Annotated in this window: 43 protein-coding genes, 2 tRNA genes and 4 pseudogenes; 32 read left to right on the top strand and 17 right to left on the bottom strand. The window is 61.5% G+C overall.

Annotation, left to right across the window (positions count from 1 at the left end):
• Positions 1 to 290 precede the first annotated feature (290 nt).
• Positions 291 to 365, bottom strand: a tRNA-Thr gene (locus QZ964_RS02100).
• Between the two features lie 256 nt (positions 366 to 621).
• On the opposite strand from QZ964_RS02100, the pseudogene QZ964_RS02095 reads away from it, so the two are divergent.
• Positions 622 to 876 (top strand): annotated as a pseudogene (locus tag QZ964_RS02095) (transposase); the annotation flags it as partial.
• A gap of 141 nt (positions 877 to 1,017) precedes the next feature.
• On the opposite strand, the gene QZ964_RS02090 reads toward QZ964_RS02095, so the two are convergent.
• From QZ964_RS02090 to QZ964_RS02080, 3 genes are all read right to left on the bottom strand, one after another.
• Positions 1,018 to 1,848, bottom strand: coding sequence for a transglutaminase family protein (locus tag QZ964_RS02090; RefSeq protein WP_292528367.1), 831 nt, complete (start codon positions 1,846 to 1,848; stop codon positions 1,018 to 1,020).
• A 10-nt stretch (positions 1,849 to 1,858) separates the two neighbouring features.
• Complete coding sequence (locus QZ964_RS02085) at positions 1,859 to 2,806, bottom strand: alpha-E domain-containing protein (RefSeq protein WP_292528365.1); 948 nt, start codon at positions 2,804 to 2,806, stop codon at positions 1,859 to 1,861.
• A gap of 68 nt (positions 2,807 to 2,874) precedes the next feature.
• Positions 2,875 to 4,335 carry a circularly permuted type 2 ATP-grasp protein gene (locus tag QZ964_RS02080; protein ID WP_292528364.1) on the bottom strand — a complete coding sequence of 487 codons (1,461 nt, stop codon included), beginning with the start codon at positions 4,333 to 4,335 and terminating at the stop codon, positions 2,875 to 2,877.
• Positions 4,336 to 4,552: 217 nt separating this feature from the next.
• On the opposite strand from QZ964_RS02080, the gene QZ964_RS02075 reads away from it, so the two are divergent.
• Positions 4,553 to 6,745, top strand: a complete 2,193-nt coding sequence (locus QZ964_RS02075) for a carbohydrate porin (RefSeq protein ID WP_292528362.1) — start codon at positions 4,553 to 4,555, stop codon at positions 6,743 to 6,745.
• Between the two features lie 134 nt (positions 6,746 to 6,879).
• On the opposite strand, the gene QZ964_RS02070 is transcribed toward QZ964_RS02075, so the two are convergent.
• From QZ964_RS02070 to QZ964_RS02060, 3 genes are read right to left on the bottom strand one after another with little or no spacing between them, the layout of a single operon-like run.
• Positions 6,880 to 7,161, bottom strand: coding sequence for a hypothetical protein (locus QZ964_RS02070; RefSeq protein ID WP_292528360.1), 282 nt, complete (start codon positions 7,159 to 7,161; stop codon positions 6,880 to 6,882).
• Positions 7,158 to 7,634: a glutathione peroxidase gene (locus QZ964_RS02065; RefSeq protein WP_292528359.1), complete on the bottom strand. Its 477-nt coding sequence runs from the start codon at positions 7,632 to 7,634 to the stop codon at positions 7,158 to 7,160. Before QZ964_RS02065 ends, QZ964_RS02070 begins: the two co-directional genes overlap by 4 nt.
• 39 nt (positions 7,635 to 7,673) lie before the next feature.
• Positions 7,674 to 9,173 carry a sigma-54 dependent transcriptional regulator gene (locus QZ964_RS02060; RefSeq protein WP_292528357.1) on the bottom strand — a complete coding sequence of 500 codons (1,500 nt, stop codon included), beginning with the start codon at positions 9,171 to 9,173 and terminating at the stop codon, positions 7,674 to 7,676.
• A gap of 278 nt (positions 9,174 to 9,451) precedes the next feature.
• Here QZ964_RS02060 and rdgB point away from each other — a divergent pair, with 278 nt between their 5' ends.
• The 5 genes and pseudogenes from rdgB to QZ964_RS02035 all read left to right on the top strand — a co-directional run bounded on the left by rdgB (position 9,452) and on the right by QZ964_RS02035 (position 13,029).
• Positions 9,452 to 10,081, top strand: a complete 630-nt coding sequence (rdgB, locus tag QZ964_RS02055) for an RdgB/HAM1 family non-canonical purine NTP pyrophosphatase (RefSeq protein ID WP_292528371.1) — start codon at positions 9,452 to 9,454, stop codon at positions 10,079 to 10,081.
• Between the two features lie 93 nt (positions 10,082 to 10,174).
• Positions 10,175 to 11,692: an aldehyde dehydrogenase gene (adh, locus tag QZ964_RS02050; RefSeq protein ID WP_292528355.1), complete on the top strand. Its 1,518-nt coding sequence runs from the start codon at positions 10,175 to 10,177 to the stop codon at positions 11,690 to 11,692.
• Positions 11,693 to 11,831: 139 nt separating this feature from the next.
• Complete coding sequence (locus QZ964_RS02045) at positions 11,832 to 12,236, top strand: DUF779 domain-containing protein (protein WP_292528353.1); 405 nt, start codon at positions 11,832 to 11,834, stop codon at positions 12,234 to 12,236.
• 146 nt (positions 12,237 to 12,382) lie between these two features.
• Positions 12,383 to 12,830, top strand: a pseudogene (gene mscL, locus QZ964_RS02040) (large conductance mechanosensitive channel protein MscL).
• A 114-nt stretch (positions 12,831 to 12,944) separates the two neighbouring features.
• Positions 12,945 to 13,029, top strand: a tRNA-Tyr gene (locus tag QZ964_RS02035).
• Between the two features lie 193 nt (positions 13,030 to 13,222).
• On the opposite strand, the gene QZ964_RS02030 is transcribed toward QZ964_RS02035, so the two are convergent.
• Both QZ964_RS02030 and clcA read right to left on the bottom strand, forming a co-directional pair.
• Positions 13,223 to 14,269: a glycosyltransferase family 2 protein gene (locus QZ964_RS02030; RefSeq protein WP_292528351.1), complete on the bottom strand. Its 1,047-nt coding sequence runs from the start codon at positions 14,267 to 14,269 to the stop codon at positions 13,223 to 13,225.
• A gap of 100 nt (positions 14,270 to 14,369) precedes the next feature.
• Complete coding sequence (clcA, locus tag QZ964_RS02025; protein WP_292528370.1) at positions 14,370 to 15,629, bottom strand: H(+)/Cl(-) exchange transporter ClcA; 1,260 nt, start codon at positions 15,627 to 15,629, stop codon at positions 14,370 to 14,372.
• Positions 15,630 to 15,949: 320 nt separating this feature from the next.
• Here clcA and QZ964_RS02020 point away from each other — a divergent pair, with 320 nt between their 5' ends.
• Together QZ964_RS02020 and QZ964_RS02015 are read left to right on the top strand one after the other, a co-directional pair.
• Positions 15,950 to 17,044: a HupE/UreJ family protein gene (locus QZ964_RS02020; protein WP_292528349.1), complete on the top strand. Its 1,095-nt coding sequence runs from the start codon at positions 15,950 to 15,952 to the stop codon at positions 17,042 to 17,044.
• A 64-nt stretch (positions 17,045 to 17,108) separates the two neighbouring features.
• Entirely contained in the window at positions 17,109 to 17,330 is a 222-nt protein-coding gene (locus QZ964_RS02015; RefSeq protein WP_292528348.1) for a hypothetical protein, read from the top strand.
• A 36-nt stretch (positions 17,331 to 17,366) separates the two neighbouring features.
• Here QZ964_RS02015 and phaC read toward each other — a convergent pair whose 3' ends face one another.
• Together phaC and ald are read right to left on the bottom strand one after the other, a co-directional pair.
• Complete coding sequence (gene phaC / locus QZ964_RS02010) at positions 17,367 to 19,385, bottom strand: class I poly(R)-hydroxyalkanoic acid synthase (RefSeq protein WP_292528346.1); 2,019 nt, start codon at positions 19,383 to 19,385, stop codon at positions 17,367 to 17,369.
• Between the two features lie 237 nt (positions 19,386 to 19,622).
• Positions 19,623 to 20,753: an alanine dehydrogenase gene (gene ald / locus QZ964_RS02005; protein WP_292528369.1), complete on the bottom strand. Its 1,131-nt coding sequence runs from the start codon at positions 20,751 to 20,753 to the stop codon at positions 19,623 to 19,625.
• Between the two features lie 124 nt (positions 20,754 to 20,877).
• Between ald and QZ964_RS02000 the strand changes: the two genes are divergently transcribed.
• The 7 genes from QZ964_RS02000 to QZ964_RS01970 all read left to right on the top strand — a co-directional run bounded on the left by QZ964_RS02000 (position 20,878) and on the right by QZ964_RS01970 (position 30,947).
• On the top strand, positions 20,878 to 21,279 hold the full coding sequence (locus QZ964_RS02000; protein ID WP_292528345.1) for a DUF3775 domain-containing protein: 402 nt from the start codon (positions 20,878 to 20,880) through the stop codon (positions 21,277 to 21,279).
• A 129-nt stretch (positions 21,280 to 21,408) separates the two neighbouring features.
• Positions 21,409 to 21,747 (top strand): small metal-binding protein SmbP, encoded by a 339-nt coding sequence (smbP, locus tag QZ964_RS01995; protein WP_292528344.1) that lies wholly within the window; start codon positions 21,409 to 21,411, stop codon positions 21,745 to 21,747.
• A 155-nt stretch (positions 21,748 to 21,902) separates the two neighbouring features.
• Positions 21,903 to 23,336 carry an amino acid permease gene (locus tag QZ964_RS01990; protein WP_367119198.1) on the top strand — a complete coding sequence of 478 codons (1,434 nt, stop codon included), beginning with the start codon at positions 21,903 to 21,905 and terminating at the stop codon, positions 23,334 to 23,336.
• Between the two features lie 266 nt (positions 23,337 to 23,602).
• Positions 23,603 to 24,868 carry a DUF2252 family protein gene (locus QZ964_RS01985; protein WP_292528340.1) on the top strand — a complete coding sequence of 422 codons (1,266 nt, stop codon included), beginning with the start codon at positions 23,603 to 23,605 and terminating at the stop codon, positions 24,866 to 24,868.
• A 181-nt stretch (positions 24,869 to 25,049) separates the two neighbouring features.
• Positions 25,050 to 27,749, top strand: a complete 2,700-nt coding sequence (gene mgtA, locus QZ964_RS01980; protein ID WP_292528339.1) for a magnesium-translocating P-type ATPase — start codon at positions 25,050 to 25,052, stop codon at positions 27,747 to 27,749.
• Between the two features lie 324 nt (positions 27,750 to 28,073).
• Positions 28,074 to 29,639 carry a hypothetical protein gene (locus tag QZ964_RS01975; RefSeq protein ID WP_292528337.1) on the top strand — a complete coding sequence of 522 codons (1,566 nt, stop codon included), beginning with the start codon at positions 28,074 to 28,076 and terminating at the stop codon, positions 29,637 to 29,639.
• A 117-nt stretch (positions 29,640 to 29,756) separates the two neighbouring features.
• On the top strand, positions 29,757 to 30,947 hold the full coding sequence (locus QZ964_RS01970) for a hypothetical protein (RefSeq protein ID WP_292528335.1): 1,191 nt from the start codon (positions 29,757 to 29,759) through the stop codon (positions 30,945 to 30,947).
• Here the strand turns inward: QZ964_RS01970 and QZ964_RS01965 are convergent.
• The gene (locus tag QZ964_RS01965; RefSeq protein ID WP_292528368.1) at positions 30,891 to 31,160 is read right to left on the bottom strand and encodes a hypothetical protein; all 270 of its coding nucleotides are present in this window, start codon (positions 31,158 to 31,160) and stop codon (positions 30,891 to 30,893) included. The genes QZ964_RS01970 and QZ964_RS01965 overlap by 57 nt on opposite strands.
• A 1,724-nt stretch (positions 31,161 to 32,884) precedes the next feature.
• Between QZ964_RS01965 and QZ964_RS01960 the strand changes: the two are divergent.
• A pseudogene (locus QZ964_RS01960) lies at positions 32,885 to 33,837 on the top strand (IS110 family transposase); the annotation flags it as partial.
• An 828-nt stretch (positions 33,838 to 34,665) separates the two neighbouring features.
• Complete coding sequence (locus QZ964_RS01955) at positions 34,666 to 36,636, top strand: DUF3363 domain-containing protein (RefSeq protein ID WP_367119196.1); 1,971 nt, start codon at positions 34,666 to 34,668, stop codon at positions 36,634 to 36,636.
• 11 nt (positions 36,637 to 36,647) lie between these two features.
• Here the strand turns inward: QZ964_RS01955 and QZ964_RS01950 are convergent, their stop codons facing one another.
• Entirely contained in the window at positions 36,648 to 36,980 is a 333-nt protein-coding gene (locus tag QZ964_RS01950) for an integration host factor subunit alpha (RefSeq protein WP_292528332.1), read from the bottom strand.
• 251 nt (positions 36,981 to 37,231) lie between these two features.
• On the opposite strand from QZ964_RS01950, the gene QZ964_RS01945 reads away from it, so the two are divergent.
• The 7 genes from QZ964_RS01945 to QZ964_RS01915 all read left to right on the top strand — a co-directional run bounded on the left by QZ964_RS01945 (position 37,232) and on the right by QZ964_RS01915 (position 42,856).
• Positions 37,232 to 37,519: a hypothetical protein gene (locus QZ964_RS01945; protein WP_292528330.1), complete on the top strand. Its 288-nt coding sequence runs from the start codon at positions 37,232 to 37,234 to the stop codon at positions 37,517 to 37,519.
• 27 nt (positions 37,520 to 37,546) lie between these two features.
• On the top strand, positions 37,547 to 39,238 hold the full coding sequence (locus tag QZ964_RS01940) for a recombinase family protein (RefSeq protein ID WP_292528328.1): 1,692 nt from the start codon (positions 37,547 to 37,549) through the stop codon (positions 39,236 to 39,238).
• A gap of 99 nt (positions 39,239 to 39,337) precedes the next feature.
• Positions 39,338 to 40,657, top strand: a complete 1,320-nt coding sequence (locus tag QZ964_RS01935) for a site-specific integrase (protein WP_292528326.1) — start codon at positions 39,338 to 39,340, stop codon at positions 40,655 to 40,657.
• Between the two features lie 71 nt (positions 40,658 to 40,728).
• Positions 40,729 to 41,121, top strand: coding sequence for a hypothetical protein (locus QZ964_RS01930; RefSeq protein WP_292528325.1), 393 nt, complete (start codon positions 40,729 to 40,731; stop codon positions 41,119 to 41,121).
• A 360-nt stretch (positions 41,122 to 41,481) separates the two neighbouring features.
• Positions 41,482 to 41,661, top strand: a complete 180-nt coding sequence (locus tag QZ964_RS01925) for a hypothetical protein (protein ID WP_292528323.1) — start codon at positions 41,482 to 41,484, stop codon at positions 41,659 to 41,661.
• Between the two features lie 398 nt (positions 41,662 to 42,059).
• Positions 42,060 to 42,341: a hypothetical protein gene (locus QZ964_RS01920; protein WP_292528321.1), complete on the top strand. Its 282-nt coding sequence runs from the start codon at positions 42,060 to 42,062 to the stop codon at positions 42,339 to 42,341.
• Complete coding sequence (locus QZ964_RS01915; protein WP_292528320.1) at positions 42,341 to 42,856, top strand: cupin domain-containing protein; 516 nt, start codon at positions 42,341 to 42,343, stop codon at positions 42,854 to 42,856. The genes QZ964_RS01920 and QZ964_RS01915 overlap by 1 nt, the downstream gene beginning before the upstream one ends.
• A 1,077-nt stretch (positions 42,857 to 43,933) precedes the next feature.
• On the opposite strand, the gene QZ964_RS01910 is transcribed toward QZ964_RS01915, so the two are convergent.
• Entirely contained in the window at positions 43,934 to 44,116 is a 183-nt protein-coding gene (locus tag QZ964_RS01910; RefSeq protein WP_292528318.1) for a hypothetical protein, read from the bottom strand.
• 500 nt (positions 44,117 to 44,616) lie between these two features.
• Between QZ964_RS01910 and QZ964_RS01905 the strand changes: the two genes are divergently transcribed.
• From QZ964_RS01905 to QZ964_RS01895, 3 genes are all read left to right on the top strand, one after another.
• Positions 44,617 to 44,814, top strand: coding sequence for a hypothetical protein (locus QZ964_RS01905; protein ID WP_292528316.1), 198 nt, complete (start codon positions 44,617 to 44,619; stop codon positions 44,812 to 44,814).
• Positions 44,795 to 45,148 (top strand): hypothetical protein, encoded by a 354-nt coding sequence (locus tag QZ964_RS01900; RefSeq protein ID WP_292528314.1) that lies wholly within the window; start codon positions 44,795 to 44,797, stop codon positions 45,146 to 45,148. Before QZ964_RS01905 ends, QZ964_RS01900 begins: the two co-directional genes overlap by 20 nt.
• A gap of 176 nt (positions 45,149 to 45,324) precedes the next feature.
• Positions 45,325 to 45,594: a hypothetical protein gene (locus QZ964_RS01895; RefSeq protein ID WP_292528312.1), complete on the top strand. Its 270-nt coding sequence runs from the start codon at positions 45,325 to 45,327 to the stop codon at positions 45,592 to 45,594.
• A gap of 66 nt (positions 45,595 to 45,660) precedes the next feature.
• Here QZ964_RS01895 and QZ964_RS01890 read toward each other — a convergent pair whose 3' ends face one another.
• A complete protein-coding gene (locus QZ964_RS01890; RefSeq protein ID WP_292528311.1) occupies positions 45,661 to 45,891 on the bottom strand; it encodes a helix-turn-helix domain-containing protein in 231 nt (76 codons plus the stop codon).
• On the bottom strand, positions 45,891 to 46,100 hold the full coding sequence (locus QZ964_RS01885) for a hypothetical protein (protein ID WP_292528309.1): 210 nt from the start codon (positions 46,098 to 46,100) through the stop codon (positions 45,891 to 45,893). Before QZ964_RS01885 ends, QZ964_RS01890 begins: the two co-directional genes overlap by 1 nt.
• A 911-nt stretch (positions 46,101 to 47,011) precedes the next feature.
• Here QZ964_RS01885 and QZ964_RS01880 point away from each other — a divergent pair.
• The 4 genes from QZ964_RS01880 (at position 47,012) to QZ964_RS01870 (ending at position 49,239) form a co-directional block, all read left to right on the top strand.
• The gene (locus QZ964_RS01880; protein ID WP_292528308.1) at positions 47,012 to 47,770 is read left to right on the top strand and encodes a hypothetical protein; all 759 of its coding nucleotides are present in this window, start codon (positions 47,012 to 47,014) and stop codon (positions 47,768 to 47,770) included.
• A gap of 115 nt (positions 47,771 to 47,885) precedes the next feature.
• Entirely contained in the window at positions 47,886 to 48,098 is a 213-nt protein-coding gene (locus QZ964_RS21455; protein WP_367119194.1) for a helix-turn-helix domain-containing protein, read from the top strand.
• Positions 48,098 to 48,400 carry a hypothetical protein gene (locus QZ964_RS01875; protein ID WP_292528306.1) on the top strand — a complete coding sequence of 101 codons (303 nt, stop codon included), beginning with the start codon at positions 48,098 to 48,100 and terminating at the stop codon, positions 48,398 to 48,400. The genes QZ964_RS21455 and QZ964_RS01875 overlap by 1 nt, the downstream gene beginning before the upstream one ends.
• A 200-nt stretch (positions 48,401 to 48,600) precedes the next feature.
• Positions 48,601 to 49,239, top strand: a complete 639-nt coding sequence (locus tag QZ964_RS01870) for a DUF3987 domain-containing protein (protein ID WP_292528304.1) — start codon at positions 48,601 to 48,603, stop codon at positions 49,237 to 49,239.
• On the opposite strand, the pseudogene QZ964_RS01865 reads toward QZ964_RS01870, so the two are convergent.
• Positions 49,184 to 49,322: pseudogene (locus QZ964_RS01865) on the bottom strand (IS630 family transposase); the annotation flags it as partial. The gene QZ964_RS01870 and the pseudogene QZ964_RS01865 sit on opposite strands and share 56 nt — an antisense overlap.

Here is a 49,322-nt window from a genome sequence, read left to right as displayed (position 1 = left end):
CGCCCGCCCTCAGATCGGAGCGCGCGCATGCGACTGAACCTGCTCGGCGGGAATCGCATGTAGCGCGACTAGCTTAGCGACCGTCCGTCGCGCCATCGCACGGCTTCCCTGCCGCGCAATGTCGGTGCTTCATGAATTCGCTGGATTGATCACTGGCGTGGCCCCGTGCTCAGTCGGGCCCCGAGCTGTCTCACGCGCATCGACGGACGCGCGAACGCAACGCGCGGCGCTCCTTCCCGCAGGAACTGGTCTGTCCTTTTCTCGCTGGCTGGCGTTCTTCGTGTGGCAGATGGTGCTGCAAGAGAGGATTGAACTCTCGACCTCTCCCTTACCAAGGGAGTGCTCTACCACTGAGCTACTGCAGCGCTCGATCGCGCGAAACGCCTGAAACCGCGTCGGCGCGTTCGGCGAACGTGTGCCACAGGGGCGGTCAAGTCGCAAGCGCGCGCGCCTCCAACTCTGCAACGTCTGCACGCCTCCGCCGGCGTCGCCGGTCAGTCAGGTAGTGATTGCAATAAAATACAACTTAAAGTAGCATTTACCGCTATTCGCATCTGGGCGGGCCTCGCGTCTAGGTCTGTCCGAACCGCTCGGCGTCGCATCGCGGCGACGGAGGATCAATTGATTGAAAATTATTTTTCCGACGAGCTTTGGCGGGCGGTGGCCCCCGTCCTTCCCGGAAAGGCCGGCGATCCCGGATGTAGCGGACGCGACAACCGGCTTTTCCTCGAAGCGGTGTTCTGGATTCTTCGCACCGGCTCGGGCTGGCGCAATCTGCCGCCGCATTTCGGCAAATGGTACACGGCCTACACCCGCTATCATCGCTGGGACCGCAAAGGCGTCTGGCCGCGCGTCGTCGCCGCGCTCAGCCACGATGGCAAATGCGATTTCCATTATGACGAATACGGGTTGCGCTTCGCGCCTTGCGACGAAATCGGCTTACGCGAGCGCGCGCGCGCCGATGCTGACGCGCGAGAGAGCGCGGCGCTCGGTCAATCGATCGGCTTTTGAGACCAGCTACTGCGATTGCGACTGGCTGAAGGCCGCCGCCTGCGCGATGCGCACTTTGACCTCCAACGTTTCGCCCGCGCCGCCCGAGTGCGTGCCACGGATCGGCGCCGCGCCCAGATAGTCGAGCGCTACGGCGACGCGCACATGATTTTCGTGCGGCGCGACGCCATGCGTGGGATCGAATCCCACCCAGCCGAGATCCTCGACATAGGCCTCGGCCCATGCGTGGCCGGCGACCTGATCCTCCGCATCGCTGCTTAGAAAATAGCCGCTCACATAGCGCGCCGGCGCGTCGATCCCGCGCGCGCAGGCGATGAAGAGATGCGCAAAATCCTGACAGACGCCGTTGCGTTGCTCGAAACATTCCGCCGCCGTCGTCGCCGAATGCGTGGCGGCGGCGTCGAAGGTGAGCGATTCGTGAATCGCGCCAAGCAGCGCGTGGAGCTTCGCGAGCGTTCCGCTTTCCTTCGATGTCGTCTCGCGTGCGAAATCGCAGATCGCTGCGCTCGGCGTCGTCAGCGGCGTCTCGCGCATGTAAAGGATCGGCGGAAAGCGCTCGACCGCGCCCGACACGACCCCGGCCATGTCGAAGGTCGTGACCTCCCCCTCGACCACTGTTGAGATGGACTCGATCGGCCCATCCACCGAGAATCGGTGGAGCGTATTGCCGAAGGCGTCCTCCGACTGAATCAGTCGGCAATCGGGGTCGACGTCGATCCGCCAGGCGACGACATGCTGGCCATCGTGGTTGCGCGGCGTCAGGCGAAGGTGCTGCACGGCCATACGCGGCGCCTCCGCATAGCGATAGGTGGTTTCGTGGCGTATGCGAATGCGCATCAGATTTTGCTCAAAAGAGGTACTGCTCGGAAATCAGCGCGCCCAGCCGATTGTTCTCGGCGATGAAGGACTGCACGAATTCATGCAGGCCGCCCTGGAAGACGCTCTCCATGGTGAGTTTCTCGAGCCGGCCATAGACGCCGCGGGCGTGGCGCTGCGATGCGCCTTGGCGCCCATGCGCGCGCGCAAGATTGTCGAGATTGCGCACGATCGACTCATAGCACGAAATGAGCGAACGCGGCATTTCCGGCCGCAGGATCAAGAGATCGGCGACGAGCCACGGCTTCATGCTGGTGCGATAGACCCAGTGATAGGCGGTATGCGCGGATACGGCGCGCAGAATCGCTGACCACTGGAAATAGTCGAGCGATCCGCCGACAATCTCCTTCTCGGGCAGCAGCACATGATACTTGACGTCGAGCAGACGCGCCGTGTTGTCGGCGCGCTCGATGAAGAGGCCCAGGCGCGAAAACCAATAAGCGTCATTGCGCAGCATCGTGCGATAGGCGCCGCCGTCATAGGTCAGCGAGGTCTGCTTGATGAGTTCAAGGAATCGCGCAAGCTCTTCGGCGCAAGGGACGACGCCGCGCGATTCGAGCGCGCGCATTTCGAGATAGGCGTCGTTGATCGACTCCCACATTTCGATGGTCAGCGCCGTGCGCACGGCGCGGGCGTTGGCGCGCGCCTGCTCCAGGCAGTTGCGGATCGATCCGGGATTCTCCGGCGCAAGAGTGAGAAAGCCGACGACATTGCTTTCGTCAACCGGACGTCCGGAGTTTTCGAACGCCAGCGCCGCGCCTGAGGACAGCAAGACGCTTTCCCACTCGGTTTCGTCGCCGCCATAGGCCTTCGGCAGCGCGGCGAGGCGGCGCGACGCCTGAATCGCGCGCGCCAAAAAGTCGGCGCGCTCCATGTAGCGGGCAAGCCAATAGAGATTGTCGGCGGTGCGTGACAGCATCAGCTCGTCCGGTTACGATTCGCTTCGGCGGTCATCTGCGTTCATTGCGAAGCATTGCGAGCGTTCTATCACGCTTGGCCCATCGCCTCCTCGTCGACCCAGGCGTCGTCGATCACCCAAGTGTCCTTGGTGCCGCCGCCTTGGCTGGAATTCACCACCAGCGATTTCTCCGTCATCGCGACCCGGGTCAGACCGCCAGGCACGACGCGCGCGCCATTCGCGCCCTGAAGGACGAACGGCCGCAGATCGACGTGTCGGGGCGCCACGCCGCTCGCCAGAGCGATGGGACATGTCGAGAGCGCCAGCGTCGGCTGAGCGATGAAATTCTGCGGATGCGCCTTAAGCTTAGCGCGAAACTCCTCGATTTGCGCTTTGGTCGCATGCGGACCGACGAGCATGCCGTAGCCGCCCGAGCCGTTCACTTCCTTGACCACAAGCTGATCGAGGCGATCGAGCACGTAAGCGAGCGCTTCCGCTTCGCGGCAGCGGAAAGTCGGAACATTCTGCAAGAGAGGCGCTTCTCCAAGGTAAAACTGAATGATCTCAGGCATGTAAGTATACATCGCCTTGTCGTCGGCGGCGCCGGCGCCGACTGCATTCGCGAGCGTCACATTGCCTGCATGATAGGCACCCATCAGGCCCGCGACGCCCAGCGTCGAATCCGGCCGGAAGCACAGCGGATCGAGGAAATCGTCGTCGATGCGCCGATAAATGACGTCGACGCGGCGCGGACCTTCGGTCGTGCGCATATAGACGACGTCATCGCGAACGAAGAGATCGCGTCCCTCGACAAGCTCGACGCCGAGCTTGTCGGCAAGAAACGAGTGTTCGTAGAAGGCCGAATTATACTGGCCCGGCGTCATCAAGACGATCGTCGGATCGCCGTTGGCGCGGGGCGGCGCTACCGAGCGCAAGGTCGCGAGCAGCTCGTCGGGATAGTTTTCGATCGGCGCGACCCGATGCAGCGCGAAAAGCTCAGGGAAAAGCCGCATCATCACTTCGCGGTTCTCGAGCATGTAGGAGACGCCAGAAGGCGTCCGGGCATTGTCCTCGAGAACGAAGAAGCCCTGATCGTCGGTGCGCACGATGTCGACGCCGGCGATATGGACGAAAATGTCGTAGGGCACGCGCCGTCCCGCCATGTCCGGGCAGTAGGCGGGGTTGCGATAGACGAGATCCGCTGGAACGATTCCGGCCTTCAAGATGTCGCCCGCGCCGTAAATATCGGCCAGGAAGGCGTTGAGCGCCGCGACGCGCTGGATCAAGCCCTTTTCGAGCGCCGCCCATTCGCTACGGGCGAGTATACGCGGCAGAATGTCAAAGGGAATGAGTCGTTCGGTAGCCTCCTGCGCGCCATAGACCGCGAAAGTGATGCCGATGCGCCGAAACAAAAGCTCCGCCTGCTCGCGCCGAGACGCGAGGAGCTCGGGCGGCGTTGAGGCCAGCCACTGCGAAAGCTTTCGGTAAGGGGCGCGGGTGCAGCCGTCCGCTCCTGCCAGTTCGTCGAACTGCGTTAGGCGTGAGTCCATCGTGAGAACTCCCTTTCGGCGGCGGCGTCTCGCACTTTTTTCGGCTGCCGGCCTTTTTTGCGGTTCGTAGCAAGGACTGCGCCAGCAGCGCTGCGAAAATCCGTCACACAGCTTTACTATTGCCGAGCGATGATTCGCGCTCGACGTATGACATGTTCTGGCGCGGCCTCATCGCCTTTACAACGGAAACGCCGCCGGCAAGGTTTTGAGAAGGCGCATGCATAGGCCGCGATCCTGCCCGCATTCGCGCGGCGCCGCTACCCGCCCTCGGGCGCGGGCGATCGCCGTTGCTCGCGTTTTTTCTGCCGTTTCTGCTTGCTTCGCCTTCTGCGCGCTGGGTTCGACCGCGCGTGGCGAGGAGGCGCCGCCGCCGGTCTTCAATTGGGCCGGCATGTATATCGGCGCAAGTCTCGGCGGCGGCTTTCCGCTCCGCGCAGGCGAACGGCTCCAGGCGACGAGCGGCTTCGGTTCGCCGATCTTCGATCTCTATCCTCCGAGCGTAACTCGTCCAGGCGTCGCCGTCGGCGCGCGGGCAGGATTTAATTGGCAGAACGGCCCCTGGGTTTGGGGTTTCGAGACGGATTTGAGCCTTCTCGACGGCAGGCGCGGGCCGACTGGCGCTTATCCTGCTTCGCCCGCCTATCCGCCGCCGGCAGTCTTCACGCTTGTGACGAATTCGAGCGCCAATTTCTTCGCAAGCATTCGCGGTCGACTCGGCTATGCATGGGACCGCTCGCTTCTTTATCTTACCGGCGGCGTCGCCGCAGGCGGCGCAAGAGGCCCGGCGACCTTGACGCTCGGCGCCGGACCGGATGCGATTTTTTACGCGCCCTGGTCGCAAGCCTCGCGTATGAAATATGCGATCGGCGCAGGCTTCGAATACGCCCTCGCCGATAATTGGTCGGCGCGCGCGGAATATCTGTTTCTCAACCAATCGCTCAATACGCAGGTCTTCGACAATGGCGCGGATTTTATCTTTGCATCGCGCGTTCGCAATGAGAACCATCTCATCCGGCTCGGCCTGAATTATCACTTCGGCGAAGACAATCGAATTCCAGGCGCGATCGAATATGGCAAGCCTCATCACGACGGCAACGGTCATAGTGGAAGCCATGGGCGGAACGGCGACGTTCCGGAGCAATATAGCGTCCACGCCCAGACGACTCTCGTTGCGCAAGGCTATCCGCGATTTCGCGCGCTCTATGACGGCCCCAACAGCTTTCCGTCCGGCGGCAAGGCGAACGTCGGCTCGACGACCAATATCTTCCTCGGCCTGCGGCTGTGGGAAGGCGGCGCCGCCTATCTCAATCCGGAGATTGATCAGGGCTACGGCTTGGCGAACTCGGTGGGCGCCGCGGCCTATGTGAACAGCGCGGTCGCAAAGGTTGGACGCGCCGCGCCCTATATGCGATTCCAACGCTACTTTCTGCGTCAGATCATCGGATTGAACGGAGACGGCGCGACAGAAAGAGATCCGGACGAAGGCTCGCGCAGCGAAGTGCTGGAATCGACGCAAAACCAGATTTCGGGCAAGGTCGACAAGAATCGCATCGTCGTCACGCTTGGAAAATTCGCCGTCGGCGACGTTTTCGACGACAATGTCTACGCCCATGATCCGACGACCGGTTTCCTCAATTTCGCGTTCAACACGATGGGCGCCTTCGACTACGCGGCCGACGCCTGGGGCTATACTTACGGACTCGCCGCGGAGTGGAAGCGGGACTGGTGGACGGCGCGCGGCGGCGTGTTTCAACTCCCGACTGTCCCGAACGGTTTGGAAATTGAACCCCAATTGCTTCGACAATTCATGGGCGTCGTCGAAGTCGAGGCGCGATACGAGCTCATCAATCAGCCGGGCGCCATCAAATTCCTCGCCTATGGCGATAACGGATACATAAGCAAGATCGACGATGTCATCCGTTACGCCTATCTCGCCAACGATTTTCCGCCTCGGTTCGACACCGCGCGGGGGCGTGCGGTTAAAACCGGCGGCGGGATAAACATCAAGCAGCAGCTCATGCCGCATCTTGGCTTCTTCTTACGCGCCAGCATGGCCGACGGCCGCTATGAAACGGTCGCCTATACGGACGTCGACCGGCAGCTCTCAATGGGCCTCGTCGCCGGCGGGGCTTTGTGGGGACGCGACGACGACGAGGTCGGCCTCGCCGGCGCCCTGGGCGGCCTGCATGGCGATCGCGTGCGCTATTTCGGACTGGGCGGAACGAGCGTCTATATCGGCGACGGGGCGCTATCCTACGAAGGCGAGAAGAATATGGAGGCCTATTACAAAATCGGCTTCGGCAAGAATATGGACGCGACCTTCGACTATCAGCTCCTCGTCAATCCGGCGCATAATAGCGCGCGCGGACCAATCAACGTCTTCGCCCTGCGTTTGCGCGGCGCTTTCTGAGAAGGCTTTCTCCCTTGTCATTCCCGACAGCCCCAAGGCATGACCGGGAATTCAGAGCCGCAACAAACATCGTGGAGTCGCTCTGGTTTCCCGATCGCTCGCTGACGCGAAGCTCGGGAATGACATTGACTCCATCACTTGAGATATTGCGGCAGCTTCTGCTCGAAGTCCGGGAAATATCGCGCAATCACGCTGACGTCGAAGCGCGCGAGAATGCTCTCCTTCGCTTCGCGGTCGAGCAGAAAACGGAAGGCTGCGTCGATCAGTCTTTCCGCTCCGGCGCCGCCGCTCAGCCGTTCGAAATCCTTTCGCGAGAGCGTGACGCGATGCCGAGTTTCGCCTGCCCCCTCTTGCACCTTCACCTCCAAGACGAGCGGATCGCCATCGTCGATCACGCGCGTCTCGATGGCGGTCACAACAGCGCCTCCACGTCCCCGGCGATCTCCTCGGGCTTATCGGTCGATGCGTAGCGCTTCACGACACGTCCTTCGCGGTCGACAAGGAATTTGGTGAAGTTCCATTTGATCGCTTCCGATCCGAGAATTCCCGGCGCTTCGCGCTTGAGCAGGCGATAGAGCGGATGCGCGCTCTCGCCGTTGACGTCGATCTTGGCGAACATCGGGAATGTCACGTCGTAATTCGCCGAACAGAAGGACGCGATCTCCTTCTCCGAGCCCGGCTCCTGCGCGCCGAACTGATTGCACGGGAAACCCAACACCACGAGTCCCCGATCAGCGAATTTGCGGTAGAGCGCCTCGAGTCCGGCGTATTGGGGCGTGAAGCCGCAGCGGCTCGCGACATTGACGATCAGCATGACCTTGCCGGCGTAATCGCCGATCTTCTTTGTTGCGCCGTCGATTGTCGTCGCTTCGATATCAAACAGCGTCATGCAACCCTCGCATGGCTAACAGGCGCGCCAGCTCTCCGGCTAGGCGACGAGCGTTCCGGATGGCTCCGAGTCGCTTTCGGACTCTTCCTCCAGCCCATATTCCTTCATTTTTCGATAGAGCGTCGAGCGGCCGATGCCGAGCCGCCGCGCGATTTCTGACATTTGGCCTCGGTAATGCGCCAAAGCGAAGCGGATCGCGGCGGCCTCGATGTCTTCTAGCCTGCGCATCTCGCCATTCGCGGCAATCAGCGGCATCGCATTCGGATCGCGGATTTCGACACGGACGATCTCGCGTTCGCGCGGCGCGCCAAGGGCGCCCGGCGCAGGCGCAGGCGGCACGCGGACCTCATATCCTTCAACATGAGCGGCGATCTGCGGAAATTCGGCGACCGTCAGCTCGTCGCCGTCGGCAAGAACGACGGCGCGAAACACGGCGTTCTCCAACTGGCGGACGTTGCCCGGCCAGTCGTAGCTCGTCAGCAGCGCCAGCGCTTCCGACGTCAGGCCGCGGATGTTGCGGCCTTCTTCGGCGGCGAAGCGCGCCGCAAAGCGCCGGGCGAGATCGGCGATGTCCTCGCGGCGCCCGCGCAGCGGCGGAATGCCGATCGGAAAGACGTTGAGCCGATAGAAAAGATCCTCGCGAAACAGGCCGCGTTTGACGAGATCGATGAGATTTTGATTAGTCGCCGAGATTAATCGAATATCGACCCGGATCGGACGCTTCGCGCCGACGGGATCGATTTCGCCCTCCTGCAAGGCGCGCAGCAGCTTGACCTGAATGTCGAGCGGCAATTCGCCGATCTCGTCGAGAAACAGCGTCCCGCCGTTCGCCTCAACGAATTTGCCGGGGTGCTTCTCGGTGGCGCCGGTGAAGGCGCCCTTTTCATGGCCGAAGAGAATCGATTCGACGAGATTGGCCGGCAGCGCGCCGCAATTGACGGTGATGAACGGCTTTCCTCTGCGATCCGACGCGCCCTGGATGGCGCGCGCGACAATTTCCTTGCCGACGCCCGACTCGCCTTCGAGAAGCACGGGGATGGAGGAATGCGCGGCGCGCTGGCCGAGCCGAATGACGCGCGCCATGTCGTCGCTGCGCGAAACGAGGTCCTTGAAGGTGAGCGCGCCCTGCGCCCGGCGGCTGATGCGGCGCACTTCGTCGGCGAGCGCGTCGGCGGAGAGCGCGTTCTTGATCGAAATCTGCAGGCGCTCGGCGCCGACCGGCTTGACCACGAAGTCATGGGCGCCGGCGCGCATCGCGGAGATGACGGCCTCGATCGACCCATGGGCCGTCTGCACGATCACCGGCGTCGCGAGTTTCATATCGCGCATGCGGGTGAGCACGCCCATGCCGTCGAGGTCGGGCATCACGAGGTCCAAGATCAACAGCGCGATGGGCTTGGCCCCGTGCTGGGTCAGCCGGGCGATAGCCTGTTCGCCGCTTTCGACGGTCTCGGCCTCGTAACCAAATCGCCGCGTCATGGCTTCAAGAAGGCGACGCTGAACGGGATCGTCGTCGGCAATGAGAATCGTTGACGTCATTTCGTCCCTTGCGTCCGGGATAGATCGAGCGGCGATACCCGCCGCGTCAGGCTTGGCGCGTCCCGGAACCGTCTCGGCGGCTGCTCAATCGTTGCCAAGCATCGTAAAGGCGGGGTTAACCACGCCCAGATGAAACTTTGTAGCGCCTTCCGTCCTGCCGTCCAAGGTCCGAACGGACGATCTTGGCGATCTGGCGACAAATCGCTGCAAGTTGCAGAGAAATCTGCGCTATGGCGAAGCCGGCCGGGCGCTAAAAGCCCGCGGCGGAGGGAAGCATGATGGATTCGCGCAAGATCGCCGGCAGGCTCGTCATCGCGACGCATAATCCCGGAAAGCTCTGGGAACTGAGGCAATTGCTCGAGCCGCATGGCGTCAAGGCGGTCTCGGCCGGAGAACTCGGCCTGCCGGAGCCGGAGGAGACCGAGCCGACTTTCGCCGGCAATGCGCTGCTCAAGGCCGGCGCCGCCGCCATGGCCTCGGGGCTCCCGGCTTTCGCCGATGATTCGGGTCTTTGCGTCGACGCGCTCGACGGCGCGCCCGGCGTCTATTCGGCGCGCTGGGCCGGCGGGGCGCGCGACTTCAAGGCCGCCTGCGCGCGGGTCGAACGCGAGCTTGAGAAGCGCGGCGCCAAGCCCCCCTATCGCGCGCATTTTACCTGCGCGCTCGCCGTCGTCTGGCCGGACGGCCATATCGAGCAGTTCGAAGGACGGGTCGACGGCGTTCTCGTCTTTCCGCCCAAGGGCGACAAAGGCTTCGGCTATGATCCGATTTTCAAGCCCGACAAACTCGACAAGACCTTTGGGGAGATGATGTCGGCGGAAAAACATGCGCTGCCGGGCGACGGCTCGCAGGCGCTGTCGCATCGCGCTAGGGCGTTTCAGGCGCTGGCGCGGGCGTGTCTCGACTAAGACGTCCTCGCTCGGGCACTTGGCGTAACGGCGCGCTCCAACTACCTTCTCTCCAAAAAATGCCGCCGTCGGCGGAAATGCGAGGAACGCCCCATGACCAAGCACGAGACTTTCGCCGCGCTCACGCCGCCGTTCAAAGCGCGCTACGGCAATTTCATCAATGGCGCATGGGCGGACGCCAAATCCGGCCGGGTCTTCGACAATATCTCGCCGATCACCGGCGGGAAGGTCTGCGAGATTGCGCGATCCGACAAGGACGATGTCGAAGCCGCGCTCGACGCCGCCCACGCCGCCAAAGACGCCTGGGCCAAGACGAGCCCGGCGGAGCGGGCCGATATCCTCAACCGCATCTCCGATGTGATGGCGGCCAATCTCGCTCTCCTCGCCGCCGCCGAGACCTGGGACAATGGCAAGCCGATCCGCGAGTCGACCGCCGCCGACATTCCGCTCGCCATCGATCACTTTCGCTATTTCGCCGCCGCCATACGCGCGCAGGAAGGCGGCGTTTCCGAAATCGACCACGACACGGTCGCCTATCATTTTCATGAGCCACTCGGCGTCGTCGGCCAGATCATTCCCTGGAACTTCCCGATCCTGATGGCGGCGTGGAAGCTCGCGCCCGCGCTCGCCGCCGGCAATTGCGTCGTCCTCAAGCCGGCGGAGCAGACGCCCGCGAGCATTCTCGTCTGGGCGGAGCTTGTCGGCGATCTTTTGCCCAAAGGCGTGCTCAACATCGTCAACGGCTTCGGGCTGGAGGCCGGCAAGCCGCTCGCCTCATCGAGCCGCATCGCCAAGATCGCTTTCACCGGCGAGACGACGACCGGCCGGCTGATCATGCAATACGCCAGTCAGAACCTCATTCCGGTCACGCTGGAACTTGGCGGCAAATCGCCCAACATCTTCTTCGAGGACGTGGCGCGCGAGGACGACGACTATCTCGACAAGGCGGTCGAGGGCTTCGTCATGTTCGCGCTCAATCAGGGCGAGGTGTGCACCTGCCCGAGCCGCGCACTGGTGCATGAGAAAATCTACGATCGCTTCATGGCGCGCGCGTTGAAACGCGTCGGCGAGATCAAGCAGGGCAATCCGCTCGATCCCGAAACGATGATCGGCGCGCAGGCTTCCTCCGAGCAGCTCGAAAAAATCTTGAGCTATATCGACATCGGCAAGCAGGAAGGCGCCAAGGTGCTCGCCGGCGGCGAACGCAACAGGCTCGCCGGCGACCTCGCCGGCGGCTTCTACGTCAAGCCGACGGTGCTTGAGGGGCACAATCGTATGCGTGTTTTCCAGGAGGAAATCTTCGGCCCCGTCGTGTCGGTCACGACCTTCAAGGACGACGACGAGGCGCTCGCCATCGCCAATGACACGCTCTACGGCCTCGGCGCCGGCGTGTGGAGCCGCGAGGCCAACCGCTGCTATCGCTTCGGCCGCGCCATCCAGGCGGGACGCGTCTGGGTGAACTGCTACCACGCCTATCCGGCGCATGCGGCGTTCGGCGGTTACAAGCAGTCCGGCATCGGCCGCGAGAATCACAAGATGATGCTCGATCACTATCAGCAGACCAAGAACATGCTGGTGAGCTACAGCGAAAAGAAGCTGGGGTTCTTCTAACGCCGCTGTCGTTTCCCAGCGGGACACCGCGGAATGTCATTCCCGACAGGCCGATGGCCTGAGCGGAAATCCAGAGGCGGCGTCGCGAATGGCTGGTCTTGCCCTGGATTCCCGATCGCGCGCATGGCGCGCGTCGGGAATGACCGACGAGGGAGTTTGCGTATTGAAGGAAGACTCTCCTGCAAGAGTCCTCGCCACGCCTGCAGCGCTCGAATTGATCGAGCGCCTGCGCCGCGAACATGGCGACCTTCTCTTCCACCAGTCGGGCGGCTGCTGCGACGGCTCGGCGCCGATGTGCTATCCGCAAGGGGAATTCCTCGTCGGCGACAGCGACGTTCTGCTCGGCGAGATCGGCGGCGCGCCTTTCTACATCGGGGCGGCGCAATTCGAGTATTGGAAGCACACGCAGCTCATCATTGACGTGGTGCCGGGGCAAGGCGGGATGTTTTCGCTCGACAATGGCGCCGGCCTGCGATTCCTGACGCGCTCGCGACTCTTCTCCGACGCCGAATTGGCGCGGCTCGTGTCGCTCAGCGCGCATTGAGGCCTAAATTGACGGATCCAGTGGAACGGCTACTTGTAGCGAACGATCGTCAGCTGCGGCGCTCGACTCAGAACTAAAACTCAACTGCGGTGGCCGCCGCCTTTCGCGTGAACGGCGGCGCGATCCCTCAGTTTCGGAGGCTTGTCATGCTTCAGGATTTCAAAAATTTCATTTCTACGCGGGAATGTCGTTGATCTCGCCGTCGGCGTTATCTCGGCGCCGCCTTCGGCAAGATCGTCGATTCGATCGTCGGCGACATTTTTATGCCGATCATCGGGGCGATAACAGGTGCTGTCCTAATTTCGGGGACAGCACCCGATAACCGGTCCACTGGATTTTTCGAATTACTACGCGCCGCTGTCGAAAGCGGTGCACAGCGAAATGACCTATGACGAAGCCAAGAAGGTCGGCGCCGTGATCGGCTATGGCCAGTTCATAACTGTCGCGGTGAATTTTCTCATCATCGCCGGGGTTCTATTTTTGGTGATCCAACTGTTCGAGAGGCTGAAGAAGCCGGCCGTGACGGCGCCGCCGTCCCAGCCGCGGACAGAGGTCTTGCTCGAAGAAATTCGCGACGCGATCCGCAACCGCTGAGGCCGTCTCGCCACGCGCCAGCGCGGCGGGAGTTGACACCGGCTGGCTGGGGCCGCATATGCCGCTGCATCGGCCGCGCTCTGACGCGTCCGCCGTCTCTTAAAACGAGACGATGGGGGAATGTCCCGAGCGGCAAAGGGGGCGGACTGTAAATCCGCTGGCTAAGCCTTCGTAGGTTCGAGTCCTACTTCCCCCACCATTGGCCAATTCCTTTATGGCGCGCCCATCCGCCCCTGAAGGTGCGCCCCTAGACTTGCGCTGTTCGAGCTTGTCGCCCGCGCCGAGCGCGATCCGCTCGCGGTTCGCCGACCGGGTGGAGAGCGACGCCATGCGGTCGCCACGCCAGCCGAAGATCGCGCGCCGCGGGTCGGCCCGGCCGGCGGGGCTTTGTTTCAGCGCTGCGTAGCCTTCAAATAGTTCCAGATTCGCGTTCCCATCCGGCGCGCGCCAAGCGTGCAAAGCAGTTCGGCGAGCCGACGACGGAACGGGTGCGGGGTGAATCTGAGCGGCCAAAGATCATCGGCGGAATCGAAAGACAGGCGCGGAACGGCGTCGATCCGGCGGCGGTGGCCTTCGGTTTCGCTGGTCAGCGTGTCGACCATCGCGCCGGAAATTTCGAGCCCTGCGCCGCGCGCCGCGATCGGCAGGGCCGCGAAGAGCCCGGCGAATTCTTCGAGGCCATCGCGACCCGCGTTATGGTGCGCGAAACTGGAATACAATTCGGGAAGATACTCATCGGCGAGCATGAATGACGATCCTGGCCTGATGTCTTCGTAACGCAATATTTTGTCGAGCCGCTCTGCCGGGGTTCGCAGCAGGCAATTGCAGTGGATGATGAAAGCCTCCTCCGGCGCGAAGTCGAAATATTCAGCGTCCACAAATCCCGGCGTATGGACCTTTTCGAGAAACTTCACCCGGCCGGCGTGAAAGAAGCGCGGCTGCGGGTGGAGATAGTCGCGACGGTATGGGTTTGGATAGCGCGTCTGAGACCGGCTGTAGGAGATCGCGCCGGCTTCGTCGCAAAACAGCTCGCGTCTGGAGACCTGCCAGACCTGATTGAGCGATTTGCGGCCGACCCTCCTAATCCAGTCGAGCAAGGCGCGGGTCGGGAATTCGTCGTCGTCGAGCCGCAGCAGCCATCCGCCGCCCGCCGCGCGTGCGCCGAACTCGACCATCCCCGCTTCGGCATAGTCGCCACTCGGCGTGAAGACGACGCAATCGGCGTCCTTGGCGCGCAGCAGCTTGAGCGTCCCGTCCGCGCTGCGGGCGTCGACGATATAAAGCGGTTCGACCCCGATCGCGCGATAGGCGTCGAGAAAGATGCCGACCCATTTGGCGCTGTCGCGCGTCGGGATGAAGATCCGGAGTTTTTGCCTTCCGAGCTGGCGTCTCGGGTGCGCCCAACGCGCAAAAAACCTTTTTGCGACCAATGCGTCCATTTTGGGCACACCTTTCGTCAATACATTTTTTCTATAAATATACTCTGCTTCTACTTCCCCCCTCGATCCTCGCAGCATCGAAATTCTCCTGATTCTTCAATCAGCGCAGGAAGCGCAAGCGCGCGCGCAAGGCCTCGTAGAGCGGCGCGTCGCCCATGAGCGTCGGAATGAGCATGGCGGTGAAACACGCCGCCAGCATCGGCAGCAGCAGGAGCGCGCTGCCTGTCATTTCCGTAACCAGCACGAGCCCCGTGAGCGGCGCGCGCACGACGCCTGCGAAAAACGCAGCCATCCCCACGACTGCGAAAGCCTGCGGCTGAATGGGAAGGTCCGGGAACGCCAAACCACAACCGGCGCCATAGAGCAACCCCAGTTGAGCGCCCAGCGCAAGCAGCGGCGCGAAAAGACCGCCTGGCGTTCCCGCCGCATAGGACAATGCGCCGAACCAGAACCTCAGTTGAAGGAGATATGGCAGGACGAAAAGATGCGGCGCGCCGAGCAGCGCAGTCTGGGTGAGATTGTCGCCGCCGCCGACGCATTCGGGTCCGAACCAGGCGATAACGCCCGTCGCCGCGCCGATCGCGGCGGCGCATGTCTCCGCCGGCAGTCCGCGCATGAGGTCCACTGCAGCCAGCGTCGCGAGCACCGCCCTGTTGTAGGCGACCGCAACGGCCCCGCAAACGACGCCAAGGACGAAGAACATCGGCCCGATCGCCGGCGCGGGATAGGCCAGCGCCGGCAGCTGAAAATCCGGCGCATCGCCAAGAATGAGATGGGCGACGGCGATCGCCGTCGAGGACGCCGCCAGCGCGGCGATCGCTATCCTGTGCTCGAATTTTTGAACGAGCTCTTCCAGCACGAAAACCGCGCCGGCCATCGGCGCATTGAAGGCCGTCGCCAGGCCCGCGCCCGCGCCCGCCGCCAGCAGAACGCGGCAATCCGCCCAGTCGCGGCGGAAGGCGTCGCCGAAGAGATGGCCGAGCGCCGCTCCCATCTGCACGCTGGGGCCTTCACGGCCGAGCGCAAGGCCCGAACCGATCGCCAGGCATCCGCCAACGAATTTCACCGGCAAAAGGACAAAAGGCGCCGGCGCCGCCTGTCCGTGCAAGACCGCTTCCACGTGTGGAATCCCGCTCCCCGACGCATGTGGCGAAAACCGCCGAACCAGCCATGCCGCGGCGACGGCTGCAAACGCGCAGGCGCCGACGAGCAGAACGAAACCCGCGAGCGAGTGGCCGTGCGCCCAATCGATGGCGGCTGCGCGAAGAACGTCGGCCCGCTGCAGCGCGAGCCGGAAAAGCGCGCAGACGAGACCCGCGACGGCGCCGACCAACAGCGCCAGCGTCGCGAGAACTGTCAGACTGCCCTCCGAACGCGCCGAGGCCGTCGAGCGTGCCTCCGTAGAGATCGCGATTAAGCATTATCGCAGCGGCTCAGTCTGTGGAGGCGGGAGCGCCACGGCGAAGCCATAGCATAATAGCAGTCGGGAGCGCGCTCCTGCAGCGTCGGCGCTCCGAAGCTGAGAACTTGGGTCGCGGTCGCGCCCACGCCGATGCGATTCATCTCCCTCGCTTGAGCCGGCGATGCGCGGCGGGAGCGGACCAATGCTCGCGCTCGCGCTGTCTTGTCCGGCGCGGCCGCGTTTGGCATGGTGCGCGCCAACCAACGAAGGGAGCGCGCATGACCGGGGTTTTCAGGATAGTCGCCGCCGTGATCTTGTTTTGCGTCGGTCTCGCGGCCCCGGCCCTGGCGCATACGCCCGATATTTCGACGGGCAAGATCGCGCCCAAAGACAATCGCGTCTATGTCGTCGACGTCGGCTTTCTCGCCACCGACCTCGAACGCATGTTCCGTGAGACGATGAGCGAACGCGCCGGCCTCGATCTCTCGGCGCCGGGCGCGCTTGAGGCGGAAATCGGCAAATTTGTCGAAAAACGCATCGCGATGCGCGACGCAACCGGCCGCGCCTGCGTCGCCAATGTCATCAAATCCGGCGAAGATCCCGAGAACCAGGACAGCGCCCTCATCGTCGTGCGCTTCGATTGCGGCGCAACGGACGGCGCGCTCTTCTACGACGCGACGAAGCTTCTCGCCGCGCATGGCGCAAAAGGAAAGCATCTGGTCACGCTTGAGGGAACCGAAAACGCCGGCCAGACCATGCTCTATCCGGACGATCCGCCGCTCGATCTGTCAAAGCCGATGGAAACGACGGCGCAGTTGATGTGGAAGTTTCTCAAGGCGGGCGTCGAACACATTGTCACCGGCTACGATCATCTGTGCTTCCTGTTCGCGCTCATTCTGTGGGCTACCCGGATCTGGCCGGTCGTCAAGATCGTCACCGCCTTCACCATTTCGCATTCGATCACGCTGTCGCTTGCCGCGCTCAACATTTTCACGCTGCCCTCGACATTGGTCGAAGCGCTGATCGCCGCTTCGATCGTTTTCGTCGCGGTCGAGAATTACTTCTCGCGCGACGTCGACAACCGCTGGCGCAACACCTTCCTCTTCGGCTTCATCCACGGCTTCGGTTTCGCCTCGGCGCTGACCGAGATGGGCGTGCCGCAAGGCGGCGTCGTGCCTGCGCTCGCCGCCTTCAACATCGGCGTCGAGCTTGGCCAGATCGCCATCGTCTTCGCGGTCATGCCGCTCCTGTTCTTCATCGACAAGCAGACAGGCGGCAGGCGCAGCGAGAAGCTCGTCTACGTGGTCTCGGCGCTGATTGCGATTGCGGGCGTCTACTGGTTCCTGGAGCGGATCGGCGTTCTTCCGGGGTGAAGGGGATCTGACCGGATTGTCCAAGGCTTGCGCGCGCTACTTATCCGGTCGGAATGGAGCCGCCATGAAGACCCCTCACCCGGATGATTTTCGCATCGAGCGCGATGGCTTGCACATCGTCGTGACCTTCACGCCTGCGGGCAAGCGGTTCGCTTATGGCTCTGATGGCGAGGAGATTGGGAGCGCCGAGACGCAGGCGCAGCCCGAGCAGGTTGATTACCATCCGAGGGAAGTGAAGCGCATGGCCGCGAAGCTCGCTGCCCAAGTGAGACGCCGCGCCCATTGACAACGGCGACGCTCTCGGCTGGGGCGTCGCCAGCGCCTATCCCCGCACCCGCACATATTCGCCCGGCGCGTCGCAGATGATCTTGAGCTTGCCGCCGCCCGGCTGGCGCGCGGGGACTTTCCTGGGCGCCTGCGCCGTCACCCAGGACAACCAGTGCGGCCACCAGGAACCCTTCGTCTCCTTCGCCGTCTTGACCCAGTTCTCGAAGGAACCACTCACGGATCCTCCAGCCCAATACTGATATTTCTCCTTGGAAGGCGGATTGATGATGCCCGCGATATGGCCCGAGCCGCCCAACAGGAAAGTCACCTCGCCGCCGAAAAACTTCGCGCCGCGAAACACCGATTGCGCCGGCGCGATATGATCGTCCTTCGCTGCGATCTCACAGACCGGTATTTTGACCTGACGCAGATTGAGCCGCACGCCGTCGATGACCATCTCGCCGCGCGCCAGGCGATTTTCGAGATAGCAGCCGCGAAGATAGAAGGAGTGATTGGCGCGCGGGATGCGCGTCGAGTCGGAATTCCAATACAGGAGATCGAATGCCGCAGGCTCGACCCCCTTCATGTAATTGTTGACGACATAATTCCAGATGAGTTCGTTCGGCCGCAGCATGTTGAAGGCGTTGGCCATCTTGACGCCTTCGAGATAGCCGGTGCGCGCCATGCTTTCGTCAAGCGCCGCAAGCCGCGCCTCGTCGACGAAAATCTGCAGATCGCCGGCGTCGGAAAAATCGACCTGCGTCGCAAAGAAGGTCACGCTGTCGATGCGATCGTCACCGGTCGCGGCCATATAGGCGAGGGTCAGCGCGAGCAGCGTGCCGCCGACGCAATAGCCCGCGGCCGTGACCTTGCGCTCGCCGGTCGCCCTCTCGATCACGTCAAGCGCGGTTAGCACGCCTTCGTGCATATAGGCCTCAAAGCCTTTTTCCGCCTTGGTCTCGTCGGGATTGACCCATGAAATGATGAAGACGGTGAAGCCCTGCTCGACGGCCCAGCGCACGAAACTTTTTTCGGGATTGAGATCGAGCACATAGAATTTGTTGATCCAGGGCGGCGTGATGAGCAGCGGTCGCGCATAGACCTCCGCCGTCGTCGGTTCATATTGGATGAGCTCCATCACGTCATTGCGCCAGACCACTTTGCCGGGCGTATTCGCGATATCCGCGCCGAGTTCGAATCTCCGGGCCGCGCTTTGACGAATCTTCAGCACGCCGCCGCCCGCTGAGATGTCTTCCGCAAGCATCTTCAAGCCGCGAACAAGATTTTCGCCCTTGGCGTCGATTGTCGCGCGCAGCAGTTCGGGGTTGGTCGGCACGAAATTCGATGGCGAGATCGCGCTTGAGATCAGCCGCGCATAAAAGGCGGCCCTCGCCTTTGTCTGCGGGTCGAGGCCCTCGGCCCTTTCCACCATGTCGCCGGCCCAGCGCGACGCGAGCAGATAGGATTGCCGCAGCCAATCGAAGAACGGATTCTCGTTCCATTCCGAATCCGCGAAGCGCTTGTCGGAAAGATCCGACGGGACGATCGGTGCGACGTCTTCGCCGCTGTAGCGGCGCATCGTCTGTCGCCAGACCTCGCTCAGTCCTTTGTATAGATCCGCTTGGGCGGCGGCGGCGCGTTCAGGCTTCGATAGCCAATATTCGGCGACCGCCCCGAGCGTTTTCGTGGCGTCGGCGACGCTCGCGGCAAGTTCGCTGCGCGCTTCCTCAGGATTGGCGCCGCCGATCGCCGCGGCCAGCGCCTTGCGCCCCTGGTCCACAAGCTGCGCCATGTTGTCGGCGATCGTTTCGTAGTCGAGACGGCCGAACGTCCCCCCAGTTGCGAGCGTTGGCGCGCCGCCGTCGGTCTTAGCGGGAAGCGTCTTCTGCGCCGGAGCGCTGATGCCGGAAGTCGGTCCCGCTGCAGGTTTTTTCCCGGCCTTACGCGGCGCCTTGCTTGGCGCGTCGCCTGGCGCGTTGCCTGGCGGCCTTGCCTTGCCGCGCGACGACGCCTTTTTCGCTCGGCCCGGTCGCGTTGGGCTGGCCGCGGGGTCCTGGTCCTCAGTCGCGCTCATGCCCTTAACCGCCTGTGTCCAAATGAGGGGCCGCCGCGCCGCATCGCCGCGTCCCACTCGTCTAACAATTGCCCGCCGAGGAGAAAAGCTCTAGCCGCACAGCCGATAGTAGCTGTGTCTTGAGACATAAGCTTTAAATATAACAATGCAATGTTGATCATTCGGCGTCGAAACGCGCCTCTGACGCCGGTAGGCGAAAAGGTCGCACGCGAGCAAGTGGAAGGGCCTCGGAACGCGCTATGCGGCCCCCGCGCTGTCCAACGCCTCGAGGCTCGATGACAGCGGCAGGCCGTGCGCGGCGGCGACCGGCGCGGAAAGGATCCGCCCGCCGGAAATCTCCAATCCCGCCCGCAGATGTCGATCGTCCTCCAGCGCACGACGCCAGCCCTTGTCGGCGAGCACCCGCACGAAAGGCAATGTGGCGTTGTTGAGCGCGAAAGTCGACGTGCGCGGCGTGATTCCAGGCATGTTCGTGACGCAATAATGCACGACGCCATCGATCACATAGACCGGGTCGGAATGGCTTGTCGGCCGCGAAGTCTCGCAGCTGCCGCCCTGGTCGATCGCGACATCGACGATCACGGCGCCGCGCTTCATCGTCGCCAGCATGTCCCGCGTGATCAGGATCGGCGCCTTGGCGCCCGGGGCGAGCGCCGCGCAGATGACGAGATCGGCGCGCTTCACCGATTCGGCGATCGCCGCGCGAGTCGAATAGATGGTGCGGGCTGAGAAACCGAAACGCGTTTCTAGCCGCCGAAGCGCGTCGGGGTTGCGGTCGGCGACCAGCACGCTCGCGCCCATGCCGAGCGCAATCGCCGTCGCCTGAACGCCGACGCTGCCAGCGCCGAGAACAAGGACGTCGGCAGGCGGCGCGCCCGGCGCGCCGGCGAGCAGCACGCCGCGGCCCCCCGCCTGCTTTTCGAGAAAATGCGCGCCGACTTGCGTCGCGAGCCGCCCGGCGATTTCCGACATTGGCGCAAGCAGCGGCAGCCCGCCGCCCGGCGCAGTGACCGTCTCATAAGCGATGCAATGCGCGCCGCTCGCCATCAGCTCGCGCGTGAGTTCAGCGTCCGCGGCAAGATGGAGATAGGCGAAGAGCACATGGTCGGGGCGCAAATAGGCGATTTCGCGCCGCTGCGGCTCCTTCACCTTCACGATCAATTGCGCCACGCCGAAGAGCGCTTCCGGACCGTCGACGAGGTTCGCGCCCGCGGCGGCGTAATCCGAATCGGAAAGCCCCGCGCCCGCGCCTGCGCCGCGCTCGATGAACACCTCATGTCCCGTATGAACGAGTTCGGCGACTGAAGAGGGCGTCAGCCCGACGCGATATTCGTTGTCCTTGATTTCTTTCGGCGCGCCGACGCGCATTTCCGGCTCCAAAAATACGGCGTCGACCTCGGTATCAATCTCGCCTTGAGGGAATATATGCAGAGGGCGGCCTTTCGCCACAAGGGCGAAGGTCAAGCGAGCGTCAAAACGGGGGAGAGAAAAAATGCCGACCATCAATACCGACAAAGTGTGTTTTGTCGCCGTCAAGGCTCGCGAGCTTGAAAGCGAGGATGAGGGCATCGAGGCGGACGCCTCTAACGCGACGGACGACGGCTTCGTCAGCGTATTGACGGAAGACGCCTTCCCCACCATTCGCGACGAAGTGTCATCCTTCATCGAATCGATGGACATTGACGAGCAGATCGAGCTTGTCGCGCTGATGTGGGTCGGGAGAGGCGATTTCGCCGCCAGCGAATGGAGCGAGGCGGTGGCGCAAGCGCGGGCCCGGCATGAAGGCTCGACGTCGGCCTATCTGCTCGGCGTTCCGCTTCTCGCCTCATTCCTCGAGGGCGGCCTCGAGGAATTTGGCGAAAGCTGCGCCCTTTATGCCTCCGACCGGCAGTGAGCGTGCCGCGAAGCGAAAGGCTGAGTGGCGTCTTCTTGGCGACAAGATCGAAGAATGGCGGACGGAACCTCGATACGCCGGCGAAACCGACCATATTACGGTCATGCGGCGAACGTTGAGGAGACCTCCATGAATCGCAGAATCTTTGCAACGGCGCTGGCTCTATCCATCGCAGCTTTTGTCGCGCCACGGCTGGCCTACGCCGAAGATCATCTGGCTGAGGCCATCACCCACACCAAGCAGGCGATCGGCGAAGGCAAGGCTGGAAAGGCCGACGCGCTGACGATGCACGCGGAAGAAGCTTTAAAGCACGCAAAGGCTTCCCAGGCCGAGAAGCCCAACGAGCATACCAAACAGGGCGTATCGCATCTCGAAATGGCCATTGATCACGGCAAGCAGAAGCATGCCGACATCGCGACGAAGCACGCCGAAGAAGCGTTGACCCATCTCGACGCCGCCAAGAAATAGCGGCGCCGGTCAGACATGAGAAGAGAGCGGTCTTTCCGAGGCCGCTCTTTTTTTGCGCCGATTTATGCGCCTTGTTGAAGCGCGGCGCAGGCAATGACAGCGCCGTTCGGATCGCCTATGCACGTCTCGGCGGAGCGTCCGCCGACGGGCCCTTGATGAAGCTGTTCTCCTCGCTGCTGCGCGTCAAATCGATCGAGTCGCTGCAAGCCGAAGCCGACCGGCCGGGCGGTTTCCGTCGCGTGCTCGGCGTCTGGCAGCTCACCGGAATCGGCCTTGGCGGCCTGATCGGCGTCGGCATTTTCGTGTTGACCGGCGTTGTCGCGGCGACTCAGGCGGGACCGGGCGTCGCCCTCTCCTTCGTGATCGCCGGCGTCGCGAGCGCCGCGGCGGCGCTCTCCTATGCCGAATTTGCCGGCATGATTCCGGTCGCCGGCAGCGCCTATACATATGCCTACGCCGTGCTTGGCGAGCTCGCCGCCTCGATCATCGGCTGGGATCTTCTGCTTGAATATGCGCTCGTCGTCGCCGTGGTGGCGATCGGCTGGTCTGCTTATTTGCAGGCGCTGCTCGCGCAATTCGGCCTCACGCTTCCGGAATGGGCGGGCGGCGCGCCTGGAACCGGCCCCGGCCGCGTCGTCGATCTCTTCGCCGCGCTCGGCGCGCTTGGCGTCGCCGGCCTGCTGACGCTGCGCATCGAACTTGGCGCGGGATTCAATACCGCGATGGTCGTCGTCAAGATCGCCGCGGCGTTGCTGGTGATTGCGGCGGGCATCCCCTATGTGCGCGTCGAGAACTGGACGCCCTTCATGCCTTTCGGCTTTTCCGGCGTGGCGCAAGGCGCGGCGGTGGTGTTCTTCGCGGTGTTTGGCTACGACACGCTGACGACGGCCGCCGAAGAAGCCCGCGCGCCGCAGCGCGACGTGCCGCGCGCCGTGCTTCTGTCGCTTGGCGTGGCGCTCACCCTCTATATCGCGATGTCGCTCGTGCTCACCGGCGTCGTGCGCTACGACACGCTCGACACGCCGGCGCCGGTTGCGACCGCTTTCGCTTCGCTGGGCCTGCCCTGGGTCGCCTTCGTCGTGTCGCTTGCGGCGGTCGCCGGCATCGCCAGCGTGATGCTCGCCTTTCTGCTTGCCTGCGCCCGCATCTGGTTCGCGATGAGCCGCGACGGGCTGCTCCCCGAATGGTTCGCCAAGCTCCATCCGCGCTTTTCTACGCCCTATCGGCCGACGCTGATCGCCGGCGCGCTGACCGCGCTCGTCGCCGCGCTCTACCCGATCAAGGAAGTGGCGGAGCTTGTGAATATCGGCACGCTTTCCGCCTTCGTCGTCATCTGTTCGGCGATCATCGTGCTGCGCCGCACGCGGCCTGACGCGCGGCGCAGCTTTCGCGCGCCCCTCGTCCCCTTCACGCCGCTCGCCGGGGTCGGCTTCTCGCTTTGGCTCTTGTCGCGCCTGCCGGCCGTGGCCTGGGAGCGCTTCGCCATCTGGATGGCGATCGGGCTGGCCGTCTATTTCTTCTATGGACGAAAGAAGAGTCTGCTCGCGCGCCAAAATCCCCCAATTGTTCATCGCGACAAACCAACATGACCAGACCCGCGCAAACTTTGTAATCCTTAACGGAATTATGCCGTTACCAGAAGGTTTGAGTCGGACTCCATGCCAGCGTCGCGCCGGCGACCCGTTGCGCCATCTAGACAGTTTGCATTGTTTCATATTGTCTATTGCTTGCTAACGCGGCCGAGTTGCGGAAGCCGATGGCGCGCTTGGGGTCATCGACCTTGCGCGATCATTACAAATTGGAACTACTCGGAAACTTGTTGGATCTTGCGTGAAAAGCAACTCGGCGAAGGCTCATGCAAAGCAAGGCGAAATATCCGCAACCGAAGCAACGCTCGGCAATTTTGGAGAGCACACGAAACCTAAAAATGGCGCGCTCAGCGCATCGTTACGTGCGCGGGTCCACCGTAAAATTCTATGAATGGCTGGACCAAATCAAGGCGGGCGCAATTCCGGAAGGGCCATCGATTTGGATTTGCGGCGATTGTCATGTTGGAAATCTCGGCCCGGTCGCGAACTACCGTGGCGCCATTGAAATTCAGATCAGAGATCTTGATCAGACTGTCATTGGCAACCCGGCGCACGATCTCTTGCGCCTCGCTCTTTCTCTCGCTTCCGCGGCTCGCGGCTCTGACCTGCCCGGCGTGACGACCGCGCTCATGTTGGAAGCCATGATGGAGGGCTATGAGAAGTCCTTCGCGCCGGATTTCGACGTGGAAAGCGACCTCGAGGCTCCCGACACGGTCCGGCTTATCATTCGACAGTCGTCCGGTGCGACGTGGAAAACATTGGCGAATGAACGCATCAATGGCCCAAAGCCGCAAATCCCCTTAGGCCGGCGCTTCTGGCCCATCTCCAAACAGGAAAATGACCAACTCACACAACTTGCCCAGAGCGACGAAATCAGGCGCCTGGCGACCATGCTTGGATCGCGCGATGACGACGCGGCCGTCAAGCTTCAGGACGCTGCATACTGGATGAAAGGCTGTAGCTCGCTTGGGCTGCTGAGATACGCAGCCCTACTGTCTGTGGGCAATCGTCGATCGGACAAACAATATTGCCTGATGGATTTCAAAGAGGCGAAGACCGCCGCCGCGCCACGCGCAAAGGGCGCCAAAATGCCGCTCGACCAAGCGGAACGTATGGTGGAAGGCGCGCGATATCTTTCGCCTTATTTGGGCAAACGCGCCCGTGCGACGAGCCTGCTGGGCAAGCCGGTTTTTGTCAGAGAGCTGCTTCCGCAAGATCTCAAAGTCGAAGTCGAGAAGTTGACGGACCTGGAGGCGGTCAGAATCGCCGCTTATCTTGCCGCAGTTGTCGGCAAGGCGCACAGCCGCCAATTGGACGCCTCGTCGAGGAAGGCTTGGCTGACCGACCTCGAACGCAATCGCACGTCACAGCTCGATGCGCCCACTTGGCTATGGAAAGCGGTCGTCGAGCTACTCGGCATACATGAAAGGGCTTACTTGGAACATTGTCGCAAATATGCGCTGAGCACGCGAGAGACGAGAGCAAAGGAGGAGCGCGAGGTCGCCGCGCGGGAGTCGCAGGATCACGCATAGCGCCTTAATGATACAAAGCACGGATCGGCGCGCCAGCTTGACGCTGGGCGCTCTTTCCCAGCAAATCCCGACTGGCCGACAGACTTTCGAGCCCATGATTTCGAGCCCATGACCTCCCTGCGCATCGCGTGAGCCGACCCGCGACGCGACCGCATGCGGCTCCTTGAGAAAGCGCCGCGCAATGAATGTCGCTGACGTCGCCGTCGCCTCGACCGCAGTTGCTTCGGAAATTCCTCGATTTCTCTATTACTTTTTGGCCGGCTACTTTGCGCTTATTGCAATCCTCTGGTTGCGACGCCGATTTTTAATGCGGGAGAGGACCAGCGCTTCTTCGAAGGCACGGCGTGACGACTCCGCCTGGTGGCTCTCCTTCAAAGCGGGCGCCCCGCACAATGCGACCGCGGCGACCGGTTTAACGAGCGCCGAGGCGCGCGCGCGTCTCGCCGAGTTCGGCCCCAATCGCTTCGACGTTCGTCAACAGCAGCCTTTGTTCCTGCAATTTCTTTCGCGCTTCAGGAATCCGCTCGTCATTCTGCTGCTCGTCGCCAGCGCGATTTCGGCGTTCACGGGAGAAGTCGCCAATTTTGTGATCATTTCCGCGATCGTGCTGTTCAGCGTCACGCTCGACTTTTTTCAGGAGCATCGCGCCGGCAAAGCCGCGGAGCGATTGCGTCAGTCGGTCTCGGTGCGCGCCAACATCGTTCGCGATGGCCGAGAGGTCGAGGCGCCCGTCGCCGACGTCGTTCCGGGCGACCTCGTCATATTGTCCGCTGGCGACATGATTCCCGCCGATGGATTGGTTTTGGAAGCGCGCGATCTATTCGTCAAGCAGGCGCTGCTAACCGGCGAGCCCTATCCCGTCGAGAAACGGCCGGGGCCGGTTGAGGCCGACGCAACCGATATTCAGGACGCCGCCAACGCCGTGTTCATGGGAACCAGCGTGATCAGCGGCAGCGCCAAGATACGCGTGGTGAAAACCGGTGCCGACACGGCGATCGGCGCCGTCGCCGATCGCGTCAGGCGTCAGCCGCCGCCGTCGGCCTTCGAGATCGGGACGCATCGCTTTGGCTTGCTCATCATGCGTCTCACGATCCTTCTCGTGTTGTTCGTTGTCCTAGTCAACGCCTTGTTGCACAAGCCGTGGCTCGAGTCGTTCCTCTTCGCCGTCGCTCTTGCCGTGGGGCTTACCCCCGAGTTGTTGCCCATGGTGGTGTCAGTCACCTTGTCGCGTGGCGCCCTGCACATGGCGAAGCGGCGTGTCATCGTCAAACGATTGACCGCCATCCAAAATCTAGGGTCGATGGACATTCTGTGCACGGACAAGACCGGCACGTTGACCGAAGCGAAGATAAGGCTGGAGCGGCATGTGGACGCGGCCGGGAGGCCCAGCGACCGGGTTCTCGAACTCGCTTATCTGAACAGTTTTTTTGAGACGGGCTTAAAGAGCCCGCTCGACGACGCGATCCTCGACCATCGAAATATCGACGTGCATGAATGGAAGAAGATCGACGAAGTTCCATTCGACTTCGAGAGGCGGCGCGTCTCCGTGCTCCTTGAAAAGGGCGGAGAACGATTGCTGGTGGTCAAAGGCGCCGCAGAGGAAATCATCGCACTCTGCAATCTCTATCAGGATTCGCAAAATGACGCGCAGCGCGCGCTTGAACCCTCGGCGCTCGCGCAGATCAGCGGCCAGCGCATCGCCCTCGAAAAAGACGGCTTTCGGCTCCTGGGCATCGCCTGGCGCCGCGTTCCGCTCGACCACCCGCATGCCGTGGTCGGCGACGAGGCGGAGTTGGTGTTCGAGGGGTTCGCGGGATTTCTCGATCCTCCCAAAACCAGCGCCGGGCCTGCGCTCGCGGCCCTCGCCGCAAGCGGCGTGACGGTAAAGATCGTGACCGGCGACAGTGAATTGGTCACTCAGCATGTCTGCGCCAGCTTAAATATCCCCGTTGAGGGCGTGCTGACCGGCAAGGAGATCGGCGACATGGACGACTCGGCGCTGCGCGTCAGAGTGGAGCAGACGAATCTCTTTTGCCGAGTCAATCCTGCGCAAAAAGATCGGGTCATTCTCGCGCTGAAAGCGCGCGATCACGTCGTCGGATATTTAGGGGATGGAATTAACGACGCGCCGTCCCTGCACTCGGCCGACGTCGGTCTATCGGTCGATTCGGCTGTCGACGTTGCCAAGGAAGCGGCCGACATGATCCTCCTCGACCAGGATTTGCACGTGCTCCACGAAGGCGTCTTGGAGGGTCGCCGGACATTCGCCAATATCATGAAATATATCATGATGGGAACCAGCTCGAATTTCGGCAACATGTTCAGTATGGCGGGCGCATCGCTCCTGCTGCCGTTCCTGCCGATGCTGCCGACGCAAATCCTTCTCAACAACATCCTTTACGATATTTCGGAAGTGCCGATTCCCTTGGACGAGGTCGACGTCGAAGACCTGCGCCGGCCGCAAATTCTCGACATGACCTTTATTCGCAACTTCATGCTGGTCATCGGTCCGATCAGCTCCGTCTTCGACTTTCTGACGTTTTACATCCTGCTGGTCGTGCTGAACGCCGACGAGAGTTTGTTTCGCACCGGCTGGTTCGTTGAATCGCTGTCCACTCAGGTTTTGGTGATCTTCATTATTCGCACGCGCGCAAACCCGTTTAAGAGTCGCGCAAATCCCGTCCTTGCCGTTACGTCCTGCGCGATCGTCCTCATCGGCGCACTGCTGCCGTTCAGCCCGCTCGCGTCCTATTTCGGATTCGTGCCGCCGCCGGGTCAATTTTATCTGATCCTCGCCGCAATGGCGGTCGCCTATTTGGCGATTGTGCAATTCGCCAAAAAGGGCTTTTATCAATGGTTCGATAGGTCGCGCAGGCCCTGAGGGCGAACCCATAAAACATCCGTTCGACCGGATCGGAGCAGAGAGGAGCTTCGACCAGCGGCCGGAAGGGTGAGCGCTCGCCAAAGTTGCATCGATGCGACGGGGCATCCCCGCCCCCGTCCCAGGACGCGAATTAGGCAGCAGAATCTTTGCGGGAAACTGGAACCAAAAAAGACGGCGATTGTTTTTGTAAGCGTCTCGCGCGCGACGCAAATGAGAGGCGCGCATCGGTTTCATCGCGGCGGGGCCGAAGTTTGGCGGCGGCGCCAATTTTTTTGCAACTCGCCGGCTGTCCCAAGAAATTTTTTTAAGGAGGGCCCGTCCATGGCCGACCACAACGACCCGAATGCCGTAAATTCGATTTTTTCCGACATCGATGTCAGCGCCGCCGATCTCTACGACATATTCGGCTTCCCTTCCGACGATAAGGATGGCGGCGAGAAGGTCGTCATCGCGCTGACTTTCGCGTCCGTCCCCGACGCCGGCGTGTTTGATACGGACATGCTCTATCGCATTTTGATCGCGCCGGACAAACGCATCGAGCGGCCGGGCAAGGACGATCAAAGTCTCGAGGGCCTGCTCAAATATCTCGACGGCGTGAAGTCGAAATACCTCAGCGTTCTCAAACCCGCGGAGATCCGCGTAACCGTCGACCGCGACAATCGCGCCCATATCCGCTTCTTCAACTTTCCGGGCGGCGATTTCTCTGAGGTGATCGACGCCAACGCCAACACGACGCTGAGATCGCCAAAGGGCCACGTCATCCAGGCTTTCATCGGGGGGCGCGACGACGCTTTCTTCAACGATCTGCCGGGGTTCTTCCGCTCCATCAATTATGCGCCGCAATATTATCATGTGCCGCACTCGCTGCCCGAGTTGCGCGAGCTGAAAATTCCAAAGACGCTGATCGAACTCGAAGGCAATGATCTCTTCAATTATGATCCCGCCTTTCCCGACTGGGGCAATGGGTTCAAGAAGGAGCTGCCGCCTGGGCCCTATGAGTGGAAGGGCACGACATTCAAGAAGGACGCCAAGGGCAATTTCCGCTTCGTCTATTCCGGCAGTGATGCGCGCGCGGGTCAAAACTGCAATGCGATCATCCTTGAAATTCCGCTCGCCTTCCTCACCGACAATCCGGCGCAGCACCGTATCGTCAACACCTGGGGCGAGAGCTGGGTGTTGAAGGCGGCGAACAAGATCGAGACCATCCCCGACGATCCGTTCTGGCTCGAGCACCCGCATGTGCTGCTCGACGCCTGGACGCTCGACGACGAGCTGAAAAAATACAAGCTCGTCGACACCGACGGACAGGCGTTCGCCGATGCCGCGTTGAGCGAACGAGAGGATAACCGCCAGCTCGGGGCGAATAATTTCTGGCTCGCGCCGCATTTCGTCAGGCGGCTCGGCCATCTCGGCTGGGGCTTCGGCCCGTCGATCACCGCGCTCGGGCTCGCCAGCGCCTTCGACCACGACAATTCGCCGATATCGGTCCACCGCACCTATACGACCGTCATCGAGGCCTTCCCGCGCGTGAAGAAGATGCTGTTCCAGGAACTCAACATGCCTGACGACTCATGGAATCCTAAGGGCCTGCCGATCCCGTTGCGTCGGCCGGTCGACGTTTTCATTCCCAATGTGAATTCGATCGACATGGACACGACCGGCACATGGCCTTTTGGCCGGCGCTTGGAAGACCAGGTGGCGACCCGCTTCCTCTCGCTCTTCCTCGACATGACCGCAACGCTGAACGAGAAGAAATATCATGTCGAGCTGCTCAACGACCCGGCGCTTTGGCAGAGTGCGCCGATTGAGCCGAAAACGCCGCCCAATCCCATGAAAAACGACAAGGCGTTTTTGACGAGTTTCCCCTATCTGGCCGAGCCTTGGTAACCGCGAGCGCTCACTGAAGCAAACCGGTCTCGGCTTTCGGATTGCTTCGCTTCGCCTCGCTGGCAATGAGGCGTGAAGCGATCCCAAGAGATCGCCCAATCGGAGGTGGAGCTGAGCATGATCTCCCTGGTTGAAACACCTGAAGGATATGACACGGAGATGCGCCGGATCGAGCAGGCGCTGGATGAGATGGGCGATCATGCGCTCGATCGCTCAGGCGACGCCGAACAGATCACCCGATATGCTTGGCGGCGGTATCAGAAGGCCGCCGTCGCGGGCGATTTAAAGGAGCTCGCGACTGTTGATAGCCTGTTGGACAAGGCCATCGCGCTTCTCGCCGATCCCTCCGACCTCCATCTGCTCAAGGCCAATGTCGCCTTTAAGCTCCATCGCCTGGACGACGTGCGCGCCGCGCTCTCGGCTGCGCCCCTGGTGCGCGACAGTCGGGAGGCGCGCATGCTCGCTGCAGATCTCGCCTTTCAGGAGGGGCGCTATGATGCCGCGCGTGCAGGTTACGACGAATTGATCGTCGAGGAGCGAAGCTGGGACGGCCTCGCGCGTCTCGCACATTTCCTGTTCAAGATGGGCGACGACGCGAGCGCCGCGCTTCTTTACGAGGAAGCCGAAGACCAGCTGACCGCAAAGCAGATGCGAAACTTCGCTTGGCTCGAGACGCAAATCGGACTGATGGATTTCCAACGCGGACGCTACAAGGAGGCCGAGAGCCGCTATGCCCGGGCGGACAAATCCTATCCGGGCTACTGGTTCGTCAAGGAACACATCGCCGAATTATGGGGCGCGCAGGGGCGCTATCTGGAAGCGGCCGCGCTGTTGGAAGACATTGTGGCCTGCGCCGATCGCGCGGACTTGGCGCAAGCGATCGGCGAGTTATACGACCTCGCGGGACGCGAGGAGACCGCAAAGATTTGGAAGGGAAGAGCGCTCGCGGCCTATCTGCGCTCGGCGCAGTCTGGCGACGTCCATTACTACCACCATCTGGTCGATTATTACGCCGACGTCGCCGAGGATGGCGTGAATGCGACGATCTGGGCGCTTAAGGACATCGCGCTGCGCGAGAATTTTTCGACGCAGTCGGCGCTGGCCTGGGCCTACTTTCGGGCCGGTCGTTTCGCCGACGCCGTCCAATGGAGCGACCGCGCGCTCAGTTCCGGCGCGTCTTCCGCCAAGCTTCATCACCAGGCGGCGCAAATCTATTCGGCTGCGGGAAACTCGTCGAAAAGCGTGGCGCTTTTAGCTTTGGCCCACAGCATCAACCCATGCGTCGACAGCTTTCATATTCATCACTGACTTCGACGCGCGATGATCATGGATCAGATGACTGAGAGACGGCTCGTCGAGGTCGTGCAGAACATCTGCCAATCTCTCATCGTCAGACCGCCCCGGGGCGAATCCGGCCCCATAGGTCTGACGCAATGTGGATATAAGCGCATTGCCATGTTTCTTGCTGATTCTGCCGTTCTTGTCCCGATGGCGGCCGTCGAGTCCCTGTTGCTTTGTCATGACCGTTACCTCGGGTCGATGGGAAATAGGGGAATTGATTTTTTCAAGAACGGCCGCGGCCGTGGGCTCTGCGACAGGCGCCGCGCCCCCCGCGGCTTCGGTCTCGGCCTCGGCCTTTGCCTCGGCGTAGAGATCCTCGGCGGCTTCGGCGATTTCGCCGCCCCGGATCCGCGCCTCACGTATTGCTGCCAGCGCTGCTTTCAGCGCGGCTTTCGCGGCCGGACGTGTGCGTCGCGCTATGTGCGGGCCCAATAGCGCGACGCCCGCCGCGCCTATCAGAACTCCGAGCGCCACGCGCGCCAACGGTCGCGACATGACCGTTTCTCCTCTCGAACCCGCGCCAATCATGCAGGTTTAGGTCTACTTTAACGCAACGCGCTAAAGTTTTACCCATCTTAGCCCGCTTGCGCTCGCGCGGAAAATGTCGGCGGCGGCCTGAAGTTCTTTCCGCTGGAAAGCGCGTCATCGACGCGATCCCAGTCCATGCTCAAGTCGATGACGAAGCAAAGCATTGATGACGAGACGATCTTAGGAAGTGGGGCGCCCGGAAGAATCCCCTTCTGCGTATCAGATGGTCGTTCGTCGCACGCCCTCCGGATGGGCGGTGCCCCTAACCCCCGACCGAGGTTAGGAGGCTAGTCAGCCACATTTCGAGCGGTTTCGGCTGCGCATGTCAGTATGAACAGATCGGTCAGGCCCGAATAATCGAGTGTATTGACTTCGCTTCGCCAAACTTAGGCCATGGCACTTTAATGCCGGCTGCCGTCAGGAACATCTGCGCCACATAAAGAACAATGAACACCCCGACCAAAACGACGAGCACGTTAACAACAGTCCGAAATGGCTCCGCGAGAGGAATGATACGGAGCAAGGTCGTCGCGGCCCACCAAAAACGCCGATGATGATGACGAGAAAGATCAGTCCTATCAATGTTTCGATCATTGTCATGTCTCCACCAAGCCGACACTGCCCAAATGGCGGCCGACCTTGCGAAAATATGTGCCCATCTGGCGTTTCAGACAAGGCCGAGCTTTGCAAATGATCCGTTGGCGGCGATTTGGGGCTCATCGCCTCCTCTGGAGCGCTCTGCCTCGTTCAGGAACCTCGTGACATGTGCCCCGGATAATTTCTGTCAGCGCCCTGTCGATCCTATTCTGGATCGGTGAAGGCTGTGTGACACCGTGAGCTTGAGCGCTTTCAGCCGATAGATCTGTCCTTCCGTCTGGCCGTTGCTCCAAGGCTCAGTGATCGCACTTCTCAGCGCGTCGATGTGTCTCTGCAGCGTGCAAGCAAAACGTTGCATCGCATTAGAGGCCCGACTTCTGGGCGTCTTTCAGCCAGACGCCGAGCTTGCCAACGCTCTTGCTTTTGAGCATGCCCCTAAATCGCATGGCGAGTCGACGCATTGGGGCGCGCGGAGCGGTCGGGGTGACGTAGCGCCTCGGCGTACACTTCAACATGCTCGACCAATACGCGCGCCGTGCCGTGTTCTGGGATCGTTTCGAACCCACCGGAGATCCTCCCATCTCCGATGGAACCGTATGTGTCGAGAAATTTCACCTCCAAAGAGAGCGTGTAGAGATCATACGTTTGCTATTCGACGCGTCGCTGAATGAAGTCGCCGACGCGATTCAAGGACAAGCTCAAAGCTTGGGGATTGATGTTGGCGAAACGCGGTTGCCGGCGCAAGCGACCGCCGCCGTCGCCCGCAAGCTCGCGGTCGTCTCGTTGGACTCGACGAAAAAGGCGAAGTCGTTCTTCGCCGCAGGCGCAATTGGTCGAGAAGCTTGCGCCGTGCACCATCGGCATGGAGGCATGCTGCGGAACCCATCACCTCGGACGTCAATTTGCGGCTCTAGGGCACACGGTCAGATTGATGCCGCCTGAATACGTCAAGTGCTACGTTAAGGCGCAGAAGAACGATGACCGGGACGCCGAAGGAATCGCGGAAGCCGCGACCAGGCCGACGATGCAGTTCGGTACACTTAAGAGCGAGAACAGCTCGATCTCCAGTCGCTCCACCGCACGAGAGACCGTCTCGTCGGGGGAGGAACCGCTCTCATCAATCAGCTGCGGGCAGTTCTTTTCGAGCGCGGCTTGGTTATTCCCAAAGGCCGAACAAAGCTGGATCGATGGTTGCGGGAAGAACTGCCAAACGCGCGCGGCCTGAGCCCCCGTATGCAGCAGCTCGTGAGTGACCTGATGCTCGAGCTTCGGGAACTTGATAAGCGGATCGCAGCATTCGACCGTGAGTTCGCCGAATTGAGCCGAAGCAACGAAATAATACGCTCCCTGCTGTCGATTCCCGGCGTCGGCGTCATCAACGCCACGGCAATCGGCGCCGCAATTGGCGTGGGTCGGCGTTCGCGAAAGGGCGCGACTTCGCTGCGTGGCTCGGGCTCGTCCCCCGTCAAGTGACGACTGGAGGAAGCCCCGGCTCGTCGGAATTACGAAACGAGGGAGTAGCTATTTGCGCATCTTACTGATCCACGGCGCTCGCTCGGCATTGCCGAGTTTGGCAAAGAGCGAGACTCGTCCCGGGAGCTGGCTTCGCGCATTGCTCGAACGGGTGAAACGCAACGTCGTTGTCGTCGCCCTGGCGAACAAACTGGCTCGGATCATATGGGCCGTTGCGCGGTCGGCGCGCATATTCGATGCCCGTCTGGTAGCCGCCTGACGGCTATAGGAATGACAACGGAAATGCCGCCAAGCTGCATTCCGATTGCAAGAAGTCTGCGGGTGGCGTGACAAAGATGGCCCAACAATCGATCGGCGTTCGGTAAACCTGTCATCAGGCAAGGGCCCATTCGAGGCCGCGTATCTTATCAGGAACCGCGCGCGCGACTCTCCATCTTGGCCGGACAATCTACGTCGAGGCCGGATACGTTGATGCAGATTGTGAGGTCGATTTTGAACACAACGCTTGCAGTCGGGGCAGGCCATACGTTGCCTGTGGCCGGTCGTCCGGACCACGCCGGAATGCCTGTGACGGTGCCCCATGAATCCGATGGCAATATGCACCGCGGCGGATCCGATGTCGTTTGGCTGTTGCCGCCGAGTGACAAAAAACAAGCCATCGATGAGCGCGGAAGAGTGCACGGCGCGCCAGAACTCTCGCCTGTCAACGAGCTTCTCAGTGCAGAAAAGACCAGAGTAGAATGTCGTGATATATCGGAGAGACGACGATGTCGAAAACGTCTTGCCAAATGCACCCGATTGAGAGGGCAAGATTAAAGCAAGCGTGCCGCTTGCCTGTAAGGTTTTGTCTGCACATTGTTATTTGCCGGCCATGAGACTTTTTGCAGTGTGGGCGCTTTCGCTTATCGTTTCTTTTTCAACGCCATGATGCGAGCTGCGCGGATTTGCGCTTGTTTTGCAGGCGCGCCGGCGCGAGCTCTTGCGCATGAGCAGCGACGACACTTCCGACCTTCGACTCCGCGCCGGGAAAATCCGTGATCGAGGCGGTTCGCCATCGCGGCGACCGCGTTCCTTGTTCGCGCAGGTGATGAAGGCCGTGACGAAGACGAAGGGCGCCGAGATCGGGCCGGCGCCGAAGCGCGGCGGTCGCTCCGATCGGCGACGCGATGGTGCGGCGAGTCGACACCGGAAAGGGAGATGTTGCCGCATCGGTCGGGGACAGGCGGCGGCCGATCGTTTGAAGCTTGTGGCCCAGCAGCGCGAGCCGGGCGAGCGGATGCGGCGCGTCGTCGTGAAGGCGCGGATCGTCAGGTTGAAACTCGGGAGCAAGGGAGCCGACGCGCATCTGCGTTATTTGCAGCGGGACGGAACCGACCGGGAAGGAAAGAAAGGGAGGCTTTACGGAGCGGATACTGACGCCGCGGATGGTCGTGAGTTTCTGGAGTGCGGGCGCGAGGATCGGCATCAGTTTCGGTTCATCGTCGCGCCCGAAGACGGCGATCAGCTTTCCGACCTTCGCGCCTTCACCCGCGATGTGATGAAGCAGATGGAGGAGGACCTCGGAACGAAGCTCGACTGGGTCGCGGTCGACCACTTCAACACCGGCCATCCACATAGCCATGTCGTCATCCGAGGCAAGGACGAAGCCGGCAAGGATCTGGTCATCGCCCAGGACTACATCACGGACGGAATTAGGCTGCGCGCGCAGGAGCTGGCGACGCTGGAATTGGGACCGGAGACCGACCTTGAACTGCGATCGAAACTCACGGCGGAAATCACTGCCGAGCGCTTCACCCGGATCGATCGGGCGATGCTCGCCGAGGCCGGCGAGGGAACGCTCAACTTGCGACCGGAAGCCGGTCAGGTCCGCGCCGACTTCGATCGAACGCTGCGCATCGGCAGATTGCAGACGCTGTCGCGCTATGGCCTCGCCACGGAGAGCGAGCCGGGCGTGTGGAAACTGTCTGACGAGTTGGAGCCGACGCTGCGGGAACTCAGTGGGCGCGGCGACATCATCAAGGCGATCAACAGGGCGCTAAAGGCGCGGGGAGAAGAGCGCGCCCTGGAAAGCTACTCCCTTCACGGGGAGGAGGCCACGGCCCGGATCACAGGCCGCGTGATCGACAAGCGGCTGACCGATGAACTTGGCGAGCGACTTGGCCTCGTCGTCGACGGCGTCGACGGGCGCGTCCATCATGTCGCGCTCGGCTCCGAGGCAATGTCCAACGCCGCCGAGGAGGCGTCCATCGGATCAATCGTCGAGATCGCCCCTGCGCCCGCCGGGCCGCGACCGGCGGACCGCAACATCGCCCAGCTCGCCGGCGACTCAGGCGACTATCGCCCCAGCATCCACCGCGCGATCGCCGAGGCAAGCCGCATCCGCGTTCCGGGCGGCGACAACGACGCCTATGTCGAGAGCCATGTGCGGCGACTGGAGGCGCTGCGCCGGGCGGGGATCGTGGAGCGGCTGGACGCCGACCATTGGCGCGTGCCGCCTGACTTCGAGCAGCGCGCGGCCGACTATGACGCCCAGCGGCGCGGACGCATGACGCTGCGTGTCCTTTCTAGTCTCGATCTCGAGTCCCAGATCGGCACCGACGGCGCCACCTGGCTCGACCGGGAGATGACGTCGTCCAGACGCGTTCCCATCGTGCGCGCCGGATTTGGCGCCGACGTCGACCGGGCGATGAAACAACGCCGAGAGATGCTTGTCGAAATGGGCCACGCCCGGCGTACGCCGGATAACGTCATCCGCGTGCCGGGAGACCTGGTCGCCCGACTGGAGAGGAGCGAGATCGAACGCGTCGGCAAATCCATGGCGGCGGACAAGCACGCCCCCTTCAAAATGAAAGCGGAAGGCGAGCGCATCTCGGGCGTCTTCACCGGCACGACTAGTCTCGTTTCCGGCAAATACGCCGTCATCGAGAACGCCTACGAGTTCACGCTCGTGCCCTGGCGACCGGTCATGGATGACCGCCTCGGACGCCAGATCAGCGGCGTCGTCCGAAACTCGGGAATCTCATGGGACTTCACCCGGTCGCGGGGAATTGGCATTTGAGCGATCGTTGCTCAATTGGGAAGGCAGTCGGCAGAGTCTTGATTCATTTGCGTAAGAAGCGCCGGCGACGGGTGAAAGGTCACGACCCTGCGAGCGCTAATGACCGCCTCCGCCCCGGTCTTGGGGTTGCGTCCGGTGCGCTGCCGCTTGGCGCGGAGGTTGAACGTTCCAAAATTGCGCAGCTTGACCGGTTCGCCGCGAACAAGCGCGTCGGCCAGTTCATCGAAGGTCTCATCGAAAATCTTGCGAGCCTCGGCTCGAGACAGCGCCGGGCAACAATTATAAATCGCCGCTCGCAAGTCGTGTCGTGTGAAAGTGCGCACTCCGTCGCTTTTCTTCAGCATGCGAACGCCGGCAGTTGATCCAAACCTTGCACGCTCGCCTCCAAAAACGCTCATGGCCACACTCCAGTGCGATGATTTTGCCGAAAACCTAACGATTATTCGCTCTTTTTCGGCCGCGCAACTTGCGAGAATCTGATCCCTGCGGCCTTCAACGCGCGCGTTCCCAGCCGCCATGACGACGCCGCGAAGGATCGAAGCCCCGCTGTCGTTCGCGGGCATTTCCAATCCTTCTCCAAACTGCGCTTCGCGCTGTGTCGGAGAATTGGGCCGTTCAATTGGCGACGATCCGCCGCCATGGTTTCGGCATGGCTCATCCTCGTCGCGCGCATCAACAAGTTTCCGCCCGCGGGAACGCAAATGGCGATGGCGTTGGCGGACTGAGGCGGTATGATTCGGCTTCGAGAACGATCAACGCCGCTGGCGAAATCGCCGTCACCGACGATTGGCCCGAAGATATTCCCGTTACCGCGGCCGAAGTCGATGTGTTGGAAATGTATCTCGGCGACATGCTCGACGCCTTTCTTCGACCGCGTCATTGAGCTTTCGATAGAGCCTGGGAGCTCCACATGACCGACCCTGTTCGAGCCGCTCTCTATCTGCGCGTTTCAACCACGCGACAGGCGGAGGTCGATCTGTCCATTCCTGACCAGCAGGCGCAGACCAGCGCCTATTGCGGCCGCCAAGGCTGGCGAGTGGTGGCCGAATATGTCGAACCGGGCGCCTCCGCCATGGACGACAACCGGCCCGAGTTCCAGCGCATGATCGAGCGCGCTTGCGACGACGATCATCCGATCGACGCCATCGTCGTCCATTCCTTCTCGCGCTTCTTTCGCGAAGCCTTTGGGTTGGAGATGTACGTCAGGAAACTCGCTAAACATGGCGTGCGACTGGTTTCGATCACTCAGGAGCTTGGCGACGACCCCGCGCAGGTCATGATGCGGCAGGTCATCGCCCTCTTCGACGAATATCAGAGCCGCGAGAACGGCAAGCATGTGCTCCGCGCCATGAAGGAGAACGCCCGCCAAGGCTTCTACAATGGCTCGCGCCTGCCGCTCGGCTATGCGCTGAGCGAAGTCGACAAGCGCGGTCACCGCACCAAGAAAAAGCTCGTCATCGATCCTGTCGAAGCCGAGACGGTGCGGTTGATCTACCGCCTCTATCTCGAAGGCGATGGCGGCAGAGGCCCGATGGGCGTCAAGGAGGTGACCAAGGCGTTGAATGCTAAAGGGCTACGGACACGGCTTGGCGCCCGTTTCGGCGTCGCTTCGGTCCACAAGATACTGACCAATCCTGTCTACGCCGGGAGTTGGCGCTTCAATCAGCGCGAAGCCAAGACAGGGAGAGCCAAGCCCGCAAATGAGATCATCGAAGTTGCGGTTCCGGCGATCATCGTACAGCCTGTTTTCGACAGGCCTCAGGCGAGCTTGAAAGCGCGCGATCCGCGCATCCTGCCGCCGCGCGTCGTCACGGGGCCGATCCTCCTCACAGGCCTGGCGCACTGCGCGACATGCGGCGGCGCGATGACGTTGCGCACCGGGACGTCAAAATCTGGCAAGGTGCACCGTTATTATTCGTGCTCGACAGCCGCGCGGATCGGCAAGACGGGCTGCAAAGGCCGCTCCATCGCCATGGATCGGCTCGACGGACTGGTGACAACCCATCTCGCAGATCGGTTGCTCGGCCCAACCCGTTTGGCCGGCCTTCTGACCTCCCTAGCTGAAAAGCGCGCGTCGAACGACGCCGAAGTCCAGGAGCGGGCGCGCGTCCTACAACAGGAGATCGCGCAGGCCGACGAAAAGCTTTGCCGGCTCTACAAATTGGTCGAGGATGGCCTCACGGATATCGACGAGACGCTGGCGGACCGGCTCGCCGCGCTCAAATCGGATCGCGACCGGGCCAGGGCGGCCTTGGAGCGCATCAAGGTTCAGCTTGCGCCTCAGCTCACGTTGGATGCGGATCAGGTCGAGCGCTTCAGCGCTTTCATGCGAGAGCGGATAACCACCGGCGACACCACGTTCCGGAAGGCCTATCTCCGTTCGATCGTCGACGCGATCGAAGTGGACAACAAGGTCATTCGCATCCACGGCTCCAAGGTCAGCCTCGAACAGGCCGTCATGGCCGGAGAACAAATCGGCAAGGGTGTTCGCAGTTTTATACGCAAATGGCGCTCCCTAGGGGACTCGAACCCCTGTTTTCGCCGTGAGAGAGGGATAACCAACACTTTGGCGGACGCTGGTGGACACGCGGTTGTGATATAATAACTGGTTTTCCTATGTTTTCTGTCCGCAGCTATCCGCACTTGTCCGCGCACGCCTTTTCCGTATAATGTCCGTATACGGAATCGAGGGCGCGCGAAAATGGCCCGGACAGTCAAAAACGCGAAGATTGACACCCGTTCGGCCCGCGCGAAGCTCGCGGAGCGGCGCGAGCCCTATTGGACCGTCATTTCGGCGGGCTGCGCTGTTGGCTACAGGCGCGGCTCTAAAGGCGGGACATGGGTCGCCCGACTGCGCGACGAAAGCGGCAAGCAGAATTACGAGGCTTTGGGAGCCGCCGACGACGCCCGCGACGCGGACGGCCTCACGGTGTTCACAATCCAGCAAGCGCAAGAGCGGGCGCGAGCGTTCTTCGCACGGAAGGCGAGAGAGCTGGCGGGTGAGTTCGCCCCGGAAGACGGACCCTATACCGTCGCCAAGGCATTGGACTCTTATTTCGCCGAGCGAGAGCGCAAAGGCTCCAAGGGCCTCGCGAAGGATCGCGCAGCCGCCAGCGCCCGGATACTGCCCCACCTGGGCGAAACCGAAGTAGCCAAGCTCACAACCAAGCGTCTTCGGGATTGGCAATCCGCCTTGGCGACCGCGCCGAAGCTAGCCCGCACCGGCCGCATGACGAGAAAGCGCCGCAAGCCTGTCGCGATCGATCCGAAAGATACTGACGCGGTGCGCGCACGACGCTCGACAGCCAACCGGACGCTTACCGTCTTAAAGGCGGCGCTCAATCACGCTTTCCATGAGGGGCGGGTCGCCAGCGATGACGCATGGCGCAAGGTGAAGCCATTCCGTGAGGCCGACGCTCCAATAATCAGGTTCCTGACTGACGACGAGTCACGTCGGCTTGTGAACGCCTGCGACGGACCCTTCCGCGACCTTGTGCGGGCGGCGCTTCTAACCGGCTGTCGTTATGGCGAATTAACGCGGATGCGCGCCAGCGACTTCAGTCGCGAGACCGGAACGATCGCAGTCCGCGAGAGCAAAGCAGGCAAACCTCGCCATGTGGCGCTCACCGACGAAGGTCAGCACCTTTTTGCAACGCTGACAGCGGGCAAGACAGGACGCGACCCGATCTTCGTCCGCGACGACGGCGCGACATGGGGACCGTCGCATCAGCAACGCCCCCTCGATGCCGCGAGCAGACGCGCCAAGATCACGCCAGCGGCGACTTTTCACATTCTGCGGCACAGCTATGCGAGCGCGCTCGCCATGCGCGCCGTGCCGATGGGCGTCATCGCCGCGCAACTCGGGCACGCTGACACGCGCATGACTGAGAAGCACTATGCGCATCTGGCGCCGAGTTATGTCGCGGAGACCGTTCGCGGCGCTCTACCAGCGCTCGGGATCGTGGAGCAATCGAACATTGCCCCCTTGAGGGGCTCGAAATCGGGCGGAGGTCCCGCCTGATAAAGCGGCCGGGCGAGGCGGTGGAGCGCCAAACCCGGCCTACCACAACGCGAAGGATAGAGGTTCGCATCATGGCTAAGACCAAAGATACCACAACCGAGGCGCACGAGCGCCCTGGCGCGATAGTCGAAGCGCTTCGCGAGGCCGGCGTTGACCGTGAACTGACGATGCGGGTTTTTAGCTGCATCGAAACCGAACGCGCCACGGCCATCGCGAAGGCGGCGCGCCTTTTCTACAATGCCGACGAAGACGACCCGATCACTCCCGGCCAGTTCGACGACGAGCTTAACAACATGACGCGCCGCATGTGGGGCGTCGTCGCCGCGGTGGAAGGCGCCTTGGACGGGAAAGACGATTCTGTCGGCCAAGGAGTGTTACAGCTCGTTAATGACCCCGCGCAGGAAATGGAACGCCTCGCCGAGGCGTTCGACGCGGAGCAATGGCTTGCGAAGGAGCCGGCATGAGCAACGCCACGCTCCCGCAGTTATGGCTCCGCGTTCAACGGCTGAGGCTCGCGCGTTGGGCTTTTTGCCTCAGCCGAGCCTCGCGCCGCCTTGCCGAATGGATCATGCCCGAGGATTTGCGGCGCAAGTTGTGACGGATTAAGCTTTTTACACGTCGCCGGTTTTGATCTCCTCTTTGCCGGCGCAGAGCGCCCCGACCGTGGATGTAACGGCGGGGCGTTTCCTTTTTCCCGCCCCTTGAACCGGCGTGGCGTGGGGTGCAATCTTCCTCATGGGGGTTGCAAAATTACATGGGCGTTTTTCATCGCAGTCGGCGTCGTGTCGCCGCGCTTGTCGCAATCGAAGCGATCGGCGGCTGACATGAGCGCGCAAGACTTGCTTTTTACCCTCGCCGCGGGCGCATTCCTCGTGATTGTTGTCTTAGTTGTCTCCAGCTTCAGCCGTCGCGCTCTAACCCTCGCCAATAGACGGAAAGAACTCGAACGGCTGAAATCTCAGGAGGCAGACAGCAAGAAGGATGATTTGAGGCGGGGGCTTTGAGCCTGCATCGTGCCAAGCGACGAATGCCCCAGCGTCGTCGCTTGGCCGGACGGGCGGATGCCGCTCTCAGGCATAGAGCCAGACACGCGCTCTGCTTCGCGATCCTTCAGGTTCCGCCGTCTGCTTGCCGGGGACGCAGCCACGCCAAACGTCACTCGCCGCGCATCCGGACTTCGGCCGCATCTATTTCTTTCCGGCGGTTCTTAATTGTGCGCATAGGCACGAAAAGCCTGAACTTTGCAACGAAGTAAATATTAGCAGCTCCGGTCGAGCAACTATCAAATTACTTTTAAATTACTTCTTAAAATACTTTGACGTCTATTGTCGTTCGGTCAAGCTACCCCCATGTTTTGAATACGGCGCGCCGCGCCGTGTGGGCGCGCCGAAAGGGGGATCCCATGAGCTACGTCTTTCAATCCACGCTGATTGACACGATGCAGCAATACGCCGCGCTCGCTGCAGAGGAATATTTGAGTGCCGCCGGGGCCAACGGCGACGCCATCCAACGCGATTTACTGCACGGAGAGACGGACTCCGAATTGGCGAATGACGCCGTTCGCGCGTGGTCTCTTGACGAGTGGTCTCTCGAGGAGATGGACGTCAACGCGCTGGAGGAGGCTTTCGCCGATTTGCGCGAACGCCTGACGTCAGATTCAATTCGCGACCGAAGGAGGCACTGATGAAACGGAAACTAGCGGTGCTCATTACCGGCGTTGGTATCGTTTGCGGCTCGGCGGCGGTGGCCGAGACGGTGGGCACGCATAAGGCTTTCCTGCCGCAGGACATCAAGTGGGGGCCGATGCCCCCTAACCTGCCAACCGGTGCGGAGGCAGCGGTGCTGTATGGCGATCCGTCCAAGGAGGGCATGTTCGCGCTTCGGCTCAAGGCGCCGAAGGGCTATCGCATCCCTCCGCACACCCACCCGAACCCCGAAGCCATCACGGTCATCTCTGGCAAAATTACATTAGGGATGGGTCCGTCGGCCGACCGCGTCAGCATCGAATATCTGCCGGCGGGCAGTTTCGCGTCTATGCCGCATGGAGTAGTCCATTACGTTCTCGTCGATGAAGACTCGATCGTGCAGGTCAATGCGACGGGGCCTTGGGGCATCGACTATGTCAATGCGAAAGATGATCCTCGTCTCAACGGGGCGCCTGACCCAAGTTCAGACCTTTACTCTTCAAAACAGAAATGATCCGGTCAGCGACGTAACCCAGCTTGCCGGCGTCGAGTTCGTCGCCGAGAACGGCGGTGGGGCGTTTTTGCTTTTCACGACGGATTGACGCCGCGTCTTCGTGCTCTCGCCCCTTGCAGGGCTGTAGGGGGCGTCAATGCCTTGGCCCGGTCAGCAGTGGCCGAGCGGTTCACGAGAACGCACGACATTGATGAACTGGCGGGCGTTTCCTGTTCCTCAAAGTGCAACGCCTAATACTTCGCAAGGCGCTCTATCGCGTCGACAAATGCCTCGGGCGCAGTCCTTACGCGCCGGAAAACACGCGCCGGCAATTCTCCCAGGACCCGAACCGCAGACGAAGCAGCGAAGATTCTAAAACTGGACACAATGCGTTGCATGGGCGACTCCAATTGAGCTGCGCCCAATTCGGGCGCTCGCCTAGCCCCGAATGATCGTCATGCAACTTCCTTAAAAATTCAGGGGCTCGATGCCGCCGTCAACGCCAGGCGATAGCCTGCACGAAGGCCCCTGGTTCAACTTCGAAAGGCGATTGAGAGCTGGCGCGAAAGGCCAAAGCTCATCTATGAAGTCGCCACCGATGCGCTGCAGCAATGAATTGGCCGTCGCGGCGTTCATTGCCGTGTAGCCGTCCAACAAAGCCTTGTGCTAGAGATAAGACCGCAACCATCGCTGTGAGAGGTGCGCGGTGACGCGTCTCGTGCTCGTTGACAAAAAGAATTGCGTTCGCGGCGATACCGCGACTTTGGCGTCCCACTCCTTTGCATGGGCGTATGCCTCAGCCTGCGGCGGCAAAGACGATGTTCCAGGGTTGGCTACCGTGGCAGCCCGTTTGTTGGATACAAAGTTTGGCCGCGGCGGTTCCGCCTATAGCTTCTCGACCTTCGACTCGAATGGCGGCTCAGACGGATATTTCGTCTTTGATTGTGGTCGCGTCGCCGACCGGGCCCCGCCGGCGTTGGCGGATGGCGCTAATCAGGACGCCACTTACGCGGTTATGACCGCATGTTTCTATATCGGCTACGTTCGACGCGACCATTGACGGCTATGGTCTAGCGGCGGACTCGGCGGTTTCTGCGCCTACTTCCCCTCCAGCTTCCGTTCCAATTTCAGCAACGGCGCCTGAAGTTCGGCGGGCAACGGCTCAGCGACAATAAGGGTGAGCTTAATCCGTAGCTCCTTGCCGATTTGCTGGAGACTGGCGAAGGGTATTTCCAGAGGTGCGCAGGCGAGCGGGTCGGTTCTTCGGTTTTGTTCTGTCATGACGCCCCCCGCCCAAGGCGCAAACCCTTCGGCGGCGGTTTTGTTCCCACGGCAATCACACGCATGGCGGACAACCCGGGCGTGAAGCTGAAAAAAGGCCCGCGACCGTTAAGCCGCGGGCAAGGACAGAGCAGCCTGCCGGTCGACAGGCAGCAGCGCCAGACTATCCGTCGGTCGCTTGATGGCAAGCGTGGCCTCGCCGGGCTCCCGCAAAAACCCGTCGTCAGTGCTGAAGCAACAGCATCATGCCGCCCAATATCTCGGCGACGACAATAGATGCGATCACAGCGTTCGCAATCGGTGCGCGGATCATGCGCGAATTTGTGCGCGCAGGCGCACCGAATTTCAATTAGGCACAGCGTCGCACGAGCAAGGGCCGTGACCATGAAGCGGCGGGCAAAAGCGCAACCAAGTGTCGCTATGCAACGCGACGCCAGCCAATTGGCTCTGAGGCGCGACAAGGCAAGCGTGGCAGGCCAAGCGCCGCAGGGACCGATACGATGACCGAAGCTGAGAAGCTAATACGAGGAATAGAATCGCTGCGTGAGACTATCCGGCGCGAGTGGTTCAACATCAGGCTGGATACTCTGACGCATGATGACCGAGTTGTCATTCGAGAGCATATCGAACGCTGCCACGCCGATCTGAAAATCCTGCTGGATCGGCCATGGAATTTGGATGACGGAAATTCAAATTAGCCACCCTATTGTCGGTTCAATTCGGCTCATAGCGCCTTATTTGACTAAAGGCGATCTGCAGTCAGGCTTCTATCCGAGGGCGAGACCTGAGAAAAACGTGGAAGGAGCCGGTATGCATAGGGATTTGATCGACGAGGCCTTCCGGGCCGCCAATCGAATGGCCGCCGATCGCGGGATAAGCTTCGACGGAACTGCGCTGATGCGGGCTGTGCTTGCTGTCGCCGGGGAAGGCGAGGGGCAGAACGAGCCTGAGGAAATTGCCGAGGATGCCATGGAGCTATTGGGCAAGGACAGCGGGGCCTCATCCTCTCGGCGCGGCCGCAGACCATTCTGATTTCCAGCGCCGCACGCGCTGGGGTGAAACCATGATCTTGAAGCACGACGGAGATATCGCGGAACGAAAATGGCGACGAATTGATGCATGGGCGCGACGGCGTTGAAATCGCCGGCGCACCTCAGAACAGTTCGAGTTAAGTGTGCAGGCCGTATCATCGGCGAAGTGGTGCTTTGATGCCAAACTTCATTTTTGAAATCATTCGTGCGGGGGAAGATCCACAAGTCGTCGACGAAATGTCGTTGCCAGACTTTGCAGCGGCCTGGTGCAACGTGGAGAAGCTAGCTCTCAAATTACGAAAGACTGAAACCGGGGCGTTTATTCGGGTGAAAGATTCTGGGGGGCACATGGTTGCCTTCGCGGGCATCTGCACGGCACTTCTCTCTTATGAAAAATGTAATCGAAGGAACTGTCCGCTGAAGCCAGCATCAGAAGGCGAACCGTAAGACGGCGATTCATGGCATTCGATCATTGTTGCAAGTGGCAGCGAGTCGTCAGGGCTGCGCGGCGCATCACGTCCAAAGAGCCAATCTTCCCAGCCTTGCACCGTTCACGTAGATCGGACCGCGCACGGCCTCGCGCACCTTTGCAGGCGATGATGGCGGCGCCGCCATCACCTCACGCACCCATGTTCTGACGCTTTCGTGCGAGACATTGGACGCCACAGCGACGACGCGGACGTTTTTGCGCTTGGCATACATCGCAACAGCCTCGGCGCGCCGCTCCGCAGATATCCCGCTCATTATGCGCGCCCCGCCGCGCGCGCCTCAATTTCATCGATATGCTTCACAAGCCTCTGCGCCAGCGCGTCGGCGACTGCGCTCAAATCTTTGCCGCGAAATTCCGGCTTGTCAGAAAGTCCGTCGATCAGCTCTTGCCGAAACCACGCAACGGCCGCAGCGCGCACGCCTTCAGGCTGCTTCGCGGCGAGCAGCGCCGTCGTATCGATCACGCGGCGGATTGACGCCTCGACGCCATCGCTCGCTTGCTGCGTAGGCTAGTCCCGAACCTTACCGCCAGCATCTCGGCAAGCCTCAGCCGATTCTGTGTAAATCCAGCCCTGACCCTTGCAAGCGTTCTTTCCCTTGCAGGAATTTTTGGGGGTATGGCAATTCGACTTACCCTTGCAACTATTCACTCCAAGGCAACGGACATTGCCGGTCGTGGCCGAAGCCATTGTGGAAACCGCGCCGGATAAAATGAGCGATACAGCCGCGATCGCGAGCGCTGATCCGTTTTTCACTCGGTTTCTCTATTCCTTGTCACTTCTTTTGGAGCGCTCAAAAAGCCCGCGACCGTAGCCACCGTCTGGCACGCCTGACGGTCAACAGGCGCGCGCCGGCGGGGAATTACGCAAAAAACCCGTCGACCGTTAAGCCGACGGGCGCCAGGATGTCGGTGTTGTAAAACGATGTATTTATCGCATGTTAAACGACAACTTGTCCACGAGGAGCGCGAAAAAAGCTGTGGATTGACGTTTCGCCACGCGCTGGGCTCACCTGCAATAGGGGCCGGCGCCTCCACAGCCCGACCCCGATCGCTTCGAAAAGCTAAAAGGTGTTGCAATCGCGCACACCTCGTCGAAAGGCTAAAACATCTATTCGATCGCCAAGGTCTTCGGAGTCGATCGGCGGCCCGCGAACCAGCCTTGCATTGTGCTCGGCACCTATGCACAGCCTCGCCTTGCGTCGTTCCTCGTGCGTCCATATCTGTCCAAACGCGGGGATAGGCCGGCCAGCCGACAAGCGAGCATGTCCACTCGTTTCCCTGCGCCCCATCGGACATTCGCGAGGACACGCGATGGACTCAAGGAAGCCAGTTACTCTCAATGAATTGATTTGCGAGTTGGCATACGGCCGGAGGATGAGCTACGCCGACATGATCGCTTTTGAGCGCGACAACAATTGCGTTCCGGCAGATTCCAAAAGGCGGGGCTGGCTTGAATTGGGGTCGCGCGATCTATCGGGCGGGATCAACGTCTACGTTGGCGGCGTGACCTACGTCGACCCGGAATATGACGAGCGCGCTGATGAGCGCCGATACGAGGCGTTGCGATCGCCTGTCTACTGTGATGCCCGGGACTTTATTTTCGGACATGCCGAAGCCGGCACGATTTGCATTCACGCTCGCAGCCCAAGGGAAGATCGTCGCGACGGCGACTCTGCGCCGATCGCCACGAATTACAGACCGATCCCAAAAGAAGCGTTCATGACGGAACATCTCTTCGCGCCCGACGACCCTCCGATTCTGTGGCCGAAAGAAGGTTGCTTGGCGCAAGATGCGGAGTGGTTTTTCCCGAGGGTGGAGGCGCGGGACGCGGCGAAGATTGTGAGTTTGTGGCCGGCGCAATCTGTGGGCGCTGCGGCTCTTCAGCACTTGGAGCCGCGGGAACTGCCTTCGGGGAACGGCGTCTCACAACAGAAAGTGGACGCCGCATTGCGAACTGTCTCCAATCAATACAAAGCTTCTGACCGTCGGCCAAAGGAAAATGAACTGCTGGCGGCCGTGCGAAAAATCGAGCCAAACACAAGAGTCAATCAACTGCGGGAGGCACGGCGGGAAGGTGTTATCCCCGACACTTGGCTGAAAGTGGGTCGCCCCAAAAAAACTCCGCAAAATTAACTCCGCAAAAATTAATTCCGCAGCGCAGTTGCGTAAATAGACTGCGTAATTTTCATCGTCTTTGCTCTGTCCCTAAGCAGCCGACTCAATCCCGAGGCGGCCGGGGACAGAGCACATGTCGTCTTCCGTTAATTCAAAGGGCGAGGATCGCAAGAGCGCTGACGAACGTCTTGCGCTTTCCGTCGCCGACGCCTGCCGAGCGTTGTCCGTCTCAAGATCGCACTTATATGCGTTGGCCTCGAAAGGTGAGGTCCGGTTGTCTCGCCTTGGCTCCCGCACGCTCGTCAGTATGAGCGAAATCCGCCGACTGCTCGGGGAGGTCGCCTGATGGACGGTCCCCCGAACAGAAAAGCCCGCCCCGACGTTGCAGCATCGGGCGCGGGCAATATTCCAAGACAGCGCGCAGAGCTTACTCCCTCACGGGAACGCGATCAACGTCTCTTGTCGCTCGATTTCCTCGGCGAGGTCGGCGACTCGTTCGTCACGCTGGGCGCGGCTCTCTGCGCTGCTGCGTCGGCGGAAAACCTCGTCGTCATCGAAATGGCGCTACGACAGATGCGCGCGACCATTGTTGAGGGAATCGCGGTGTATAAGGCGATTTCCGCTGACAATGCCGAGGGCGCATCATGACCGGCGCGCCCCCCGAATTTTCATCTTGGCCGCCCGCGAAGCGCGACGAATGGTTTGCGGACGAATACCGCAAACTCTCCCCTAAAACGGCTGCGAACGGCGACGCGGCAGGCGCATATAACCCGCCGAGCATTCCATTCCGCGTTGGGTCAGAATCTCAGGAATCGCGGGAATCGCAGCATGGCGAAGCGCCACGGCCATTGCGGCGAGATGCGCCCCCGGCCGAGCCGTTCCCGATCGACGCTCTTGGCGAGGTGTTGGGAAGCGCCGCGTCCGCAATCATCGATAAAGTGAGATGCGCCGATGCGTTGGCGGCGTCGCCCATTCTCGCGGCGGCATCGCTCGCGGCGCAATCACATGCCGACGTGGAGATTCCCGCCACAGGGAGCGCTCGTCCGCTCTCTCTGTATATCGTATCCGTGGCCGGAACCGGCGAACGCAAGAGCGCAGCCGACGGCGAGGCGATATGGCCAATCCGCAAACGGGAAAAAGCGCTGCGGGAACTGTACGACGGCGACCTGCTCGTCTACCGGCGCGCCAAACGCGCATTCGACGCCTCGCTCGCCAAGGCAGAAAAGGCCAAAGGCGATCGCCATGAAATAGAGGCGGCAATTAGGGATGTAGGCGACGAGCCAGTCGCCCCTCTCCTTCCAATTCTTACAAGTGACGAGCCGACGATCGAGGGGCTGCACAAACTTTTTGAGAAAGGCCAGCCCGCCCTCGGATTATTCAGCGACGAAGGTGGAACCTTCCTAGTAGAGCGTTTCTTTGGATCGACTCATATCATGCCGCGATGTCGATCTTGTAAGTCCAGGTATGAACGACAGGCTCACGGTTAACGTCGTCGATTGCCTCAATGATTCGATCCTTCAACTCCTGTTTGGACGCGACGCGGATATGGCGAAGTGCCGATCGCGCGAGC

Origin of the sequence: Methylocystis sp., assembly GCF_021731785.1 — a bacterium.
Classification (GTDB): domain Bacteria; phylum Pseudomonadota; class Alphaproteobacteria; order Rhizobiales; family Beijerinckiaceae; genus Methylocystis.
The sequence above is the reverse complement of the archived record's forward strand: the minus strand, read 5'-3'. Positions and strand labels throughout refer to the sequence as shown.

Coding starts and splice junctions, on each gene's coding strand:
- QZ964_RS02030 (WP_292528351.1), bottom strand. CDS start 14,269: ATGGACGCATTGGTCGCAAAAAGGTTTTTTGCGCGTTGGGCGCACCCG.
- QZ964_RS01955 (WP_367119196.1), top strand. CDS start 34,666: ATGAAGGCCGTGACGAAGACGAAGGGCGCCGAGATCGGGCCGGCGCCG.
- QZ964_RS01895 (WP_292528312.1), top strand. CDS start 45,325: ATGCCAAACTTCATTTTTGAAATCATTCGTGCGGGGGAAGATCCACAA.
- QZ964_RS01905 (WP_292528316.1), top strand. CDS start 44,617: ATGACCGAAGCTGAGAAGCTAATACGAGGAATAGAATCGCTGCGTGAG.
- QZ964_RS01915 (WP_292528320.1), top strand. CDS start 42,341: ATGAAACGGAAACTAGCGGTGCTCATTACCGGCGTTGGTATCGTTTGC.
- QZ964_RS01990 (WP_367119198.1), top strand. CDS start 21,903: ATGAAGCTGTTCTCCTCGCTGCTGCGCGTCAAATCGATCGAGTCGCTG.
- QZ964_RS01965 (WP_292528368.1), bottom strand. CDS start 31,160: ATGACAAAGCAACAGGGACTCGACGGCCGCCATCGGGACAAGAACGGC.
- smbP (WP_292528344.1), top strand. CDS start 21,409: ATGAATCGCAGAATCTTTGCAACGGCGCTGGCTCTATCCATCGCAGCT.
- QZ964_RS01910 (WP_292528318.1), bottom strand. CDS start 44,116: ATGACAGAACAAAACCGAAGAACCGACCCGCTCGCCTGCGCACCTCTG.
- QZ964_RS02060 (WP_292528357.1), bottom strand. CDS start 9,173: ATGACGTCAACGATTCTCATTGCCGACGACGATCCCGTTCAGCGTCGC.
- QZ964_RS02085 (WP_292528365.1), bottom strand. CDS start 2,806: ATGCTGTCACGCACCGCCGACAATCTCTATTGGCTTGCCCGCTACATG.
- ald (WP_292528369.1), bottom strand. CDS start 20,753: ATGCGCGTCGGCGCGCCGAAAGAAATCAAGGACAACGAATATCGCGTC.
- QZ964_RS02000 (WP_292528345.1), top strand. CDS start 20,878: ATGCCGACCATCAATACCGACAAAGTGTGTTTTGTCGCCGTCAAGGCT.
- QZ964_RS02045 (WP_292528353.1), top strand. CDS start 11,832: ATGACCGACGAGGGAGTTTGCGTATTGAAGGAAGACTCTCCTGCAAGA.
- QZ964_RS01940 (WP_292528328.1), top strand. CDS start 37,547: ATGACCGACCCTGTTCGAGCCGCTCTCTATCTGCGCGTTTCAACCACG.
- QZ964_RS01890 (WP_292528311.1), bottom strand. CDS start 45,891: ATGAGCGGGATATCTGCGGAGCGGCGCGCCGAGGCTGTTGCGATGTAT.
- phaC (WP_292528346.1), bottom strand. CDS start 19,385: ATGAGCGCGACTGAGGACCAGGACCCCGCGGCCAGCCCAACGCGACCG.
- QZ964_RS01970 (WP_292528335.1), top strand. CDS start 29,757: ATGATCTCCCTGGTTGAAACACCTGAAGGATATGACACGGAGATGCGC.
- QZ964_RS02075 (WP_292528362.1), top strand. CDS start 4,553: ATGCATAGGCCGCGATCCTGCCCGCATTCGCGCGGCGCCGCTACCCGC.
- QZ964_RS02090 (WP_292528367.1), bottom strand. CDS start 1,848: ATGCGCATTCGCATACGCCACGAAACCACCTATCGCTATGCGGAGGCG.
- QZ964_RS02015 (WP_292528348.1), top strand. CDS start 17,109: ATGAAGACCCCTCACCCGGATGATTTTCGCATCGAGCGCGATGGCTTG.
- QZ964_RS01880 (WP_292528308.1), top strand. CDS start 47,012: ATGAGCTACGCCGACATGATCGCTTTTGAGCGCGACAACAATTGCGTT.
- QZ964_RS01875 (WP_292528306.1), top strand. CDS start 48,098: ATGGACGGTCCCCCGAACAGAAAAGCCCGCCCCGACGTTGCAGCATCG.
- QZ964_RS01935 (WP_292528326.1), top strand. CDS start 39,338: ATGGCCCGGACAGTCAAAAACGCGAAGATTGACACCCGTTCGGCCCGC.
- adh (WP_292528355.1), top strand. CDS start 10,175: ATGACCAAGCACGAGACTTTCGCCGCGCTCACGCCGCCGTTCAAAGCG.
- QZ964_RS01925 (WP_292528323.1), top strand. CDS start 41,482: ATGAGCGCGCAAGACTTGCTTTTTACCCTCGCCGCGGGCGCATTCCTC.
- QZ964_RS01975 (WP_292528337.1), top strand. CDS start 28,074: ATGGCCGACCACAACGACCCGAATGCCGTAAATTCGATTTTTTCCGAC.
- QZ964_RS01985 (WP_292528340.1), top strand. CDS start 23,603: ATGCAAAGCAAGGCGAAATATCCGCAACCGAAGCAACGCTCGGCAATT.
- QZ964_RS01930 (WP_292528325.1), top strand. CDS start 40,729: ATGGCTAAGACCAAAGATACCACAACCGAGGCGCACGAGCGCCCTGGC.
- QZ964_RS01900 (WP_292528314.1), top strand. CDS start 44,795: ATGACGGAAATTCAAATTAGCCACCCTATTGTCGGTTCAATTCGGCTC.
- rdgB (WP_292528371.1), top strand. CDS start 9,452: ATGGATTCGCGCAAGATCGCCGGCAGGCTCGTCATCGCGACGCATAAT.
- QZ964_RS02020 (WP_292528349.1), top strand. CDS start 15,950: ATGACCGGGGTTTTCAGGATAGTCGCCGCCGTGATCTTGTTTTGCGTC.
- QZ964_RS21455 (WP_367119194.1), top strand. CDS start 47,886: ATGTCGTCTTCCGTTAATTCAAAGGGCGAGGATCGCAAGAGCGCTGAC.
- QZ964_RS01920 (WP_292528321.1), top strand. CDS start 42,060: ATGAGCTACGTCTTTCAATCCACGCTGATTGACACGATGCAGCAATAC.
- QZ964_RS01950 (WP_292528332.1), bottom strand. CDS start 36,980: ATGCTGAAGAAAAGCGACGGAGTGCGCACTTTCACACGACACGACTTG.
- mgtA (WP_292528339.1), top strand. CDS start 25,050: ATGAATGTCGCTGACGTCGCCGTCGCCTCGACCGCAGTTGCTTCGGAA.
- QZ964_RS02065 (WP_292528359.1), bottom strand. CDS start 7,634: ATGACGCTGTTTGATATCGAAGCGACGACAATCGACGGCGCAACAAAG.
- QZ964_RS02080 (WP_292528364.1), bottom strand. CDS start 4,335: ATGGACTCACGCCTAACGCAGTTCGACGAACTGGCAGGAGCGGACGGC.